51 protein-coding genes and 1 pseudogene (2 of these 52 cut by a window edge) are annotated in these 57,671 nt (G+C 39.0%); 33 read left to right on the forward strand and 19 right to left on the reverse strand.

Going from position 1 to position 57,671, the window contains the following annotated elements; translation table 11 throughout:
• From AC1M9C_RS07835 to AC1M9C_RS07860, 6 genes are all read left to right on the forward strand, one after another.
• On the forward strand, nt 1-701 hold the end of the coding sequence (locus AC1M9C_RS07835) for a GacS-like sensor histidine kinase (RefSeq protein ID WP_481953479.1). Its footprint begins 2,104 nt before the window's first position; 701 of the gene's 2,805 nt are visible here — the last part of the coding sequence; its start codon lies off the left edge, out of view; the stop codon is at nt 699-701.
• 110 nt (nt 702-811) lie between these two features.
• A complete protein-coding gene (locus AC1M9C_RS07840) occupies nt 812-1,600 on the forward strand; it encodes a crotonase/enoyl-CoA hydratase family protein (protein ID WP_481587559.1) in 789 nt (262 codons plus the stop codon).
• A 39-nt stretch (nt 1,601-1,639) separates the two neighbouring features.
• Nucleotides 1,640-2,512, forward strand: a complete 873-nt coding sequence (locus tag AC1M9C_RS07845; RefSeq protein ID WP_481587560.1) for an NAD(P)-dependent oxidoreductase — start codon at nt 1,640-1,642, stop codon at nt 2,510-2,512.
• Between the two features lie 12 nt (nt 2,513-2,524).
• Nucleotides 2,525-3,298: a hydroxypyruvate isomerase family protein gene (locus AC1M9C_RS07850; RefSeq protein WP_481587561.1), complete on the forward strand. Its 774-nt coding sequence runs from the start codon at nt 2,525-2,527 to the stop codon at nt 3,296-3,298.
• A 99-nt stretch (nt 3,299-3,397) separates the two neighbouring features.
• Nucleotides 3,398-3,805 carry a ribosome silencing factor gene (gene rsfS / locus AC1M9C_RS07855; RefSeq protein ID WP_179998710.1) on the forward strand — a complete coding sequence of 136 codons (408 nt, stop codon included), beginning with the start codon at nt 3,398-3,400 and terminating at the stop codon, nt 3,803-3,805.
• Nucleotides 3,806-3,908: 103 nt separating this feature from the next.
• On the forward strand, nt 3,909-4,526 hold the full coding sequence (locus tag AC1M9C_RS07860) for a GNAT family N-acetyltransferase (protein ID WP_179998631.1): 618 nt from the start codon (nt 3,909-3,911) through the stop codon (nt 4,524-4,526).
• A 41-nt stretch (nt 4,527-4,567) separates the two neighbouring features.
• Here the strand turns inward: AC1M9C_RS07860 and AC1M9C_RS07865 are convergent, their stop codons facing one another.
• Genes AC1M9C_RS07865 through AC1M9C_RS07875 form a run of 3 tightly spaced genes read right to left on the reverse strand, consistent with a single transcriptional unit; the run spans nt 4,568 to nt 7,479 of the window.
• Nucleotides 4,568-6,013 carry an NAD(P)(+) transhydrogenase (Re/Si-specific) subunit beta gene (locus AC1M9C_RS07865; RefSeq protein WP_481587562.1) on the reverse strand — a complete coding sequence of 482 codons (1,446 nt, stop codon included), beginning with the start codon at nt 6,011-6,013 and terminating at the stop codon, nt 4,568-4,570.
• A 3-nt stretch (nt 6,014-6,016) separates the two neighbouring features.
• Nucleotides 6,017-6,340, reverse strand: coding sequence for a proton-translocating transhydrogenase family protein (locus AC1M9C_RS07870; protein WP_035265316.1), 324 nt, complete (start codon nt 6,338-6,340; stop codon nt 6,017-6,019).
• A gap of 11 nt (nt 6,341-6,351) precedes the next feature.
• Nucleotides 6,352-7,479 carry a Re/Si-specific NAD(P)(+) transhydrogenase subunit alpha gene (locus AC1M9C_RS07875; protein ID WP_481953480.1) on the reverse strand — a complete coding sequence of 376 codons (1,128 nt, stop codon included), beginning with the start codon at nt 7,477-7,479 and terminating at the stop codon, nt 6,352-6,354.
• 796 nt (nt 7,480-8,275) lie between these two features.
• Between AC1M9C_RS07875 and AC1M9C_RS07880 the strand changes: the two genes are divergently transcribed.
• A complete protein-coding gene (locus AC1M9C_RS07880) occupies nt 8,276-9,199 on the forward strand; it encodes a DMT family transporter (RefSeq protein WP_481607820.1) in 924 nt (307 codons plus the stop codon).
• Between the two features lie 53 nt (nt 9,200-9,252).
• Here the strand turns inward: AC1M9C_RS07880 and soxR are convergent, their stop codons facing one another.
• A complete protein-coding gene (gene soxR / locus AC1M9C_RS07885; RefSeq protein ID WP_035265311.1) occupies nt 9,253-9,753 on the reverse strand; it encodes a redox-sensitive transcriptional activator SoxR in 501 nt (166 codons plus the stop codon).
• Between the two features lie 66 nt (nt 9,754-9,819).
• Between soxR and AC1M9C_RS07890 the strand changes: the two genes are divergently transcribed.
• The 7 genes from AC1M9C_RS07890 (at nt 9,820) to AC1M9C_RS07920 (ending at nt 14,392) form a co-directional block, all read left to right on the forward strand.
• Nucleotides 9,820-10,272 (forward strand): RidA family protein, encoded by a 453-nt coding sequence (locus AC1M9C_RS07890; RefSeq protein WP_179998635.1) that lies wholly within the window; start codon nt 9,820-9,822, stop codon nt 10,270-10,272.
• Nucleotides 10,265-11,467 (forward strand): MFS transporter, encoded by a 1,203-nt coding sequence (locus AC1M9C_RS07895; RefSeq protein ID WP_035265309.1) that lies wholly within the window; start codon nt 10,265-10,267, stop codon nt 11,465-11,467. The genes AC1M9C_RS07890 and AC1M9C_RS07895 overlap by 8 nt, the downstream gene beginning before the upstream one ends.
• Nucleotides 11,468-11,619: 152 nt before the next feature.
• The gene (locus AC1M9C_RS07900) at nt 11,620-12,789 is read left to right on the forward strand and encodes a zinc-binding dehydrogenase (RefSeq protein WP_481953481.1); all 1,170 of its coding nucleotides are present in this window, start codon (nt 11,620-11,622) and stop codon (nt 12,787-12,789) included.
• 153 nt (nt 12,790-12,942) lie between these two features.
• The gene (locus AC1M9C_RS07905; protein WP_481953482.1) at nt 12,943-13,422 is read left to right on the forward strand and encodes a GFA family protein; all 480 of its coding nucleotides are present in this window, start codon (nt 12,943-12,945) and stop codon (nt 13,420-13,422) included.
• Between the two features lie 150 nt (nt 13,423-13,572).
• Nucleotides 13,573-13,887, forward strand: coding sequence for a helix-turn-helix domain-containing protein (locus tag AC1M9C_RS07910; RefSeq protein WP_481953483.1), 315 nt, complete (start codon nt 13,573-13,575; stop codon nt 13,885-13,887).
• Between the two features lie 28 nt (nt 13,888-13,915).
• Nucleotides 13,916-14,230, forward strand: coding sequence for a transposase (locus tag AC1M9C_RS07915; RefSeq protein ID WP_481953484.1), 315 nt, complete (start codon nt 13,916-13,918; stop codon nt 14,228-14,230).
• A 3-nt stretch (nt 14,231-14,233) separates the two neighbouring features.
• Nucleotides 14,234-14,392: a transposase gene (locus AC1M9C_RS07920; protein ID WP_481953519.1), complete on the forward strand. Its 159-nt coding sequence runs from the start codon at nt 14,234-14,236 to the stop codon at nt 14,390-14,392.
• A gap of 668 nt (nt 14,393-15,060) precedes the next feature.
• Here the strand turns inward: AC1M9C_RS07920 and AC1M9C_RS07925 are convergent.
• Nucleotides 15,061-15,327, reverse strand: coding sequence for a hypothetical protein (locus AC1M9C_RS07925; protein ID WP_481597607.1), 267 nt, complete (start codon nt 15,325-15,327; stop codon nt 15,061-15,063).
• Between the two features lie 116 nt (nt 15,328-15,443).
• On the opposite strand from AC1M9C_RS07925, the pseudogene AC1M9C_RS07930 reads away from it, so the two are divergent.
• Nucleotides 15,444-16,373: pseudogene (locus tag AC1M9C_RS07930) on the forward strand (IS5 family transposase).
• Between the two features lie 176 nt (nt 16,374-16,549).
• Nucleotides 16,550-17,560: a tRNA dihydrouridine(20/20a) synthase DusA gene (gene dusA / locus AC1M9C_RS07935; RefSeq protein ID WP_481953485.1), complete on the forward strand. Its 1,011-nt coding sequence runs from the start codon at nt 16,550-16,552 to the stop codon at nt 17,558-17,560.
• A gap of 56 nt (nt 17,561-17,616) precedes the next feature.
• On the opposite strand, the gene AC1M9C_RS07940 is transcribed toward dusA, so the two are convergent.
• The 7 genes from AC1M9C_RS07940 to AC1M9C_RS07970 form a co-directional block, all read right to left on the reverse strand.
• Entirely contained in the window at nt 17,617-18,390 is a 774-nt protein-coding gene (locus tag AC1M9C_RS07940) for a tRNA threonylcarbamoyladenosine dehydratase (RefSeq protein WP_481593314.1), read from the reverse strand.
• A 67-nt stretch (nt 18,391-18,457) separates the two neighbouring features.
• A complete protein-coding gene (locus AC1M9C_RS07945) occupies nt 18,458-19,291 on the reverse strand; it encodes a TatD family hydrolase (protein WP_481953520.1) in 834 nt (277 codons plus the stop codon).
• A gap of 7 nt (nt 19,292-19,298) precedes the next feature.
• Nucleotides 19,299-20,246, reverse strand: a complete 948-nt coding sequence (locus tag AC1M9C_RS07950; RefSeq protein WP_481953521.1) for an RsiV family protein — start codon at nt 20,244-20,246, stop codon at nt 19,299-19,301.
• Nucleotides 20,247-20,376: 130 nt separating this feature from the next.
• A complete protein-coding gene (locus tag AC1M9C_RS07955; protein ID WP_481953486.1) occupies nt 20,377-21,201 on the reverse strand; it encodes a hypothetical protein in 825 nt (274 codons plus the stop codon).
• A gap of 83 nt (nt 21,202-21,284) precedes the next feature.
• Nucleotides 21,285-22,877: a peptide chain release factor 3 gene (locus AC1M9C_RS07960; protein ID WP_481953487.1), complete on the reverse strand. Its 1,593-nt coding sequence runs from the start codon at nt 22,875-22,877 to the stop codon at nt 21,285-21,287.
• Nucleotides 22,878-22,997: 120 nt separating this feature from the next.
• On the reverse strand, nt 22,998-25,064 hold the full coding sequence (locus tag AC1M9C_RS07965; protein ID WP_481953488.1) for a putative bifunctional diguanylate cyclase/phosphodiesterase: 2,067 nt from the start codon (nt 25,062-25,064) through the stop codon (nt 22,998-23,000).
• Between the two features lie 214 nt (nt 25,065-25,278).
• The gene (locus AC1M9C_RS07970) at nt 25,279-27,462 is read right to left on the reverse strand and encodes a carboxy terminal-processing peptidase (RefSeq protein ID WP_481953489.1); all 2,184 of its coding nucleotides are present in this window, start codon (nt 27,460-27,462) and stop codon (nt 25,279-25,281) included.
• Between the two features lie 196 nt (nt 27,463-27,658).
• On the opposite strand from AC1M9C_RS07970, the gene nagZ reads away from it, so the two are divergent.
• Together nagZ and AC1M9C_RS07980 are read left to right on the forward strand one after the other, a co-directional pair.
• Entirely contained in the window at nt 27,659-28,678 is a 1,020-nt protein-coding gene (gene nagZ, locus AC1M9C_RS07975) for a beta-N-acetylhexosaminidase (RefSeq protein ID WP_481953490.1), read from the forward strand.
• Nucleotides 28,679-28,748: 70 nt separating this feature from the next.
• Entirely contained in the window at nt 28,749-29,594 is an 846-nt protein-coding gene (locus tag AC1M9C_RS07980) for a class I SAM-dependent methyltransferase (protein ID WP_481953491.1), read from the forward strand.
• A gap of 63 nt (nt 29,595-29,657) precedes the next feature.
• Here AC1M9C_RS07980 and AC1M9C_RS07985 read toward each other — a convergent pair whose 3' ends face one another.
• Nucleotides 29,658-30,980, reverse strand: a complete 1,323-nt coding sequence (locus AC1M9C_RS07985; RefSeq protein WP_481953492.1) for an alpha/beta fold hydrolase — start codon at nt 30,978-30,980, stop codon at nt 29,658-29,660.
• Nucleotides 30,981-31,267: 287 nt separating this feature from the next.
• Here AC1M9C_RS07985 and AC1M9C_RS07990 point away from each other — a divergent pair, with 287 nt between their 5' ends.
• From AC1M9C_RS07990 to AC1M9C_RS08020, 7 genes are all read left to right on the forward strand, one after another.
• On the forward strand, nt 31,268-32,533 hold the full coding sequence (locus AC1M9C_RS07990; protein WP_179998649.1) for a glutamate-5-semialdehyde dehydrogenase: 1,266 nt from the start codon (nt 31,268-31,270) through the stop codon (nt 32,531-32,533).
• Between the two features lie 384 nt (nt 32,534-32,917).
• Nucleotides 32,918-34,141: an acetate/propionate family kinase gene (locus AC1M9C_RS07995; protein WP_481953493.1), complete on the forward strand. Its 1,224-nt coding sequence runs from the start codon at nt 32,918-32,920 to the stop codon at nt 34,139-34,141.
• A 64-nt stretch (nt 34,142-34,205) separates the two neighbouring features.
• On the forward strand, nt 34,206-36,347 hold the full coding sequence (pta, locus tag AC1M9C_RS08000) for a phosphate acetyltransferase (protein WP_481953494.1): 2,142 nt from the start codon (nt 34,206-34,208) through the stop codon (nt 36,345-36,347).
• A 139-nt stretch (nt 36,348-36,486) separates the two neighbouring features.
• Nucleotides 36,487-37,083 carry a phosphatase PAP2 family protein gene (locus AC1M9C_RS08005; RefSeq protein WP_481953495.1) on the forward strand — a complete coding sequence of 199 codons (597 nt, stop codon included), beginning with the start codon at nt 36,487-36,489 and terminating at the stop codon, nt 37,081-37,083.
• Between the two features lie 132 nt (nt 37,084-37,215).
• Nucleotides 37,216-38,595: an LLM class flavin-dependent oxidoreductase gene (locus AC1M9C_RS08010; RefSeq protein ID WP_481953496.1), complete on the forward strand. Its 1,380-nt coding sequence runs from the start codon at nt 37,216-37,218 to the stop codon at nt 38,593-38,595.
• A 257-nt stretch (nt 38,596-38,852) separates the two neighbouring features.
• On the forward strand, nt 38,853-40,379 hold the full coding sequence (locus AC1M9C_RS08015) for a fumarate hydratase (protein WP_481953497.1): 1,527 nt from the start codon (nt 38,853-38,855) through the stop codon (nt 40,377-40,379).
• Between the two features lie 71 nt (nt 40,380-40,450).
• Nucleotides 40,451-40,993 (forward strand): DUF2059 domain-containing protein, encoded by a 543-nt coding sequence (locus AC1M9C_RS08020; RefSeq protein ID WP_481953498.1) that lies wholly within the window; start codon nt 40,451-40,453, stop codon nt 40,991-40,993.
• Between the two features lie 26 nt (nt 40,994-41,019).
• Here AC1M9C_RS08020 and AC1M9C_RS08025 read toward each other — a convergent pair whose 3' ends face one another.
• From AC1M9C_RS08025 to tig, 4 genes are all read right to left on the reverse strand, one after another.
• The gene (locus AC1M9C_RS08025) at nt 41,020-41,772 is read right to left on the reverse strand and encodes a DUF2846 domain-containing protein (RefSeq protein ID WP_481953499.1); all 753 of its coding nucleotides are present in this window, start codon (nt 41,770-41,772) and stop codon (nt 41,020-41,022) included.
• A gap of 138 nt (nt 41,773-41,910) precedes the next feature.
• Nucleotides 41,911-43,221: an ATP-dependent protease ATP-binding subunit ClpX gene (clpX, locus tag AC1M9C_RS08030; RefSeq protein WP_179998657.1), complete on the reverse strand. Its 1,311-nt coding sequence runs from the start codon at nt 43,219-43,221 to the stop codon at nt 41,911-41,913.
• Nucleotides 43,222-43,254: 33 nt separating this feature from the next.
• Nucleotides 43,255-43,866 carry an ATP-dependent Clp endopeptidase proteolytic subunit ClpP gene (gene clpP, locus AC1M9C_RS08035; RefSeq protein ID WP_035265270.1) on the reverse strand — a complete coding sequence of 204 codons (612 nt, stop codon included), beginning with the start codon at nt 43,864-43,866 and terminating at the stop codon, nt 43,255-43,257.
• Nucleotides 43,867-44,058: 192 nt separating this feature from the next.
• Complete coding sequence (gene tig, locus AC1M9C_RS08040) at nt 44,059-45,390, reverse strand: trigger factor (RefSeq protein ID WP_481587580.1); 1,332 nt, start codon at nt 45,388-45,390, stop codon at nt 44,059-44,061.
• Nucleotides 45,391-45,655: 265 nt separating this feature from the next.
• Between tig and AC1M9C_RS08045 the strand changes: the two genes are divergently transcribed.
• The 7 genes from AC1M9C_RS08045 (at nt 45,656) to AC1M9C_RS08075 (ending at nt 55,640) form a co-directional block, all read left to right on the forward strand.
• Nucleotides 45,656-47,869 (forward strand): TonB-dependent receptor domain-containing protein, encoded by a 2,214-nt coding sequence (locus tag AC1M9C_RS08045; protein ID WP_481953500.1) that lies wholly within the window; start codon nt 45,656-45,658, stop codon nt 47,867-47,869.
• A 273-nt stretch (nt 47,870-48,142) separates the two neighbouring features.
• On the forward strand, nt 48,143-50,434 hold the full coding sequence (locus AC1M9C_RS08050; protein WP_481953501.1) for a TonB-dependent receptor: 2,292 nt from the start codon (nt 48,143-48,145) through the stop codon (nt 50,432-50,434).
• Nucleotides 50,435-50,498: 64 nt separating this feature from the next.
• Nucleotides 50,499-51,182: a Fe2+-dependent dioxygenase gene (locus tag AC1M9C_RS08055; RefSeq protein ID WP_481596278.1), complete on the forward strand. Its 684-nt coding sequence runs from the start codon at nt 50,499-50,501 to the stop codon at nt 51,180-51,182.
• Nucleotides 51,183-51,500: 318 nt separating this feature from the next.
• Nucleotides 51,501-53,198 (forward strand): 2-isopropylmalate synthase, encoded by a 1,698-nt coding sequence (gene leuA / locus AC1M9C_RS08060; RefSeq protein WP_481953502.1) that lies wholly within the window; start codon nt 51,501-51,503, stop codon nt 53,196-53,198.
• Between the two features lie 101 nt (nt 53,199-53,299).
• The gene (gene metX, locus AC1M9C_RS08065; RefSeq protein ID WP_481953503.1) at nt 53,300-54,460 is read left to right on the forward strand and encodes a homoserine O-succinyltransferase MetX; all 1,161 of its coding nucleotides are present in this window, start codon (nt 53,300-53,302) and stop codon (nt 54,458-54,460) included.
• Entirely contained in the window at nt 54,460-55,053 is a 594-nt protein-coding gene (gene metW / locus AC1M9C_RS08070; RefSeq protein ID WP_092766759.1) for a methionine biosynthesis protein MetW, read from the forward strand. The genes metX and metW overlap by 1 nt, the downstream gene beginning before the upstream one ends.
• Nucleotides 55,050-55,640: a tetratricopeptide repeat protein gene (locus AC1M9C_RS08075; protein WP_092766758.1), complete on the forward strand. Its 591-nt coding sequence runs from the start codon at nt 55,050-55,052 to the stop codon at nt 55,638-55,640. The genes metW and AC1M9C_RS08075 overlap by 4 nt, the downstream gene beginning before the upstream one ends.
• Nucleotides 55,641-55,682: 42 nt before the next feature.
• Here AC1M9C_RS08075 and AC1M9C_RS08080 read toward each other — a convergent pair whose 3' ends face one another.
• Nucleotides 55,683-56,138, reverse strand: coding sequence for a GNAT family N-acetyltransferase (locus AC1M9C_RS08080; RefSeq protein WP_481953504.1), 456 nt, complete (start codon nt 56,136-56,138; stop codon nt 55,683-55,685).
• 94 nt (nt 56,139-56,232) lie between these two features.
• On the opposite strand from AC1M9C_RS08080, the gene rdgB reads away from it, so the two are divergent.
• Nucleotides 56,233-56,862, forward strand: coding sequence for an RdgB/HAM1 family non-canonical purine NTP pyrophosphatase (gene rdgB, locus AC1M9C_RS08085; protein WP_481953505.1), 630 nt, complete (start codon nt 56,233-56,235; stop codon nt 56,860-56,862).
• Here rdgB and AC1M9C_RS08090 read toward each other — a convergent pair.
• Nucleotides 56,859-57,671 carry the 3' portion of an AEC family transporter gene (locus AC1M9C_RS08090; RefSeq protein WP_481953506.1) on the reverse strand. It continues 63 nt past the right edge of the window, so only the last 813 of its 876 coding nucleotides appear in the window; its start codon lies beyond the right edge, outside the window — the gene reads right to left on this strand; it ends in the stop codon at nt 56,859-56,861. The two genes, rdgB and AC1M9C_RS08090, sit on opposite strands and share 4 nt — an antisense overlap.

Raw genomic sequence — 57,671 nt, forward strand, 5'->3', positions numbered from 1 at the left:
AAATTTTACAACAACAGATTCAAAATGATGAAAAGCCGTTTGATCTGATATTTATGGACATTCAAATGCCAGTGATGTCTGGCATCGATACGACTCGTGCGATCAGATCGTTAGAATCCACCATCGAGGGACGTCACACACCAATCATTGCACTCACAGCACATGCTTTAGCAGATGAGAAACAAAAATTACTTAAAGTCGGCATGGATGACTATGTCACCAAACCAATCCAAATGGATCAGATTATTCAGATTCTGACGCATTGGAGCAGTGATAAGTTTATTCATCCAATTAAATCCCAAGAAAAAACTTTACGTATCGAAACCTTAGATCATCAGGTTTTAGATTGGAAACAGTGCGTTCAATTGGCAGCGAATAAAGAAGATTTAGCACAAGATTTATTGAAGATGTTGGTGGACAGCTTCCCGAATGAACTTGCTGAAATAGAACAACTCATCGAACTTGAAGATTATCCGCAGCTCGAACATGTATTACACCGTTTATATGGGGCAACACGCTACGTCGGCACTCCGAATTTACAAAGCATCACAGGTGAATTTGAACAGTTCGTTTCAACGCTGCGTAAAGAGCGTAGAAAAGCAGATGAGCAATTTATTGAAAATGTGATGAAACTGTTGGATGAATTAAAACATGCGATTGGACAAGTAAAAGAAGCAGCCGAGTCTATTCTGAATCATTAATAGACGATCAACACCCTGTCTTAGGCAATACGTGATGACTCTAGTGTCACGACAGTCTATTTTGGACATGTTATGCTTAAAACAAGGAACAATAAACTCGAGTCACAATAATGGCTGTAATACGTGTAGAAAAAAATAATGGAATTGTGACGGTTTTTCTGAACCGTCCCGACAAACGTAACGCGATGAGCTTTCAACTTTTGAAAGAGTTGGTGCAAGTCGCAAAAAAAATTAAATCTGATCGTACTATCCGCTGTGTCATTCTCACTGGTGAAGCCAACGTATTTAGTGCAGGTATTGATTTAACGGACCTGAATAATCCACAAAATCGTGCTTATGCCGCATGGGAACTTATCAAGCCTGGTCAAAGTCTATTTCAAAAAGCTTTTTTAATCTGGCAAGAGCTCCCTGTTCCAGTCATTGCAGCTATTGAAGGGTATTGCTTCGGTGCAGGTATGCAATTGGCTTTAGCGGCTGATATTCGAATTGCTCACCCCAACACCCAAATGTCGATTATGGAAACCCGTTGGGGCTTAGTTCCAGATATGGGGTTAACGCGCTCAATCAAAGGTATTATTGGAGTCGACCTAGCCAAAGAATTATCATTAACAGCACGTGTATTTGATGGTCAATATGCCAAAGAAATTGGATTGATCACACATGTTGATGACGCGCCGATGCAAAAAGCTCAACAGCTTGCCGACGAAATGTTGCAGCGCTCACCTGATGCCTTAGCCGCAGTCAAACAGGTCTTAGATGCGATGGAACACGCACCAAAAAAATCACTTCGTCTTGAGAAAATTTGGCAACTCAAATTACTCCTTGGCAAAAACAGTCAAATTGCGCGTAAAAAAGATAAAAATCCAGATTTGGAATTTTTACCACGTCAATTTAAATAAATTGGTTTTCAAAACTTAGATCAGGGATTAGCTTCAACAATGATTAACGGTCAAACTAAAATCGCGTTCTTAGGTATGGGTTTAATGGGTAGCAGAATGGCGACTCGATTGATACAGGCTGGGTTTTACACTGCTGTTTGGAACCGAAGCCCCAGCGCATGTGAGCCGTTAATCCAGCTTGGGGCACATCCCCTTCAACTCTCTGAGATAGCACAATTTGATCTGATCTTAACTTGTTTAGCCGATGACAATGCGGTAGAGGCTGTTTTTTCTCAAATTGAATCACTGATTCAACCCGAGCAGATTATTGTGGACTTCTCGAGTCTATCTGTGGATAAAACTAAAAATCTTGCACAACGTGCCGCTGCGAAATCAGCGCATTGGATAGATTCTCCTGTGTCAGGCGGAACAGCTGGTGCCGAAAATGGCAGTTTAGTTATTTTTGCTGGCGGACCATCGAGCATCATCGGATCTTTACAACCAATCTATCAAGTTCTTTCACAACGTGTAACCTGTATGGGTGGAACTGGGACAGGACAAGCCACCAAAATTTGTAATCAACTCATCGTTGCTGCAAATAGCACACTCATCGCAGAAGCTGTTGCTTTAGCAGATCAGGCGGGTGTTGATACTCAACTGCTTGCACCCGCCTTAGCAGGTGGATTCGCCGACTCTAAACCTTTTCAAATTTTAACACCACGTATGGCAACGCATGAGTTTGAGCCTGTGCAATGGAAAGTTCAGACGCTGTCTAAAGATTTAAATAACGCCTTGAGTTTGGCTCGACAATTTGACCTTAATATTCCTGTCGCTCAACAAGCCTTAGAACAATTGAAAGCGCATCAATCCAACGGCTTTTCTGAATCAGACCTTGCCTCAGTCATTCTGCAAGTTGAACAAAACAATAAATAGGTTGCATTCAATATGAAGCTCGCTGTCAATTTATCGATGATCTTTACAGAAGTTCCACTCATTGAACGCTTTGCGCTGGCTGCTGAATATGGGTTCCAACATGTAGAAATTCAATTTCCATATGAGCTGAGTGTTAAGCAAATTCAGCATGAACTTAATGAACATCAACTTAGCTTGTGTCTCATCAACGTTCCTGCCGGAGATTTAATGCAAGGCGGATGCGGATTAGCGAGCATCCCAAGTAAAACTGATGAATTTAAACAAGCTGTTGACCTTGCGATTGAATACGCATGTTCACTCAATGTTCCTCGAGTGAATATTTTGGCTGGCAAGCAACCAAATAATGTTGAATATCAGATCTGCTATGAAACCTTAGTCTCAAATCTTAAATATGTCAGCGAGATCTTCACAGCGCATGGGATTCAACCCGTTTTTGAGATGATTAATGGCTTTGATATGCCAAATTTCATGATTCAAACAATGCATCAAGCCAAAGAATTACTGAAAGACGTCAATCATCCAGCTTTAAAAATGCAATTCGATTGCTATCATATGGCTAGAATGCAAGAAGACCTGATTCTGTCACTCAAAGAAAATATGCAACACATTGGGCATATACAATTTGCAGATGTACCAGGTCGACATGAACCACTCACAGGGACAATTGACTATTCCACTATTTTTGAATGCATTGCAAATAGCATGTATGAAGGATTTGTCGCAGCCGAATATCGCCCCCAATCTCATTCAACAAATTCTTTCACATGGAAAAATAAACTTCTTTAATATCATCATATTGTGGTATGAAATTTGTTCAAAGTTTGAATTTTCAAGCAGAAAGCGCTATAGTGAAAGATGAGTTATAGTCAGGAAAATACACTTCTCATGAATTTAGAACCATCGCCCGGCGCTTCTAATTCTCACGAACTCTCTTTGAATTCTCCAAAACAAGACGTTCAAGCTTGCTTAAAAGTTGTTCAAGAAGCATTGCTTGACGTTAAAGCAAAAGAAATCACAACGATTGATGTTAGCGAAGTGAGCAATGTTGCAGATGCAATTGTCATTGCTTCAGGTACTTCTACACGTCACGTGAAAGCGCTTGCAAACAACGTCGCTGATGAAGCACGTAAAGCAGGTTTTCGCCCTATCGGTATTGAAGGTGAAAGCGATGCAGAATGGATCCTTGTTGATCTTGGCACTGTTGTAGTACATCTCATGTTACCTACAGCACGTAAGTTTTATGATTTAGAAAACTTATGGCGTAATGCTTCAACTACAGAGTCTGTAGCATAAACATATTAAAGCGACCTTCTGGGTCGCTTTTTTATACTTTGCATTTTATATTAATAACAATAAAGCCAACAAAAACACAATCACTGATTTGGTTTACCTTGATATGACCATGATAAAAGCCACAAGAGCAGATCACGATGCATTAGTCGAAACATTAATGCAATCCTTTTGGAACGAAGAGTTTTGCAACTGGGCGATCCAAGCTGAAAAACTGAGCTTCCAACAAAAACATGCAAAACTTGAGCAATTTTTTAGTATCCAATTGAAAGATATCGCTCAACCATATAATGAAGTCTATACCAATCCCGATCGCTCAGTTGCTGCACTTTGGATTCCGCCAAATCAGTGGGATTTAAACCTCATTCAGCAGGTTAAACTCCTCCCTCAATTAACGAAGATTATCGGTTTAAGACAACTGGTGAAATTTATTCACATCATTAATCTGGTGCAGAAACATCATCCCAGTGAGGCGCATTATTATTTACAACTCATAGGTGTAAGTCCTGATCACCAAGGACAAGGCTTAGCCAGCAAAGTCTTAACACCTATTCTCACAAAGAGCGATCAACACGGTATCCCATGTTATTTAGAAACTGCAACACCAAGCAATGTTGGACTCTATCGTCATTATGGATTTGAAGTGATCTTTCACCTTCGCGATCTGCCCTACGATGCACCTGAAATTTGGGGAATGTGGCGAAAACCTACACATGAAAAATAAAAAAACCACCCGAAGGTGGTTTTTTAAAAACAAGCTATGAATTAGTGACCTGTACCGTTGATGGCTTTCGTCATATCTTCAACAACTTTCTTCGCATCACCAAAGATCATCATTGTTTTGTCGTTATAGAACAAGTCATTATCAAGACCCGCATAACCTGTCGCCATAGAGCGCTTGATCACCATAATGGTACGAGCTTTATGTGCTTCAAGAATAGGCATACCATAAATTGGTGAGTTTGGATCATCTTTCGCTGCAGGGTTAACGACGTCATTCGCACCGATGACCAATACCACATCTGTTGCTGGGAAGTCTGAGTTAATCTCATCCATCTCTAAGATGTCTTCGTACGGAACATCTGCTTCAGCTAAAAGAACGTTCATGTGACCAGGCATACGACCAGCCACTGGGTGAATCGCAAAACGTACTGTTACACCTTGCTCTTTCAATAAATTTGCAAGCTCTTTCACCGCATTTTGAGCACGACCTTGCGCCATACCATAACCCGGTACAATAACAACACTGTCTGCATTTGACATTAAGAAGCCAGCATCATCAGCAGAACCAGAACGGTAGTTGCGTTGAACTGCTGCACCAGCTGCTGCTGTCGGTGCTGCAGCACCACCCATTGCACCACCAAACAATACGTTGATGATTGAACGGTTCATTGCTTTACACATAATGTAAGACAGAATTGCACCTGATGAACCTACAAGCGAACCTGCAACAATTAACATGTTGTTTTCAAGCGTGAAACCAATCCCTGCTGCCGCCCATCCAGAGAATGAGTTAAGCAAAGACACCACAACTGGCATATCACCACCACCAACAGGTGCAATCCATACCCAACCAAAGGCTAAAGCAAGTGCTGTCATTGCCCAGAAAGAGGTCATGTTACCCGTCAAGAAAAAGTGAATCCCTGCTGCTAGCATCGCAATAAAAATCAAAGCTTGAACAGGTTTAACCCATGCACCTGAAATCGTTTTTGCCCATTTCTTTGCCGCCAATTTACCATAAGCAAATACCGATGCAGTGAATGTAATGGCACCAACGAAACATCCTACGAATAATTCGAATAAATGTACGCGACTCATTTCATGGAAGTTCACACCATTTGCAGCCAGTAAGTCTGGCCCAAGCTCGACGAGCTTGTTGTTGTGAATAATTGCAGCGATCGCAATCAACACTGCAGCAAGACCCACGAGTGAGTGCATGAGAGCAACTGTTTCTGGCATTTGTGTCATAGGCACTGTACGAGCTCGAGCAATACCAACAATCGCACCCAATACCATTGCACCGACAATCATCCATACCACAGGATTATCAGCAACAAAGAAAGTTGTTAACACGGCGATTGCCATTGCAATCATACCGTAACGGTTACCTGCAATTGCTGTCTTAGGACCAGACAAGCCACGCAAAGTTAAGATAAAAAGAACGGCACCGATTAGGTAAAACCAATCCGCATACTCACGAATAAATTCCATGTATTAACCCTCTTTTTTCTTTTGCTTTGGCTTAAACATTTCAAGCATACGAGCGGTTACAGCGAAGCCACCGAAAATATTAATGCTTGCTAAGAAAACAGCGATCGCACCTAATACACTCACCACATTGATGGTTTGAAAATCAACAGCCCCCTCAACACCCATAACAGGTAGACCAACAGTTTGGATCATCGCGCCGACAATAATAATTGAAGACAATGCATTCGTTACGGCCATCAGAGGCGTGTGAAGCGCAGGTGTCACTCCCCAAACAACGTAATAACCTACGAAGATTGCGAGGACAAAAATTGTAATAGTTTCAACCATGATCAGTCTCCTTAACCACGCTTCAACAGCACTTGACCACCATGAGTGACAAGCAATGCTTTTTGGATTTCGTCTTCTTGATTGATACTGTAGTTTTTATCTTGATCAAAAAGCGTTTCAACAAAGTTATAAACGTTACGTGCATATAGCGCTGAAGCTTCTGTAGAAACGGTCGCTGGAATATTTGGGACACCCAAAATTTTCACGCCATTATCAGTCACAACAGTTTCGCCGCATTTTGAACCTTCAACGTTTCCACCAGTTTCAACTGCCATATCGAGGATGACTGAACCTGGTTTCATTTTGGCAACTGTTTCAGCTTTAATTAAGCGCGGTGCATCACGACCTGGTAAAAGAGCCGTCGTGATCACGATGTCAGCATTCGATACCGCTTTGTCTACAATTGCAGCTTGGTCTTTAATATATTGTTCACCAGGCATCCAACCATAACCATTTTTAGCAGCTTCATCAGCACGCGCTTGTTCTTCTGCTGACATTGGTACGTCCAACCATTTACCGCCTAAAGATTCAACTTGATCTTTGGCTGTCGGACGTAAGTCTGTCGCTTCAACAATAGCACCTAAACGTTTGGCTGTTGCAATCGCTTGTAAGCCTGCTACACCAACACCCATGATGACTACACGAGCTGGTTTAACCGTACCTGCCGCTGTCATTAACATTGGGAACATACGTTGGTACTCTGCCGCCGCAAGAAGCACAGATTTATAACCTGCCAAGTTTGCTTGTGATGACAACACGTCCATATTTTGGGCACGAGATAACGTACGTGGTAATAACTCAAGTGCAAATGCAGACACTTGCTGAGCAGCGAATTGATCAAGTTCCATATTACGGTACGGATCAAACATCGCAACCACTGTGGTGTTTGGGGCTAATTTTTGTATTTCTTCGCCTTTAGGTGCGCGAACTTTTAAAACCAATTGACTGCCGGTATAAGCATCATCAACAATTTTTGCACCAACCTGTTCATAGGCACTATCAATATAAGCAGCTTTAACACCTGCATTACGTTGGATAACGACACTGTGACCAGCACCAATTAACTTCTTTACTGTTTCTGGTGTCGCAGCTACACGACTTTCACCAACTACAGTTTCGGTAGGGATTCCGATCTGCATGAGCATTCCTCAAGCTAATTTTTCTTAAAGTAGATATCGCATTCCTGCGATATACCCCTGGATGTATTCATGTGAATTTTTTGAATTCTAATTGAACTTTTTTAAATTACCACCCAATATTTATTTAATAAATACCCTCATTTTGAACTCATGATTCACAATCATCACAAAATTTCATGGTATTTGATCTATCATTTTCATAAAAAATAGTTCCAGATTCGTTTAATTTTCGATCCATTTTTTAACAAAAAAGAAACTTTTTTCTAATTTATCGTCAGTATAGGGAGCTTGACTTTATTAAGCTTTGATCATTCTGACATTTTTTAGCTTTCTTTTTATCCCTTTTGATTGTGTTAAAGCGCCGTGCATGTCACATTTTTAGTTGCTTCTTTCATTCTCATAAATCTCAATTTGCCGAATTGACAAAAAATCAGACTAATCGATTCAAATTCTCACGACATTCTTAAAAATTATAAATAAGACAAAATTTAGATAAATCTAGGTTTACACATTGGGCTTAGATTTTGGCTTAAAGATGAAATACAAGATGACAGATTCTTGAAAAGAATGCTTACAAACCGTGCAAAAAAAAATTGAAATATTTTTTTGATGTATTTTTTGGGTTGATAGACCACTGTTTTTTTCATATTACGCACCACAATGATGCATTTAAACAAAAAATCAAAACTCCTTATGTCGCTAGGTAGGTGATTAAGCGAAAATTAGAGATTGAATTTTAGAGCTTAAAATGAAGATTGGCTTATACTTTCATTATTTAAAATTGATTTTAACATTTATGGTACTTAAGCTGACTCCCACTCAGTTAGGGAGTTTATGTGCGCTGTTGGCAGCATTCTTGTTTAGTAGTAAAGCGATCTTAATCAAACAAGCTTATGCAGTTTCTGAAGATGTTGATGCAACATTGCTGGTTGCCTTAAGAATGCTCAGTGCCTTACCCGTTTTTCTTTTTATTTGTTGGTTGAACCGACACCGTAATCGTGGATTTTCAGCGCAGGATTGGGCCCTACTCCTCGTTGCTGGTTTAATTGGATATTATTTTTCAAGTTGGCTCGATTTTATGAGTCTGATGTACATCAGTGCCTCTTTGGAGCGTATTATCCTATTTCTATATCCCACCATGACAGTAATTGCATCAAGTGTAATTTTCAAGCATCCTCTTTCACTGAAGACTATTTTTGCAATTGGACTAAGTTATGGCGGCACGCTTATGGTGATGCTCCAAGAACAAAGCAATGTGCCTCATGAAAGTAATTTTTGGCTAGGTGTGAGTTTAGTTTTCGCAAGCGCGATTTGCTTTGCGAGTTATCTATTGATGACTCCAAAATTAATTCAAAAATTTGGATCGTGGAATTTTACGGGCTTAGCGATGTCTATCGCCTGCTTAGGGACGATTCTTCACTATTTTATTGCTCAGCCAAGCCCTGTATCCAATATCCTTGAACAACCCATGGAAGTAATCGGATATGGTGTTGCATTAGGCATTGGGGTAACGGTGATTCCAACTATTCTCATTGCGCAAAGTATTGCTCGTTTAGGTGCCTCTCAAACAGCCATGATTGGTTCACTCGGACCAATTCTGACCATTATATTGGCAACTATCTTTTTAGGGGAATCAATGAATATGATTCAATGGTTTGGTTGTGCGCTGAATATATTGGGCGTGATGATGATTACGCTTTCCAAAACTAAACTGAAATAAAGACAACATTAACCTCACAGTTCAAATTTCAAAATAACGCTTCACGATCAAGCTTAGTCTTCATAGTGAATTTCTATTTTCCCTTGATCATCGTCAAATTTAATGTCGAGTGGAACAAAGTGGGAACCCGACGATGTAGACCCCATTTGATCATTTTCATTTCTTAGGGGGCATTCAGTTAAAGATAAGCACCCACAACCAATGCACCAATCCAGTTGTTGACGAAGTTGAAGCATATTTAAAATTTTCTGATCTAAAATTTTTTGCCATGCACTCGATAATGCGGTCCAATCTGATTTAGTCGCGGTTTTATTCTTAGGGAGTATGTTAAATGCTTGCTTCACTTCAGAGAGTGAAATCCCAACCTGCTGTGCCACTTTGATGATGGCAATCCTTCTCAGCATATATCGAGGATATCGCCGTTGATTTCCTTCCGTCCGCACACTCCAAATAAGTGCTTTGTCTTCATAAAATCTGAGTGCTGCGACCGATACACCACTTCGAGCAGCTAACGCGCCTATACTGAGCCACTGTTGTAATTTTTGTTCTTCCATGCTCTTGACCTCAAGTTAAGTTGAGCTTTCATAATTCTTTTCTAAGCTTAATCCAGAGAAGATAGAATGACAAAACCAAATAAGCCACCATTTAGTTTAACCACTAAAAACCCACCTCAGCTTTATTCTTCAAGGCAATTTGGATATAGCCACATCTGTGAGGTCAAACACTTCAGCACAGTCGTTCATATATCAGGTCAAGGTGGTGAAAATGCCGAAGGACATTATTCCACTGATTATTCAGAACAACTCAACCAAGTCTTCGAAAATCTCAAAATCGCTCTCAGTTATGCACATATCGACTTTTATAACATTGCTGTTCTACGCGTTTTGATTGTCAATTTTGACCAACAAAAACATCACCTGTTAAATCTGAAAATGAATACAATATGGAAAGATCAAAATTTCCCAGCATGCACACTAATCCCTGTGTCTCGCTTGGCATTAGACGCCATGCAAATCGAAATCGAAGCCACAGCTTACTGCTCCTCATCCACTGAGCCATTTATTCATGTATAACGATCTTGACGATTTAAATAAAAAAGACATCACGAATGACACTGCTTTACTTTGGTTGATGGCCATTGCTTGTGGTATTTGTGCAGGTGCTAATTATTATTCGCAGCCCTTAATTCACTCTGTTCAACTTTACTTTAATGCCCCTGCAACAGATGTGGCATTAACTGTTACTTTGGCTCAAGTCTCTTATGCTGTCGGACTGCTTTTTATCGTACCACTTGGTGATATTCTCAATAAAACGAAATTAATCCCATTTTTAATGTTCTTTGCAGCAGTGGGATTATTTATTTGTGCTTTTTCGCTCAACCTTTATATGTTATGGGCTGGCACAATTATCACTGGGCTTTTCTCAGTTGCAGCACAAATTTTAATTCCGTTTGCCACGATGGCGGTTCGACCAGAACGAACAGGCGAAGTCGTCGGGTTACTGATGAGCGGATTATTGGTGGGTATTTTGATTTCGACCAGTTTAGCTGGCTTGTTATCCAACCTATTTAATTGGCAGCTCATTTATATTGTCAGTGGAATTTTGATGTTAATGGTCGCTGTGGTACTCAATATCCGTCTGCCTTATATTCCTAGCTCTAAAATTAGTTATTTTGCTGTGTTTAAATCGATGGGACTGCTACTTAAAGAAGAGCCTCGTTTAATCTATCGCTCTATCATTGGTGCCTTTGCATTTGCAACGATGAGCATCCTCTTCTCCACCATTTCTATTTTACTTAAATCCTCTTTTTCTCTTGAAGATGTCATGGTGGGTTTAGTCACTTTGGTTGGCGTATTTGGCGCCTTGTCCACCAAGAAAATTGGTAAGATCGCCGATCGTGGTTACGTCAAACAAATCACTTGGTTTGGCATTTTAATCCTAGGTAGCGCATGGATATTCCTTTATTTAGGTGCATTCTATTTAAGTTGCTATATCATAGGTTTTGGACTGATGAATCTCGGGCTAGCATTGGTGCATAGTAGCAACCAGAATGTGATTTTTAATTTAAGACCGGATGCTAAATCTCGTGTAAATTCACTTTATATGACCAGCTATTTTATTGGTGGCGCAAGTGGTTCCGCGCTAGGAATTTATGCTTGGGATCATGGTGGATGGGCAATGGCGTGTATCGTAGGATTAATCCTGGTCAGTTGTACTGCACTATTCACGCTAGTGGATCAACGTTATCATCGAACCCAACTCAGTTAACTCATAAAATTCCATGTTAAGCCTCTATAAATGGAGGCTTTTTCAACAATTTAACCTCTGCAGTCATCATTCAGTCCTCTAAAGCTGTGTATCTCTTGTGCGTAATCACACACACTGTTCACTATCATTATAAAAAATATTCGTGGACAAGAATGAAAGCTGTTGTATGTCATCAAAATGAATTAACACTTGAAGATGTCAGCCATCTAACACCATCACAAGGACAAACTTTATTAGAAGTTGTGCGATGTGGTATTTGTGGCAGTGATTTACATATGCAACATAGTTGTGACCATATGCATGAACTTACGGCTAAAGTGGGTCTAAAAGGTGTTGCAAAGTCAACAGACCGTTTTGTCATGGGGCATGAATTTTGCGGTCGTGTTCTAGATTATGGTCCTAAAACTAGAAAAAAATTTAAAACAGATACCTTAGTTTGTGCGATGCCACTCTTGAAAGTTGATCAGTGGGGTTATCAAGCAACGGGTCTTTCCCCTCAAGCTTCTGGTGGTTATGCCGAACAAATCTTGGTGCAATCTCAACTCATGTTTGCGGTGCCAAATGGATTACATCCCGATCTTGCGGCAATGACCGAGCCAATGGCGGTTGCTTTACATGCAGTACGTCGGAGCAGAATAAAGAAATCAGAACCCGCAATTGTTATTGGTTGTGGTCCAGTAGGCTTAGGTGTCATTTTAATGCTCAAAGCGATTGGTGTGAAAAAAATTATTGCCAGTGACTTTTCACCAAATCGCCGTCGGCTGGCTCAACTTTGTGGCGCAGATGTCGTCATTGATCCTAAACAATCCTCGCCTTTTGAGAGTTGGAAAGAATACGGTTTATTGGGTGATGCTTCTGAAGCAATTAACTACGGAATCGGTATTTTTGAAAAGATTCAGTCTATGCATATTCCATGGTGGCATGCGTGGCGTGTGGCTGACAAATTAGGTACTTTACCCAAACGTCCTGTGATTTTTGAATGTGTCGGGATACCAGGCATCCTTCAACAGATTATTAACGGTGCGCCATTATTTTCTAAAATTATCGGTGTGGGTGTATGTATGCAATCCGACAGCATCGAACCCGCTTTGGCTTTAAACAAAGAAATCGAAATCCAGTTTGTGATTGGTTATACGCCACTGGAGTTCAGAGACGCGCTCCATATGATCGCTGAAGGTCAAATTGATTGTTCTCCTCTGATAACGGGCGTTGTAGGTCTTGCAGGAGTTAAAGATGCTTTTCAGGCCTTAGGTGATCCTGAACAACACGCTAAAATTTTGGTCGACCCCAAAAAGATCGGATCTGATATCAGTGCACTTTAGATATTCTTTAGGTTCTATACGATATCAGTGCTCATGGAATTTTAACTAGAAGATTCAGACTTCATCAGATTCCCTCATTCATCCTGCATGATACTCAATCGAACTTTAAATTTTTAATTTCATCTATGAATAGATCTTAAATAAGGAAGTTTTATGTCAAATTTAAATCACATGCCTTTCAATGTTGAAGCAAGTTGTTCTTGTGGCGCAAATACTTTTCGCTTTTCTCATGCCCCTATCGCACATTTTATTTGTCACTGCCAAGTTTGCCAAGAATATACAAGTAAGGCATTTTCAGATGTTTTAGTATTCTTGAAACAAGATGTTTGTGATTTAAATATTGAACAGACTAATTTTAAACGTTTGAAATCACCACCCAATATCCGTCGTGGGATATGCAAACAATGTCATTCCCCTTCTATTGAATTTGGAATATTAGATCAGTTGGTATTTATTCCTAAATGGAACTTAAAAGACTTCTCGCAAGTTCCCCCTGAAAATATGCATATTTTTTACCATCGTCGTGTGCAAGATGTAGCTGATGATTTGCCAAAATATACTGGTTTTATCCAGAGTCAAACTCAAGCAGCTAAGTTTATTTTAAAAGGGTTAACTAATAGAATCCTAAAATAAAATCACTAATAAAATATGACTTCACTTGAACACTGTTTAAACCAATGATTGAAAAATTTAAATTAGATCTCTTTCATAAATCAAAAAAAGATCTATCCTTTACTGATTATTTGTACCGAATAATTTTAAATATTCATACATAATTTGCGAATGAAATACATCGACTCAAAGAAGCTTTCTGAAACACATTTTAAGCGATATACATGCATCTCATGGTCAACCTTTGATTTAATGGCTGAACAGCTAAAAATGCTTGTACCTGCTAAAGGTAGACCATCTAAGTTAAGTGTAGAAGATCAAATCCTTCTGTGCTTAAGTTATTGGCGTGAATATCGAACATTGTTTCATGTCGCAACAAGTTATGGTATGTCAGAGCCTACTGCTTCAAGAATCGTCCTCCACGTAGAGGATTGCCTGATCAAGTCCAATCTATTTAATTTACCCAAGAGTTTGCCTGAAGGCTAAGGTATCGACTGGAATGTGGTGATCGTAGATGCTACAGAAATTCCAATACAAAGACCTAAAAAAACAGAAGAAAAGCTATAGTGGTAAGAAGAAAGCTCATACTTTCAAAGTACGAGCCCTTATCCATTATAGAACACAGCAAGTTCTGAGTTTATGCACGAGTTGTGGTGCTGTACATGATTTCGAGCTTTTCAAACGCAACATGAATCAAATTCCTAAAGGGTCTTTTATCCTTGCAGATAAAGGCTATCAAGGGATTTATACGGTGTATCCAAATAGTCTATTGCCATTAAAAGCAAAAAAGCACTGTAAACTAGAACCTGAGCTAAAAGTTTACAATTAAGAAATCAATAAAAGAAGAATTGGAATTGAGCATGTATTTGGGACTTTGAAGACCTTCAAAATACTTGCTGAGCGATATCGCAACCGTGGCAAAAGATTGGGATTAAGATTCAGTTTAATCGCAGGGATTTATAATTTAGAACTGAGTAAAAATGATTTATGAAAGAACCCTAATATTTATACCAAGCAAAAAAATATAATAACCAAGAGGCTTTGTTTCAAACAATAATTCATAACCGCCTGATTCAAATCAATTAAAATAAAAAATTATATTTCCTATAATAAAGATTTATTCATATAAAAAAATTTATATAACAAAGCCAAAGCTTCTGATAATATTTAAATTAATATTGAAAATATCCAACCGCCTATAACATTGATATAAGAAAAAAAATACCATCTAATTTTAAGTAGAATTAATTTAAATAAAAAACTAAATATCCAAAAAAATGTATTTAAAGCAAAACATATACAAAAATAAGTGAGAATTAATGTTAGTTCCCCAAAAAATGAATTCTGATAGTGATCAAACAACAATTCAATACTGAGTACAAATGGAAGCGAGCCAATTACAATATTCCAGTTCAATATCTTTTCTCTTTTCTCTTTTAATTGCCAACCAAAGAGAGTCAATGTAGCCTGAAAAATAAAAAAATAAGTCAAAATGAGTAAAAAGTCTCCTGGGTTTTTAAAACCACTCATCATTTTGAAAACCCACATTTGGCTTCATAGCCCATATCCACACATCCTTTATCTATTCGATAAAGCAGTGTATTAAACTTCCTCAAAGTCTGGCTAAATATACCGTCCAGTTTAATACATGACGCCACATCACTTTGACCAATAAGTATTAAACATCTCTTTGATACCATCATCATCTTCCATATATTCCTCAGGTGATATTTTTAAAGCTACACCACTCAAATAAATTATTGCTTTCCATAGAAGCTCCTCTTCAGTAGGAGGATCAAAAAACAATTCATTATGGTCAAGCGCATTCATCCTTATTCTTGCCCACTCTTCAGCTTCCTCTCGACTGATTTTATGGGTCAATAAGCCGCTGAATACTTGTTGTACATCTGATAAAAATATTTTCATAACACCATTTCCCAGTATATTTCCCATTCTTATCAAATAAATAATGTGTTTTAGTTCCATTAGGCTTTGTTTCACAAAGCTATTCTTAAGGGCTTCTTCAGCCATATAATTTTCAAATGAAAAAGCCTACACATAATCTACCGCACAACCAATTGGCCCGCATATAACCGAGCACTCATTAATCGCGGAAATATTGCCATTTGGTTTGATCCTACTACGCAATGGTATGCTCTATCAAAAGGCAAACAAGGACGAAATCAAACCTACTCCGACGCAGCCATCCAATTCAGCTTAATGATTAAATCCTTATTTCATCTGTCTTTACGTATGGTCACTGGCTTTGTGCAAAGTCTGATTAAACTTTGCGGATTAAATTGGACAGCGCCAGATTACAGTACGCTTTGTAGAAGACAAAAGTATATTGATATTGCAATCAGCTACCAAAAAAGTAGCTATGGGCTGCATCTACTCATGGACTCTACAGGCTTGAAGTTTCTAGGTGAGGGCGAATGGAAACGCAAGAAACATGGACCTGAATATCGTCGCCAATGGCGTAAGCTACATATTGCTATAGATGCTGAAACTCTTCAAATACGAGCTATTCAGCTCACAACCAATAATATCAGTGATTCACAGGTACTTGGTGATTTACAGATCAGATTCCACAAGATGAGCAGATTGACTCTGTTTATACCGATAAAACTTATGACACCAAGCAATGCCGTCAGGCCATTGCAGATCGGCAAGCGCATGCGGTGATTCCACCTAGAAAAAATGCGAAACCATGGAAAGATACAAAGAGCAGCTCGCTAGAGCGAAATGAATTACTTCAAACAGTTAATCGTTTAGGTAGGACTCTATGGAAAAAATGGTCAGGCTATCATCGCCGAAGTTTGGTTGAGACTAAAATGCAATGCATCAAATTATTAGGAGATAAACTAAGTGCAAGGAGCTTTGATAGCCAAGTCAATGAGGTTCATGCACGTGTAGCGGTCCTCAACAGATTTACGGAATTAGGTCGACCACTTACCCAAGTTACGCCTTAAATTTGGCTCAATTAGGGGCGCTTTGCCTTTCAAATCTTTGTGCAACAAAGCCTTTAAAAATTAGAGATTCATTAACCTTTAGAAGCAGTATTCTTTAACACCTTCCTCAATGAACCATTTTTTAAATTATGGTAAGATGCCGAGCTTTTCACGATTTACTCAATCTAGGTTTCACCATGTCTTATATCCAATCCTTACAGCCTCGAATTTCCGTCGCACCCATGATGGATTGGACGACTCGTGATTACCGCTTTTTTGCACGTCTATTCAATCCAAATATCATCATGTACACCGAGATGGTGACCACAGGCGCAATTTTATTTGGCGATGCAGCCCGTCATTTAGATTACAGCAAAGAAGAACACCCTATTGTGTTACAGCTTGGTGGATCAAATCCTAAAGACCTCGCAACCTGTTCTAAAATGGCTCAAGATTGGGGCTATGATGAAATCAATTTAAATGTTGGTTGCCCTAGTGATCGTGTTCAAAACAATAAAATTGGTGCTTGCCTCATGGCTGAGCCTGAGCTGGTTGCTGAATGTATTGCTGAAATGCAAAATGCAGTTGATATTCCCGTCACGGTAAAACACCGAATCGGCATCGATGATATGCAATCGTATGAGGAGATGCTGCATTTTGTCGATACCGTTGCAAAAACGGGATGTCAAAATTTTATCGTGCATGCACGCATTGCTTTACTACAGGGTTTGTCACCAAAAGAGAATCGAGACATTCCGCCTTTACGTTATGAAGATGTCTATCGTTTAAAGCAAGATCGCCCAGAACTATTGATCGAAATCAATGGTGGGATCAAAACATTTGCTGAAACTCAACAACACTTACAACATGTGGATGGTGTCATGATTGGTCGCGAGGCTTATCACAATCCTTATCTACTGGCTGAACTAGGACAATTTTGGAATTTGTCAGCACCTGATCGTTTTGAGATCATGCAGGAAATGATGCCATATATTGCAAAACGTTTAGCTGATGGTGCGCCACTTTCAGTGATTACACGTCATATTTTAGGCTTATTTCAAAACCTTCCTGGTGCACGAAAATGGCGACAAGCCCTGAGTGGGGGTAACGCGAAAACATTAAAAGATATTGAAAATGCCTTAATCGGTATGCAACAAGCCATTCAAAGACATGCTGAACAAGAAAGCTTAAAAATCAATGCTGAATAAACAAATTTCATCATTAAAAAGGTCTCTTGATAGAGACCTTTTTTTGATAATCACTTTTAGGCTTGTTTTGCTTGAATCGAATCTAATCGTTTTAACACTTCAGCCACTGCTACCATTGCAAAACTTGATGTCACCACCACGGCTGAACCATAACCACCACATCTTAACCCAGCACTCGCACAAATATCAGCATTCGAAAAAGGATTATCCACCGAATAAATACAGGTGATACCGAACTTCTCTTTCGGCTTTTTACAGATACCTTTTGAGCGTAACTGACTTCTTAATTTTGCCAGCATCGGGTCGTATTCTGTTTTTGACAAATCTGCGACCCGAATTTTGAGTGGATCTAATTTACCACCAGCACCACCAGATACAATCAAAGGGACTTTATTGAAACGACAATGTAGCATCAATGCGAGTTTTGCTTTGACATCATCAATGCAATCCAACACAACATCTGGATTTGAACTCAAAATCTCCGTTACATTTTCAGGCGTTAGATAATCATCAATTAAATTGATTTTTATACGTGGATTAATTTGGCGACAACGCTCTGCCATCACTTCAATTTTTTCATGACCTAATGTTGATGTCATCGCAGGTAACTGACGATTAATATTTGACGCTGCAACAGAATCCATATCAACTAGTGTTAACTCGCCCAAACCTGTTCTAGCCAAAGCTTCGACAGCCCAAGAGCCAACACCGCCAATACCAATCACCATGACATGACTGTTTTCATAATGCTGAAAATTTTCTTCACCATAAATTTTGGCTACACCGGTAAAACGGCGTTCATATTCATCATCATGAACTAAGTCAGTCATATTGCTCTAACACTATTTGGAAAAGGCGTATTTTAGCAAAACTTCAGAGGAATAGAGAGTTTTGAACTCACGACAATTTCAGTTCATTTTTTAGGTTGAGTGCAGACACACTATTCTCCCAAACACGTTGCGCAATGTCTTCGATTCTCGTATTTAGACTATGTGCCAAACCATCTAAAACACAAATTAAATTCTGTGGGGTATTACGGGTACGGTGTTCAGTTGAAGCTTGACAACATAATGGCGTCATATCAGGACAGTCTGTTTCAATGACCAGATGTTCAATGCCAACATACTGAACTATTTGGTGTAATTTTTTAGCATTGGGATTGGTAATCTGTCCCGTGACCCCTAACTTAAATCCAAGTTGAATAAATGCCTTTGCTTCTTCTACCCCTCCACTAAATGCGTGGGCGATCCCCCCCTGAACAAATTGCTTTGCTTTTAACAGTCTTAATACTTCAGCATGAGATTTGCGAATATGTAACAGCACAGGAAGCTTAAATTGTTGAGCTAAATCGAGTTGTTGCGCAAAAAAATCCTGTTGCTTAGCGAAAACTTCCGACTGCTTATGTTGCTTGAGAAAAGTATCTAAACCAATTTCTCCAACGGCGATGCATTGTTGTACTTCAAGAATTTTTTTTAAATCGTCTAGATGATGAGGCTGATGTTGTTCTATATAAAAAGGATGTAGACCTGGAGCGAGATAACTCCTCGGTGCCTGATCTAAACCATTTAACCAATGGTGTGTTTCAATCAATGTATGAAAGCGTTGGTGTTGAAACCCGATCAGTACAAGGGCATCCACTCCCTTCTGTTTCGCCTGATACGCAAGTTGCTCACGATCGAAGTCAAAATCTTCTACATCAAAGTGCGTATGCGTATCAAACAAACGTGGCATGGACATGTTATTTTGCTTCACCTACAGCTTGAGGTACAGCAACTTGAACCGCAGGATGAATAGCTTCCAGCATTTCAGGTTTAATCACACCCTGTAGCTTTTCATAAGGAATCGTGAGTCTTGGCAAACCCACCACATAAGGACCAATTTCATATTCACCGTATTGAAGAATTAAACCCTTCTTACCCAAATAATAATTATCAGTGAGTTTAAATTTCCAAGCCTCTTCATACTCTTCAACGTTATCTGCTAACTGCGAATCTATGACCCATTTTTTAAATTCTTCATGGGCCAATTGATTTAATTTATTCTTTTGGTCTTTCACTAAAATTTGATCCAGTGACACTTGTTTCTGCTGTTTCAAATCAAAATTAAAGTAAGTTTGTGAAGAAGATCCATGAGCACCTCCTAAATAATTACTCGTATTCAATACGACGGTTGCAAGTGGTCCTTGTGAATTTAAAATTTTAGGACTAATACTCAAACTAATTTGATGTCCAACCCCCAAGTGCTTTAACTCTTTATCTAAACCCACAAAGTTATCAATATAGGGTTGAATCTGCTCTGCAAGTAACTGCGCTGCAGTTTTATATTCAACAACTTCACTTGCGGCTTGAGTATCTTTGTCTTTAGACAGCGTCTGCTCAGGTTCGAACAACTCTAGCGTTTCTTGTAAATTTTTGATAATCGCTTGATCAATTAAGCCATCTAACACAAATTGATTCGTTCTCAATCGATCAATTGAAATTTCTGGACAATTTTTACCATCACATTCTACCAACCGAACAGGCACTTTTTCAGTTTCACCCTGAAGCACGAGTACCTGAACTTCCGATGCTGCTTGAGTTTGAGTGTCAGGTGACTCTTTAGGCCCGTCCCCTTTTGGCTGACATGCGCTCAGCGTAATTGCGGCAGTAAGTACAGATACAGTCCAAACTATTTTATTTTTTAACATCTCACAACCTTGAGGAGAAACGGTCATTTATCATTGATTTAAGCCTAACCCGATGAAATTGATAGCTCAAGCTTCGTTTGTATGGGTTTAACTGCAATTGTATATGCTACATTACAATATTTGTAATATTTCAAAACATCTTTTGAACGATCTGCGGCACAACTACTTGCTTGGTTTGAGCATGATTCAAATAGATATCCAATTGCTCACCACCTTTGACAATTTCGTTCGCACGAATATGAACACCAATCCCTTCACCATCAAAGAACCATTCCTGATTTTGCCAGCTGAGATTCACTGGAGCGATACTTCTCACTTCACTAGTCTGGGCCTTTAACCATTTTTGATAGGACACCTGAAGCATTCTTTCAAAGTCATTAATTTGGTTCTTTTGAATCACATCCTGCAACTGTAAAACTTTTTTCTGCTTTCGATCCAATACCATAAAGTAACCACGATCTTTAACGATCACTTCAGCTTGTTTTGTATTTACGATGAATTGGATCAACACATATTGATTTCGTTGGGTGGCGACTTGCGTCAGTATATCCAGCTCATAAGGCTGATTCAGTGAAAACTCCTTCATCCATGATTCAGAGCGACTTATATAAGTTTCTATGGATTGATCCAAACTCAATTTTTCTTTTTCATTAATTTGATCTTGGATCACAAAAGCCAAATGGTTGTTAAGCTGTTGATTGACCCACTGATCCGCGGTTTTTAGACTTAAAATTTCAATTTTTTCGCAGACCGATTTTGTGCAATTTTCGCTCTTTATTTCAACTTGAAACGCGTCATCATTTAAGTATGGTAGCACATCAGCGTTTTTAACTTGGGCTGACTGCGCTGACTTTTGTGCCGTAGACTCTGGTTGTTTTTCACAAGATGCCACCCCAATGACTAAAGTAGCAAGAAGAATACGCAATCGTTTTTTTTGTAAGTTTAGAGTAATCACAAGAATCAACCAAAATTAAAGCATTGGTTATTCTGATACAAAAACAGCTTCACGAGGAAGCTGTTTTACATTTTCAAGCAAAATTAATGTTCACGTGTATTACGGAAAACAATATCAGGATAACGCTCTTGCATTAATTGTAAATTGACACGGCTAGGTGCTAAGTACGTTAAATGCCCACCACCATCAACTGAAAGTTGGTCATGTGCTTTTTTCTTAAATTCATTAAATTTTTTCTCATCTGGACATGAAACCCAACGAACAGTGTTAATGCTCACAGGCTCGTAAATACAATCTACTTTGTATTCTTCTTTTAAACGATAAGCAACAACTTCGAATTGAAGAACACCCACAGCACCTACAATAAGATCATTACTGTTTTGTGGCATAAATACCTGAGTTGCACCTTCCTCTGAAAGCTCTTTTAAACCTTTTTGAAGTTGCTTCGATTTCAAAGGATCTTTTAAACGAACACGACGGAACATTTCAGGAGCGAAGTGAGGAATACCTGTGAATTGCAAGTTTTCACCCGAAGTGAAAGTATCGCCGATTTGAATCGTACCATGGTTGTGTAAACCAATAATGTCGCCTGGCCATGCCTCTTCTAAATGCTGACGATCACCTGCCAAGAAGGTTAATGCATCTGAAATACGCACATCTTTCCCAATACGAACATGCTTCATTTTCAAGCCTTTTTCATATTTGCCTGAACAGATACGCATGAAAGCAATACGATCTCGGTGTTTAGGGTCCATATTGGCTTGAATTTTAAAGACAAAACCAGAGAAACCCTCTTCAGTCGCTTCAACTTTACGGTCTTGGGTAGGATGTGCTTTTGGTGGTGGTGCATATTCACTAAATGCATTTAAGACATGGTCTACACCAAAGTTACCCAACGCTGTACCAAACAATACTGGAGTTTGACGCCCTGCTAAGAATTCTTCACGATCAAGCGGTTCATTTGCCATTTGAACTAATTCTAGTGACTCTTCAAATGCAGCCCAAGCTAATTCACCGACTTTTTCACGAAGGTCAGCATGGTCATAACCGTCACGAATTTCGATATCTGTAATGGTTGAACCAAAACCTGCTTTATAGACATAGAATTTTTCTTCGATCAGGTTAAATACACCTGCGAAATCTTTACCTGTACCCATTGGCCAAGTAATCGGTACACATTTAATTTTCAGGACATTTTCGATTTCGTCGAGGAGCTCAAGCGGCTCACGGATTTCACGGTCCATTTTGTTGACGAATGAAATAATTGGTGTGTCACGCATACGACACACGTCCATTAACTTAATAGTACGATCTTCGACACCTTTAGCACCATCAATCACCATCAACGCTGAGTCTACGGCTGTAAGGGTACGATATGTATCTTCAGAGAAATCTTCATGCCCTGGTGTATCGAGCAGGTTGATCATTTTGTCTTTATAAGGGAACTGCATCACAGAGGTCGTGATCGAGATACCACGCTCTTTTTCCATTTCCATCCAATCTGATGTCGCAGCACGGTCAGATTTACGGCTTTTTACCATACCTGCAACTTGGATCGCTTGCCCCCACAACAATAACTTTTCCGTCATTGTGGTTTTACCCGCATCGGGGTGGGAAATAATGGCAAATGTACGTCGCTGAGCAACTTGCTCCGCTAACTCTTGCTTAAAGCTCATGAATAACACCTACTGCAGACATGCAGTTTAGAAGATCAAAAAAGATCAAAATAAAAATTGGCGATATTGTAGCAGATCAATACCGAATGTGAATGTGATGAATTAGAAACTGACCAGAAGTTAATAGTTCTTAAATGTGCTTTCCAAACGATCCACAGGTAATGGCATGCCCAATAAATAGCCTTGTAATTGCTGACAACCTAGACGTTTTAAGATATCGGCTTGTTTTTGAGTTTCAACGCCTTCAGCCGTCACCACCAAACCTAAACGTTTAGCCAATACAATAATACTTTCTAAGATAATTTCATCTTTAGTATTGGGTGAAAGATTTCGAATAAATTCACGGTCAATTTTAAGTTCATCTACCGGGAGATTCTTTAAATATAAGAAGCTTGAATGACCTGTTCCAAAATCATCAATCGCAAGCCCAATCCCCAGGTTTCGCAGGCTCTCAAAAGTACGAATACTGACATCGATATGATGCATTGCTGTCGATTCAGTAATCTCAATAATTAAATGGGCTGGATCGATCTGGTATTGCGTGATTAAACATCTTAATGTATCTACCAGCGCTTTATGTTCAAATTGAACAGCTGATAAATTTACAGCGATCGGGCAGAAAGGCAATTTCTTTTTTTGCCAAGCTTGAATCTGTATACACGCTTGTTCAAGGGCCCAGTAGCCCATTTTAATAATAAGACCTGTTTGCTCCGCACCCTCAATAAACATATTTGGTGCTAGAAGTCCTAGACTTGGATGCTTCCAACGAATTAAAGCTTCAACGCCACAAATTTTAAAATCTGCTGTGAATTTCGGCTGATAAAATAAAATGAATTGTTGTTCTTCAACAGCACGATACAAATCATTAATAAGTTTTGATTGGCTACGTGCGATTTCTTGTTGATCTAATGAATAGTTAAACACACTATAAGTATTGCGACCTTGCTCTTTGGACATCAGCATTGCAGCATCAGCATTCACCAACAAATCATGTAAATCAGCACCATGATCTGGATAATAGACCACACCTAAACTTGCTGAGATATTGATTTCCTTCCCCGAAATCACAAAGCCTTCTTGGATTTTACTCAATACTAGATTGGCAACTTGATCAATTTGGTCTGTAGAAAAATCTTCAACAACCAATAAAAACTCATCACCACCAATACGAATTAATTTTTGGTTTTTTTCGAGTAATTCATGAAGTCGATGCGCTAAATTCACTAAAAGCTGATCACCAATATGATGTCCAAAAGCATCATTTACTGCCTTGAAACGATCTAAATCAATATAAATGAATGCAACTTTATGATCTTTAGATTGGTGAAGTGAAAATAATGAAGTGGTGTAATCAAGCAAAAAAAGTCGATTTGGAAGTTTGGTCAAATTATCTTGAAGGGCAAGGCTTTCCAATTCCTTATTCATTTTGATTAGTTGTTGATTTCGCTCTTCAAGTCGTAATTCTAAAATAGCGACAAAAAAACTGACCACTAAAACCAAGCAGGTGACAAATATAATGACAAAAAGTAATAAACCTTGACCTTCATGGAGTTGATTCAATGCTGCATATTTGGCATCTACGGGTTGGAAAGTCGCAGCCGCCATACCAATATAATGCATTCCCACAATACTAAAAGCGATCATGAATGCCACAGCAAGCTTGAAAGCCAATTTATTGTGATAGGTACGCTTATATTTAAACATCAGCCAGAATGACAATCCTGAACCACATACAGCAATCAGCACAGAAAAAATCACTAAAATGGTGTCATAACGAATAATGTAGTTGGGAACGATCAATCCCGCCATTCCAGTATAGTGCATACCTGAAATACCGAAACCCATCAGAAGTGCACCCAAAACCAGTCTAGCTAAAGGAAGTGTAGATCTAGTCGTGAGCCATATGGCAAAAATTGAAGCGAGAGCTGCGATCACATAAGAGAATAGCGTTAAACCTATATCGAAACTATGATCTTCGGGTAAATGACAAGCCAGCATTCCAACAAAATGCATGACCCAAATCGCAAGACCAAATATCATGCCACTTACACCGAGCAGCACTTTTTGACCAACTGGGTTTTTGTGGGTACTAATGAGTTGTTCAAATGAAATAGCAATAAAGCAGACGATCACTGCCGCCACAGCAGAACCCGCCACCATTGCATAATCGTAACTCATATGAATCATATAGAGACTTATCCGTACCTGAACCTGTTTTTATTTTATTTAAACCCCAAAAGTACAGCAAATAAATGTAAGAAGGTTCAACTTTTTAATGAGCATTTGTCGCCTACAACAATATCACCATCTCATTGAACGTCAAGTTGTTTTTCGGCGATATCCATAAAAAATGGCGTATCAAAATACGCCATTTTTAAGTAAAACTTAACAATAAATATTTTTATTTTTGCAAGGCAATGTAATCGAGCAAGATATGAGCTGATTCAGTGACAAATGCTTCTTCTTCAGGTAAAGGTGGGCGTTGATTAGTTTTCATCTTAGCACGCGATTCAGCCAAAGCTTCCATCGATGCCTGATAACTTTCCCAATTTGGATAAGCAGTTTTACCCATTGCTATACGGCGTTTGTTTTCTCCTGCCAACGTTTCTTTTTCCAAAGCGATGAGTTCAGCTTTACGTTGATCGATATCCAACACGATTTGTTTATTCTCTTTAGCTTTCTGCGAAATCGCTTTACGCGCTTCTAAATACTTAAATTGAATATCATTCGCAACACGCTGTTTTGAATGAGCAGCTAATTTTGGTACAAAGGCTTGCACTTCTCCCTCACGTTTGAAAGGAGCTGTAGGGATGGTATCCCACTCTAAAGCATTCTTAGCTTTACGCTCCCCAAACTCTTCATCGTAGATATCAACCAATTGAATATCAGGCACAACCCCTTTATTTTGTGTGCTTCCACCAGTAACACGGTAAAACTTTCGTTGCGTCAATGTCGCTTGACCATACGCTAAGCTGTCCAATTGAACTTGAGCTGTACCCTTACCTGTCGTAGTACTTCCAATCACAATCCCACGACCATAATCCTGCACAGCAGCTGAATAGATTTCACTTGCTGATGCAGAAGCCAGATTCACCATGACAGCCAATGGACCTGCGTAGGTTTGAGCGCCTCCATCACGATCTTCGAAGACACTGACGTTACCATTCCCATCCCGAATTTGAACCACTGGACCAGATTTAATCACTTGCCCAATCATTTTTGCCACTTCTTCGAGTGAACCGCCAGGGTTATTACGAAGATCGACGATAATGCCATCGACATTTTGCGCAGCTAAACTTTTCAATGCATTATTGGTATCTTCAGATACTGAACGATAGCTTTCACCAGCACGACGGGCACGGTAGTTGTAATAGAACGATGGAATTTCGACTACCCCAACTTTATGTTTCTTGCCATCTCGTACAATTTCTACTGTTCTTGAACGTACACCTGCATCCTCTTCTTGAATCACATCACGTACGATAGTTACGGTACGTGCCTGACTCATAGATGCTCCAGGTCCGAGCAATTTAATGGTGACTTTAGTCCCACGCTTACCTCGGATCAATCCAACGATTTCAGAACTGGTCCATCCAATGACGTCGACCATTTTGTCACCGTCTTGCGCGACACCAATAATACGATCACCAGACTTAACCTGTCCTGTCTTAAACGCAGGACCACCATCTACGATCGTCTCGATACGCGTATAGTCTTCATTCCCGCGTTCTGGGCGGATCGACACACCAATCCCCTCAAGCTGCAATGTGGTCTGACGATTTAACTCAATTGCATCGATTGGTGGGAAATAATTACTGTGCGGGTCATAAGTCGCTAACATAGCATTGAGCGTTTTTTCTAAAACGTCATCGCTTTTTGTACGCTTCATACGTTCTAATTGACGCATATAGCGCTTGGTCAAAGTCTGAACTGGCGTTAAATCTTCAGCTGAAGTGAGATCTTGCCCTGCTGCTAAAGAAGGATCATCTTTCAGCGCTTTTTGCTTAGCCAAATCTTCTTCTTTAGCAATCGTTAAATTGATTAACTGAGACACCAGCATTTTGCGCCATTGATTTTCTTGCTCAGCTTTATTTTTGAAAAATGGAGCCTTTTCACGATCAGACTCGATAAACACATTAGGTTGATTTAAGTTTTGCGGTTTTTTTAACTCCGCCAACATAAACTCATAGAATGACTTTAAACGATCACGGTATTGAGCGTGAATGGCATAAGGTCCTTCAAGGTTACCTGATTTAAGCGCCGCTCCAAAAGTTGGTCCGTATTTTTTCTTATAGTTTGCCACTTCATCTGCCAAGAAAAGACTATGGTCAGGATCAAGACTATCAATATACATATCAAAAATACGTTGTGAGGTCGTAGCATCTAAACGCATATTTAAATAGTGCTGACGATCCACCAAAGTTGCTAATTGTCTTGAAACTAAAGCTTGTTCTTGTGTGGGCTTTATATTCTGAACCTGTTGAACCACTGGTTCATTCGCTGCGATCGCAACATTAATTGTATGACCAAAAAATAAACCACCAGTGGCAATGGCTACCGCGCAAGCGATTGTTTGAAGTTTCATAACGAATTTGTCTTTCCTTGGATAAACCAAATTTACACTATTGTTTTCAGATAGAAATATTAATATTCAAAACCTTAAACAACTTTTTTATTTCTGCCGTATAGTTTTATCATAATCTGTACGGAGAAAATGTAGCAAATCATTGCAATATTCGGGTATTGTTTTCTCTTTTAAAATTAGAATCACGGATTCCACTATGATTGGCGCATTGATGCTTGATATTGAGGGCAAAACACTTAATCAAGAAGATATTCAACTCCTACAATCTCCACAAGTTGGTGGAGTCATTTTGTTTGGAAGAAATATTGAATCACCTCAACAAGTTCGCGCCTTAACGGATCATATGCGCCAAGTTCGCCCCGATATTTTAATTGCAGTCGATCAAGAAGGCGGACGCGTACAACGTTTAAAACAAGGCTTCACTCTCCTTCCTGCCATGGGACGTTTCGGTGAGCTCTATTTAAGTCAGCCAGATCGAGCAATTGAATTGGCTGAACAATGCGGTTGGCTCATGGCTACCGAAGTTCTTGCAGTCGGGATCGATTTCAGCTTTGCACCTGTATTAGACCTTAACGACATCAGCGATGTTATTGGTGACCGTGCTTTTGCTAAAAATATCTCAGATATCATCCCTTTAGCCCAAGCCTTTATGCAAGGTATGAAACGCGCTGGTATGGCAACCACGGGGAAACACTTCCCTGGCCATGGCTCGGTTAAAGCAGATTCACATATTGCGGCAGCTGTGGATACACGACGTTATGCTGAAATTGAAGCTCAAGATATGCAAAGCTTTATTCAACTCCAACCTCAACTTGACGCACTCATGCCAGCACATGTGATTTATGAAAAAGTAGATCCAAATCCTGCTGGTTTTTCTCAGTATTGGGTTCAAAAAGTACTACGTGAAACACTTCAGTTTGACGGTGTCTTGTTTTCTGATGACTTAAGTATGCAAGCAGCTTGTGTTGCAGGTGGTGCAGATGCTCGTATCAAAGCCGCACTTGAAGCTGGCTGTGATATGGGCTTAGTCTGCAATAATCGGGAATCTGCATGTGTCGCGCTCAGTGCCATAGAGAATTATCCATTGCCGAACCAAGAACGCTTAGAGCGTATGCGCGGTAAGATTCAAGAGATTCGCATTGGTGAACAACTTGACTTAGGCAACGAATGGAAATCTGTCAAAAAGGTCATTGAAGATTTTAGACAATCATTTTAATAATAAAGGGAGCATTCTAATGCTCCCTTTATCTTGACCAATCCAATAATAATCATAGCTAAGGATGTGTATGTCTCAATCAAAACAATCAAAGCACCGTCATATTTCGTTTACTGCTCACTACACTGGCTATATTTGGTACCAAATGGGTATCTCTCACGAAGCATTTGCGACTTCGAAAGGCAAAGCGTTGGCGCAATTCGCTCACCCTTTTGAAAGTATGGCTGAGAGGTTTGTCGGTGGAAGTATGCGTTCAACCCTGAAGACACGACATACATTATTAGACGACCATTTAAAATTATTAATCAAACAATATCCAAACCTGCAAATTTTAGAAATTGCAGCGGGACTTTCACCTCGTGGTTGGTGGTTTAGATCTCATTATCCCGAAATAGATTATCGCGAATTAGATTTACCAGACATGGCTGCCACAAAACAATCCGCTTTGAATAAAATCGATCCCGAAAGCCCTAAAGTTTTATCAGCAGACTTATTCACGGATGATTTCAAAACAGCTTTTGACGAATTCGACCCAACACGACCGCTAGTGATTATCAGTGAAGGATTAATCAATTATTTTAATCAAGATTTACTCAAACAATTGCTGAATTCAATTGTACGTTTTGGTCAACCATTCCAAACGCTTCATTATTTAACTGACCTTTATCCCGAACCTGTCCAACATAAACTGGCTAACTTAATCTGGTCGAGCAGCAAATTACTCAAATACGCTTCAAGAAGTGCATTTACCTTCCACTTTAAAAACCCTTTAGAGGTACAGCACTTTTTTAAACTGTCAGGTTTTACTGAAGTTGAAGTCATTCAACCTCAACTGTATTTTGAAAAAAAGAATCAAAATATGGATACAGATCAGCATCTTGGTGATCTAGTATGGATGATTCATGCAATAAAATAATGATTCGTTTATCTAAATATTAAGAAGAGTCTATTTTCTGATTCAATTGAATTCAATGACAGCCTAATCCACGCTGTCATTGTGTTTATGGGTATCTATAAATTGAAGTAAGCGATCAGCTACTTCAAAATAACCATGCTTGAATAATGCTCTTACTTCATTTCCAATAAAATCGAACATTAAACATTCGACAGCAAAATGTCCTTGCTCATCCTCAAATTCAATTGCAAAACTTCGAGCATCTTCCTGTAAGACTTCAACTTGAGATGGGTCATCCAAAAAGAATGATACACCAAAGTAATTCAGGTCTTTAATTTCAACTTCAAAACGTTCTGCATTTGTTTGATGAATTAAAACAGAATGTGCATTTTTAAGGGCAAATCGAACTTCCCCTCTACGATCCAAAGATTGCATTTGGTCTTTATCTAAATAAATGATCCCATCTAGATTTTGAATCGATTCGCCTTTTAAGAAACTGGTAAAAAGATTCATGGTTTCTTTACGACGTTGCAGTTGAGGCACATGATCCGCATTTGCAATCATTGCAAACTCAACATCTGGACATTGCAAGGCAAAATTCGCATTCTCAAATGGCAAAGTAAAACTATCGAATTGACCACATGCGACCAATGTTTTACACATCGGAATTGGAACATGGGAAAGACGCAATAAACGATTACAGTTAATTTCATATCGCTCACGCTCAGCGATATCAAACTCAGACATCTGCTTATAAAAAAGTCGTTTAGCTGTTGGAGACATACGCGTTTGATCTAATTTTGCATGATTCACCAAGTACAAAATGACAGCCTGACCAAACTCATCCATACGTTGCTCTTGCATCAATATTAATGACTCTTCAAGCAACATACGCCAGCTTTTACGCGTCTTCTGCATGACGCCCATCAGAATCAATCGATCTACCAGTTCTGGGCGATAATGAGCAAAACAGGAAGCAACCACAGAGCCTAATGACATCCCCATGACAGAGACTTTCTTAATCTCCACCAAATCCAACCATTGACCTAACATTTTTGAAAGCTCTGGTAGCTCTAGAGTACCAGCAGAAATTCCAGTATCACGATTGTGGATTTGTTGATTTGAACCTAAAGATGGTAAGTCGATTAAAATAACAGGTCCTTTCTCAAAGAGCTGTTCAACGCAATATTTATATGAATTAAAATTTTGAAATGCGCCTCCGACAATCAGCGTTGGCGTCTGGTGCAGTGTTTCTGGCGATGCGATCGCCATATATTCAATTTTCCATCCATCGATCCACGTGGTTCGTGGCGGCTCTTTAAAACTATTTTTATGGTACAGATCAAAAAAATGAGTGCTGTCTTCAACTGAATAATCTTCAAGCTCCATTTTTATCATGGAATTCATTCCCTTATCTCCATTTGGCTTTATTGTTTTGTTTTCACAGCCGTTAATTTGATCATACTCTCAATTCGTTATGATTATGCAACATAATTAACATTCATTTCATTTTATACAGATGCATGAAATCTGCGCAATGCAAGAATTCACCTTTTATCTTTTTTAACTGCCGTTAGGTTCTAAAAATAGTTACAAGTTTTATCAACTTAGCTTTTTTCGCTGATAAACATAGATTGTTGTCATCTGCGCTGCTACTATTTGAATGAGATTTTAAAATGATCAGTTAAACTGCTATGCAAGACTCCATCGAACAGTACATGCAAGTCGTCGGTCAGAATGCGCGTGAAGCTTCACGCTTTTTGGCTGGATCTTCGACTTTTGAACGAAATAATGCTTTGACGGCAATCCATACCGCTTTGGAAGACCATCAAGCTCAAATTCTAGCTGCGAATAAACTAGACATGACTCGTGGTCATGAAAACAATTTAGACAGCGCATTACTCGATCGTTTGGAACTTACACCCACACGCTTCAGTGGAATGTTACAAGGTCTTAAAGATGTCATCAGTTTAATTGATCCCATTGGTGAAATTACCGACCTAGCTTATCGCCCGTCTGGTATTCAGCTTGGAAAAATGCGAGTGCCTTTAGGTGTCGTAGGTATGATTTATGAATCACGTCCTAACGTCACTCTAGAAGCAGCCTCTTTAGCGATTAAGTCTGGCAATGCCATCATTCTTCGCGGTGGTTCAGAAGCATTAGAGTCAAACAAAGCCATTGCTACCGCAATTCAAAAAGGTTTAGAGCAAGCTGGTGTACCAGTCAACGCAGTCCAAGTTGTCAATACAGCAGATCGTGCTGCAGTTGGGCAATTAATTACACTCTCTGAGTATGTTGACGTTATTGTTCCACGTGGTGGCAAAGGCTTAATTGAACGTATTACACGTGAAGCAACTATTCCTGTAATCAAACATCTTGATGGTAACTGTCATGTCTTCGTTGAGGCTCAAGCAGATCTACAAAAAGCATTGCCAATTGCGTTAAATGCAAAAACTCATCGCTATGGCGTATGTAATGCTATGGAAACGCTGCTGGTTGATGAAAAAGTTGCTGATGACTTTCTGCCTCGCATTGCTGAACTTTATGCTGAAAAACAAGTTGAGTTGCGTGGTTGCTTGAAAGTCAAAGCAATTTTAGGTGAACAGATTAAAACTGCGACCGAAGAAGACTGGTATGAGGAATATCTAGGACCTATTTTAGCGGTTAAAGTGGTCAGTGGCGTTGATGAAGCAATTTTGCATATCAATAAATACGGATCGCATCACACTGATTCGATTATTACTGAAAACTTTAGCACGGCCCGAAAATTCCTTACTCGCGTCGATTCAAGTTCGGTCATGGTCAATGCCTCTACCCGTTTTGCTGATGGTTTTGAATATGGTTTAGGTGCTGAAATCGGTATTTCAACAGATAAAATTCATGCCAGAGGTCCAGTCGGATTAGAAGGACTCACCTCACAAAAATGGATTGTTTTAGGCGATGGCCAAATCCGTCAATAAACCTAACTTAAAAAAACAAAGCCCTTTGAGTAAAGGGCTTTGTTTTTGAGTGATTCAACTCTTCATAACGAAATAAAAAACGTATAAATTAAATCAATTACAAACCAGAAGTGGTATATAAAAAATACAATACATGCTATGTTTTACGCATACAATTTAATTAAAACATAACCATCATTTATTTAATAAATGAATAAAGAAAGACTATAAATTTTAATTATTATTGCCTTAGTGGTCGATAGTGCTTAAGTCTAATCACCTAAAGTCTATCTAGGACAATAAAAAAACGCATGATACAAATGCTTCACGATCAAGAAATAACATTTTTTGTTCATTTGGAAGAAAACAAACGAAATATTAAAATTGCCAGTAAAGGAACACACCATGCCTCATTCAGTTCTTATCATCAATTGCGGTTCTTCTTCGATCAAGTTTGCATTATTACTTAAAGATCAAGATTTCCGAATTCATGGTCTTGCTGAAAACTTAGGTACGCCAGAAGCGCGCATCAAAGGCGTGACTGTAGGCAACGAACCAGTTGATATTCGTATTCCAAATGCAGACCATAAAGAAGCACTTGAAGTTGGATTATCTCGCTTAGCGAATCACAAGCCTGATGCCATTGGTCATCGTATTGTACATGGTGGTTCTTTAACTCAAGCAGAGTTAATCACCGATGAAATTATTGAAAAAATCCGTGAAGCAACACCTTTAGCTCCATTACATAATCCTGCACATCTCGTTGGGATCGAAGCGACTAAACGTTTGTTCCCAGACTTACCGCAAGTTGCAGTGTTTGATACAGCGTTCCATCAAACAATGCCAGCGCATGCCTATCGTTATGCGGTACCAAAATTTTTATACACTGAACATAATGTTCGCCGCTATGGATTCCACGGCACAAGCCATGCCTATGTATCAGATCGTGGTTCTGAGCTTGCTGGTAGTTTCCGTGAAGGTGGTTGGCTCACCGCTCATTTAGGCAATGGTAGTTCTACTTGTGCAATTTGGAATGGTAAAAGTGTTGATACCTCTATGGGATTAACGCCACTCGAAGGTTTAGTGATGGGTACCCGTAGTGGTGATGTAGATCCAAGTTTACATAATTTTTTAGCCAAAAACCTAGGATGGGACATTTACAAAATTGACAGAATGCTCAATAGCCAATCTGGTTTATTAGGACTTTCAAACCTGTCAAACGATATGCGAACACTTATCGAAGCTTCAGAAGAAGGCAATGAAGATGCTGCACTTGCTATTGAAGTATTCTGCTATCGTCTTGCTAAATCATTAGCAGCACTCAGCTGTGGTTTACCTCGTCTTGATGGCTTATTCTTCACAGGTGGTATTGGTGAAAACTCAGCATTTATCCGTGAAAAAACATTATCTTATTTGCCACATTTTGGTTTTAACTTTAGCAAAGAAAAAAATAACCAATTAGCTCGCGGTACTGAAGGTCGTATTGATAATGGTACTGGTCCGCAAATTTGGGTCATTCCTACAGATGAAGAAGGACGTATTGCACAAGAAACAGAACATGTGGTGAATCAAATCGGAGATGTGAATTCATCTGAAAAAAAGTCTGAACTTGAAACCGCGACTGCTTAAGTAGTCGCTCGCTCAGACATATTTACATATTTCTTTTTTATTTTTAGATATAGATTTTGATGATATGAAAACAATTGTACTTGTTCCAACTGGTGAAGGTGTAGGTCTGACATCAGCGTGTTTAGGCTTAATTTATGCACTTGAGTGTCAAGGTGTAAAAGCTGGTTTTATTAAGCCATTTTCACAAGAAGTACATGCTGAAAATTTCGATCGCACCACAGCGTTATTCCGCCATGTTTCTCAGCACGAAACAGTTGAACCAATCTCATATCAAAATGTAGTTCAGCAATTAAATGCTGGTGAAAGTGATGAGTTATTAGAAGAAGCTGTTCGTCTACATCGTCAAATTGCTAAAAAACATGATCTTATTATTGTGGAAGGGTTAGTTCCAAATAGTCGTGATAGTTTTGCATCTGAACTGAATGCTCAACTTGCTCAAGCACTAGATGCGAAAGTCATCATTGTGAGCAATGCTGATATCAAACAACCAGCCTATACAGCAGAAAAAGTAGAAACCCAATTACGTAATTTTGGTGGAGCAAACAGCAACCGAACAGCTGGTGTGCTGTTCATGCGAACCAAAGGTCTGTCCGAGGAGTCTGCACAGATTCCAGTGACCATTGATCCAAGTCTGCGTCTGACACAAGAGACCCAACAATTTGTTGGGGAAATTCAAAAAACACATCCACTGATTGGTTCCGAACAACTTCCTGTTATTGCATTAGTACCATTTAGTAATACTTTAAGTGTGCCGCGAATGTCTGATATCGCGCAACATATTCAAGCAGAATGGATTAACTTAGGTGAGGCTGCACAACGACGTGTTCTGCATAGTAGCCTGATCGCTTCAAATATCGAGCGCGAACTGCACAAATTCACGGCAGGCGAACTAATTATTAGCGCATCAGATCGTATTGATGTCTTACTTGCAAGTAGTTTGGCAAGCAGCAATGGTATTCCTCTTGCAGGTTTAGTACTGACTGAACATTATGCACCTAATCAACAAGTACTAGCTTTCTGCCAAGCTGCGATAAAACAGGGCTTACCTATTTTACACACACCATTGAGTACATTTGAAACAGCGACTCAATTGGCTAATTTAAGCAACGAAATTCCTGTAGATGATACTGCTCGCGCTGAACAAGTCACTCGATTTGTATCTAGCCATATTGATACGGATTGGGTAACGCAGTTGCTGAATGGCTCATACCAACCACGTCTTTCTCCATCTGCATTCCGTCATGAGTTGGTACAAAAATCAATTGCAGCGAAGAAAAGAATTGTTCTTCCTGAAGGTGATGAACCTCGTACGATTCAAGCAGCCGCGATCTGCCAATCACGTGGTATTGCTCACTGTATCTTACTGGCAAAACCAGAAGCAGTTTTAGATGTAGCCAAAGCTCGAGGGATTGAATTACCTGATGATTTAGAAATTATTGATCCAGATCTCATCCGGGACAACTATGTTGCACCAATGGTTGAGTTGCGTAAAGGCAAGTTAAATGAACTGCAAGCGAAAGAACAGTTACAAGATACAGTTGTTCTTGGAACCATGATGCTAGCACTAGATCAAGTGGATGGATTAGTTTCAGGTGCAGTTCATACCACAGCCAATACAGTTCGCCCTGCATTTCAGTTGATTAAAACGGCACCTGATTACTCTTTAGTTTCGTCTGTTTTCTTTATGTTATTACCAGATGAAGTGTATGTTTATGGTGACTGTGCAATCAATCCAGATCCTAATGCAGAGCAACTTGCTGAAATCGCGATTCAATCTGCCGACTCAGCCAAAGCGTTTGGTATTGATCCACGTATTGCCATGATTTCATATTCAACTGGTACATCTGGTACAGGTGCTGATGTTGAAAAAGTTGCTGAAGCAACACGCATCGCAAAACAACGTCGTCCAGATTTATTGATTGATGGCCCCCTTCAATATGATGCTGCATCTGTCGAAAGTGTGGGACGTTCTAAGGCTCCTGACTCTCAAGTGGCTGGACGCGCCAATGTCTTTATTTTCCCAGATCTTAATACAGGTAATACCACCTATAAAGCTGTTCAGCGCTCTGCAAACGTTGTAAGTGTTGGACCAATGTTGCAAGGTTTAAATAAGCCGGTCAACGACTTATCTCGAGGAGCTTTGGTCGATGACATTGTTTTCACTATTGCACTCACCGCTATTCAAGCAGATCAACAATCTGCTTAATTAAATTAGATGCCTTTTTATGATGATTAAAAAGGCATCTTCAAAACGTTTCTATGGTACACATAAAATGACAAATTAACCGTACGTTTCAAGTAATATTTTTGATAAAGATAGTTCATCTCATTCTTAATCTTCATTCATGACCCTACAACAATTTAATTATTTTCTATTCGATGTACTCAACGTTTCTCCTGACTCATCAACAGGATTAATTCGATTTGCATTTTTTATTGCACATGATCTGTTTTATTTTGTGATCTGTTTTTTCTTTATCGGATGGTTCTTAGTCAGTAAAAATACGAAAGAAACTCTGCTTAGAATATTCTTTGTGACTATTTTAGCATTCGCTACAAGTCAGCTAATTTCTCACTTTATTTATAGCCCTCGCCCCTTTGCCATCCCCATAGGAATGACGCTACTTGAACACAAAGCAAATGGATCATTTCCTAGCGATCATATGTTATTTTTCAGCTCTGTAGCTTTTGGTTTTTTATTTTCTCGATGTTTTAAACTTGCCGCAATCTTTTTTGTATTTGCATTAAGTGTCGCATGGTCGCGTATTTATCTTGGCGTTCACTTCCCTCTTGATATGATCGGTGCATTTTATCTTGCTTTTATCATCACCTTTTTTGGGATTTATATTTGGAAAAAATTTGGATCTCAAATATTTTTATTTATCTATGATATTTATCAACGTATTTTTAAGCATTGGATTAATATTGGTTTAATTCGTTGAGATTAATTTTTATACATAAACTATTCATTAAATCATAAATATTTTTATTATAAAAAGATTTCTAAATTAATTATTTTTTTTAAAAAAACAATCACATTAAGGTAGATGTATTCATAATGAGAGCATCAATCCATGTCGAAAAAACTTCATCTTGCTGGTTTCACCATGGCTTCACATGTCACGCATAGTCATTCTGCGTGGCGACATCCTGAAAGTCGAATTGATTTTACACGAGCCTCCTACTATCACGAAATTGCCAAGACATTAGAAAGGGGGAAATTTGATTTTGTCTTTTTTGCAGACATGCTTGCTTTTCCAGAACGATTTGGGAATTCAATTGAAGCATCGATTCAAAAAGGCGTTCAATTTACAGCAAGCCTCGACCCTCTTCACGTTGCAACAAGTATTGCCGCTGTTACAAAATATCTAGGGGTTGCTGTCACTAAATCAGTCACACATTTTAGTCCATTTGACATCGCTCGTGCGTTCGCAACGATTGATCATTTATCAAATGGTAGAATAGGCTGGAATATTGTTACTTCATTAAATGAAGCTGAGAGCAAAAATTTTGGACACTTAGATATTTTAGACCGATCCTTACGTTACGACCGTGCTGAGGAATTTGTTGACCTCGCTTTGAAACTTTGGAACAGTTGGGAAGCAGATGCAATACTTGCAGACAAAGAATCTGGTACATTTGCAGACCCTAACAAGATCAATATTACAGGGCATAAAACTAGCAACTTCAATGTGCAAGGTCCGCTTTCTGTTCCTAGATCTCCACAACGTCGCCCAGTATTTTTCCAAGCTGGGGCATCAGATCGTGGTCGTGATTTTGCTGCAAAATGGGGAGAAGCGATCTTTGAAATTGATCCAACCAGTGAAGGTCGTAAAGCATTTTATCAAGATCTGAAACGTCGAGCGATCTCCCATGGTCGTAATCCTGATCAAATTAAAATTTTTCCTGCATTCATTCCATTTATCGGCGAAACTAAAGAAGCAGCACTAGCACAGCAAAAATTTCACAATGAAAAGGCTGACCCAATTTCTGGTTTAATTACTTTGTCAGCTCATACTGATCATGATTTTTCTCAATATCATTTAGATGAAGGTATCTCCAACATTGAGGTACCAGGTTCGCAAGGCTTGTTCAATCTCGCTAAACGGCTTTCTGATAAAGATAATCTAACCATTCGTGATATAGGTCAACTTTACGCTCAAGGTGTTTTACTTCCTCAACTGATTGGAACTGCGGAACAAATAGCGGATCAGATTGAAGAAATTTTCCATAGTGAAGAAGCCGATGGCTTCTTGATTTCACCATCTTACACACCAGGTACTTTTATAGATTTTGTTGATCATGTTGTACCTATTTTACAACAGCGTGGTTTACATAAAACGGAGTACGAAGGTGAAACATTAAGAGAAAACCTAGGATTGAAAGATGCACCATATAGACCAACGGCAAAAAATAATTCAGATTTTCATCAACATAAGCAAGATGTAGCTTGACTTCGAAATCTTAAAAAATTGAAGAATTTTAAAAATAAAATTTATTTCCAAACAGGATTAATTTATTCATTAATCCTGCTTTTATATGAGTTAATAAAGTTAGAACTAACTCTAACCTCTTTTAAATTATTTAGAAAAATAACCCTCAGTGTTCCCAATTAAACTTTCGCCCAATTCCTCAGCAAAAAAGCCACAATTGAATCATTTTGTCTTATAATTTAGCCCGCTAGCTATCAGCCCGCTCAAGAGATATTTGTATGACAACTATTATCAAGCAAGACGACTTGATCACATCCGTTAAAGATGCGCTTCAGTTCATTTCTTACTATCATCCACAAGACTTCATCCAAGCAATGAGTCGTGCGTATGACCGTGAAGAAAACAAAGCAGCCAAAGATGCGATCGCACAAATCTTAATCAACTCACGTATGTGTGCCGAAGGTCACCGTCCGATCTGTCAAGATACTGGTATCGTCAACGTATTCGTTGAAGTGGGCATGGACGTTAAATTTGATTTAACAATGAGCTTAGACGACGCGATTAACGAAGGGGTTCGCCAAGGTTACTTAGAAAACTCTAACGTACTTCGTGCATCTGTACTTGCTGATCCTGCTTTTGGCCGTAAGAATACGAAAGACAACACCCCTGCTGTGATCTACCATAAACTTGTTCCAGGTAACAAAGTAGATATCACTGTTGCAGCAAAAGGCGGTGGTTCAGAAAATAAATCTAAACTTGCAATGTTAAACCCATCTGATTCAATCGTGGACTGGGTACTGAAAACTGTACCAACCATGGGTGCAGGCTGGTGTCCTCCTGGTATGCTTGGTATTGGTATCGGTGGTACTGCTGAAAAAGCCATGATGCTTGCAAAAGAAGCATTGATGGAAGAGATCAACATGGACGAATTACTTCGTCGTGGTCCACAAAATAAACTTGAAGAACTTCGTATCGAAATCTTCGAGAAAGTAAATGCTTTAGGTATCGGTGCACAAGGTCTTGGCGGCTTAACGACTGTTCTAGACATCAAAATTAAAGACTACCCTTGTCACGCTGCGGGCAAACCAGTGGGTATGATTCCGAACTGTGCTGCGACTCGTCACGCACACTTCACACTAGACGGTACAGGTGTTGCGAATATTATTGCACCTAAACTTGAAGACTATCCTGAAGTCACTTGGGACTCATCTTCTTCTAAACGTATTGACTTAGATAGCATCACACAAGAAGAAATGAACTCTTGGAAACCAGGTGATACGCTTCTTCTTAACGGTACAATCTATACAGGTCGTGACGCTGCGCACAAACGTATGGTTGATATGTTAAACAACGGTGAAGAGCTTCCTGTAGACCTTAAAGGTAAGTTCATTTACTACGTTGGTCCTGTTGATCCAGTGGGTGACGAAGTTGTAGGTCCTGCAGGTCCAACAACTGCAACACGTATGGATAAGTTCACACGTCAAGTTTTAGAAGCAACTGGTCTTTTCGGTATGATTGGTAAAGCGGACCGCGGTCCTGCTGCGATTGAAGCAATCAAAGACAATAAAGCAACTTACCTCATGGCTGTAGGCGGTGCTGCGTATCTGGTATCTAAAGCAATTCGTGAAGCGGAAGTTGTCGCTTTTGAAGATTTAGGTATGGAAGCAATCTATAAGTTCGTGGTTAAAGATATGCCTGTATCTGTTGCAGTAGACGTTAACGGCACATCAGTTCACGCAACTGCACCAAAAATTTGGCAGGCTAAAATTGGTAAAATTCCAGTTGTAGATGCAGCTGCACAATAAATAATGTTCGACTTGTCTCAAGTTCAAAAAGCACTCTATCATTAGGGTGCTTTTTTATACCGAGAATACTCATGAAAATTTTAAGAACATTATTTTTGAGCGGATGCATGATCTGCTCACCTGCGGTTATGGCAGCTCAAGCGACTGATCAACAAATCGAAAAACTCATACAAGTATTGAATTTAGATCAGCTCTTACAAAGTACGCTTAAACAAATCCGACCTCAAATTGATCAACAGGCCTATAGCATTGTTCAAAATATTGTTAAGGCCGGAAAATTAACACCACAACAACAAGTTATTGCCAATGAGCTGGCTGATAAAATTCACCAAGAAAATATTAAGCAAACTTCTTGGGAAAAACTTAAACCGATCTATCTCAAAATTTATAAAGATGTCTATGATGCCCAAGAAGTTCAAGCCCAGATCGACTTTTACTCCTCTCCAACAGGTCAATCCATTTTAAATAAAGGTCCACTTGTTGCTCAAGAATCCATGAAAATCCTGAATCAACAACTTGCAGGCTCTTTACAATCTACAGAAAAGAATTTTGCTGAAGTTCAAAAGAAATTAGAACAACTACAAAAACAAAGTATTCATACTGACTCGAAATAAGCTAAAACCTTTCTGCTGAATCAGAGTTACCATGTGCGTGGATCATATATCTTAAAAGGTTCTGTTAAGCGCACATCATCACTGGCTTTATATTCTTTATTTTTAATTTTTTCTTTTGATTTTTGCAATGTTCCGTTCGGTTGAATAACGGCAACATAGTTAAGCCCAGGCGTTTTCAACTGAGTCATGCCAATTTCTCTTAATGCCTGTTTTGTTGGCATTTGCATTAATGGTCCAACTCTGAGGAGATCTTCACTACCATTTGGTCCACCTCGAAACTGTTCTTCTTCATATTTTAAGAAATACTGCTGCCCCGCTTTAACACTAAAACTTGCAACCAAAGGTTTTTGAAAATGCATCACAGTTAAAGGTCGACTGATACTAAGTTGATAATCCCCTTCCGCCAGCTCTATCCAATAATAATGATTGCTGATTAAACTCGGAATGCGCTTACCATTTAGAAAAAAACTCGGTGCAATAATTTCCTGACGATTCCACTTACTATCAGGACGGTACAGATACAACACTGCGGCTTGCTGATGTTGAGGTTTTACACGGCTGAAAAACTGTCCTGGTTTTTGATTCACCCATGAGCCCAGATCAAATCCTGCAACTTTATATTGATCTAGCTTCTGAGATACAAAAGATTTTTTCTCACTAAAATCTACCGGTTTTAACGTTGAAACCACATGAGTTTGATTATTTTCGTTAAGCCCTTTATGTGTCTGGCATGCCACAAGAAACAGACTCAAAGCACATACTGCTACGGTTGATCGCATGATTATCCCTCATCACGAATACTTTTTATTCTATGTCATATTTTTGTCATCGTTAGATTATCATCTCAATCCGAGATTAAAAACAAAAAACGCGCAAAAAGTGGGACTTTTTACGCGTTTCAGATGAATTACAATCAATTAAGCAGATTTAGTATCTAAAATCTTTAAATCGACCTTTTCTTCAACTTGTTGTTCTTGTTTAGGTTGGCGCTCAGCTCGATATTCTGGTTCAGCATTTTCATTGATCACAGCTTCGTTGATCACAACAGTACCAATATCAGAGCGACTTGGTAAATCGTACATCGTATCGAGCAAGACGTTTTCAAGAATTGAACGTAGACCACGAGCACCTGTATTACGCTCAAGTGCTTTTTTCGCAACTGCTCGCAATGCTGAATCTTCGAACAATAGATCAACATCTTCCATTTCGAACAAGTATTGATACTGACGCGTTAATGCATTTTTTGGTTCAGTCAAAATTTGCATTAATGCTTCTTCGTCCAATTCTTCGAGCGTTGCAATCACTGGCAGACGACCAATGAATTCAGGGATTAAACCAAATTTCACAAGATCGGCAGCTTCTACCTGACTAAATAATTCAGATAACTTCTTAGAGTCATCTTTAGTCTTCACGTCAGCAGTGAAACCAATTCCACCTTTTTCTTGACGCTGTTGAACGACACGCTCCAAACCAGAGAATGCACCACCGCAGATGAACAGGATATTAGACGTATCAATTTGAATGAACTCTTGCTGTGGATGCTTACGCCCACCTTGAGGTGGAATTGAAGCTACCGTCCCTTCGATCATTTTTAAAAGCGCTTGTTGAACACCTTCACCTGAGACATCACGTGTAATTGAAGGATTTTCAGACTTACGGGTAATCTTATCGATCTCATCGATATAAATGATACCCTTCTGTGCTTTCTCAACATCGTAATCTGCTTTTTGTAGCAATTTTTGTACGATATTCTCAACATCTTCACCAACATAACCAGCTTCAGTTAATGTCGTTGCATCAGCCATCGCAAATGGGACATCTAATAAGCGCGCTAAAGTTTGTGCCAATAAAGTCTTACCCGAACCTGTTGGTCCTATGAGTAAGATATTGCTTTTAGCAAGTTCTACACGATCTTCTGACTTTGCAGTAGATTGAGTCACTTTAAGACGTTTATAGTGGTTATATACCGCAACAGAGAGCGTTTTTTTCGCAGTGTCTTGACCAATCACATATTGATCTAAAGCTGCACGAATTTCATGCGGCTTAGGTAATGGACGAGTTGCCCATTCACCAGTTTCGACTTGCTGGCTCGTCTGAACTAAATCTAAGCATACATCTACACATTCATTACAAATGTAAGCGTCCTCGCCTGCAATGAGTTTACCCACTTCAGACTGCGTTTTACCGCAAAATGAACAATGCTTTTGTCCTTGAGGATTTTCAGACATCTTCACTCCAAATAAATTTCTATGCTTTACAGCTTAAAGTTGCGGACGTTTCGTTAAAACTTCATCGACCAAACCATATTCTTTTGCAGCTTGAGCGGTCATAAAGTTATCACGGTCTGTATCACGTGCAACAGTTTCGTAATCTTGGCCACTGTGTTCAGCCATTAGACGGTTCAAACGCTCTTTAATAAATAGAATTTCACGTGCATGAATTTCAATATCTGAGGCTTGACCACGGAAACCACCCAATGGTTGGTGAATCATAACACGAGCGTTTTCCAAGCAGTAACGTTTACCCTTAGCACCAGCATTCAATAAAAAAGCGCCCATTGATGCCGCTTGGCCCATACAATACGTCACGACATCTGGTTTGATGAATTGCATCGTATCGTAAATTGCCATACCCGCAGTCACTGAACCACCAGGTGAGTTAATGTACAAATGAATATCTTTTTCTGGGTTCTCAGCTTCTAAGAACAACATTTGCGCAACGATTAAGTTCGCCATATTGTCTTCAACTTCACCCGTTAAGAAAATTACACGTTCGCGTAAAAGACGCGAGAAAATATCAAAAGAACGCTCACCACGAGATGATTGCTCTACGACAACTGGAACCAAAGCATTATCAATTGTTGGAACATACATACGTTATTTATTCCTGAATTTTTTGTCACTCAATACATTTTCACAATATGAGGGATAATTGTCGAAAATGCAAAATATTCACCATTAAATATCAGATATTTTTTAATTAGGCTTTGTGAATACAGGACAAGTTGATCCATATTTTTTACAAGAAAAAAGGCGCGTTAAGCGCCTCTTCCTTCGGATAACCGATTAGCCTTGTTGACGAGCTTGTTGTTCTTTCAACAATTCTTCATAGCTAACAGCTTTATCAGTTACTTTAGCAGACGCTAAGATGTGATCTACAACTTGATCTTCTAAAACAACAGCTTCGATTTGTGCACGTTGTTGCTTATCATTTTTGAAGTATTCAATAACTTCTGTAGGATCTTCATAAGAAGTCGCCATATCTTCGATATAAGCTTCTACACGTGCTTGATCAACTTCAATTTTTGCTTCAGCAAGAATACTGCTCACCAAAACACCTAATTTTACTGATTTTTCAGCTTGCTCTTTGAATAATTCATCTGGAAGCATGCTTGAATCAAAAGCTTTAGCGCCTTGAGCACCAAACTGTTGAGTAAACTGTTGAATCATTTGTTGACGTTGACGGTCAATTTCTTGAGACAACATAGATGCAGGCACTTCGATTTCGTTTGCAGCTACAAGCGCATCAAAAGTTGCACCTTTCACTTGATTACGAAGACCGTTTTTCACTTCACGTTCCATATTTTTGCGAACGTCAGCTTTTAACTTCTCAACACCTTCTTCTTCAGTTAAACCAAAGATTTTTAGGAATTCAGCATCTACCTCAGGAAGCTTTTGTTTTTCAACAAGCTTAACTGTGATTTTGAATTGAGCTGATTTACCTGCAAGGTTTTCTGCTTGGTAATCTTCAGGGAAAGTCACATCAATTACTTTCTCTTCGCCTTTCTTCATACCAACGATACCGTCTTCGAAGCCAGGGATCATACGACCAGAACCTAGTACAAGTTTGAAGTCTTCAGCAGAACCACCTTCAAATTTTTCGCCGTCAATAGAACCTTCGAAATCAAAAGTAACTTGCATGTCTTTTTTAGCCATGCCTTTTGTTTCAGTCCAAGTCGCGCGTTGTTTTTGAAGATTTTCGATCATTTGATCCACATCTTTATCATTTACTTCAGTAGATTTACGTTCAACTTCTAAACCGTCAAACTTAACTGAAACTTCTGGGTAAACTTCAACAGTTGCTTCATAAACTAAAGCATCTTCTTTGTTTTCAACTTTTTCAATGTTAGGCATGCCTACAGCATTGATTTTCTCTTGTTGAATTGCTTCGAATACTGTGTCACGAATAACATCATTTACCACTTCTTGGTAAATGCTCGCGCCGTATTCACGACGAACAACATTTAAAGGCACTTTACCTGGACGGAAGCCGTTGATCTTAACTGTTTTAGCAGTACGTTTTAAACGAGCTTCGAATTGCTCATTAACACGGCTCGTCGGTACAGATACATTTAAACGACGGGCTACGCCCGAAACCGCTTCAGAAGTTACTTGCATGGCTTCCTCGATATAGAAATAGTAATTGCAATTTTTAAAGTGCCACATTATATGACAACAATCAAAGATATACAAAATACCTTTTTCAAACCATCTTTTTTATAAACCTGAAAATATTTTTTTGCTCACAAGGTTTGACCATATTCAATTCATATTTCTTAATTATTGTTTGTTTTTTATTGCAAATGATAAAGTTTATCATTAATATTTGCATCAAATTTGATCATGCCCTCAAGCATCACTCATACCAGCGGAAGAACATAATATGAGTAAGTTTAAGCTTCAACCTCTTACAGTTGCATTATTCGCTTTGTCTAGCGGTGTAACATTTGCAAATACCACAAATGAAAATAGTGCTCATCAACTTTCTACAATTGTCGTTTCTGCTGCGGGTTTTGAGCAGGATATTAAAAATGCACCTGCAACTATTACTGTTTTGACTCAAGAAGACTTTAAAAATAAGCGAGTTAACTCTGTTGCTGATGCGCTTGCAGACGTTGAAGGTGTAGATATTAGTCCTACTGCCGGTAAAACAGGTGGTCTTAATATTCGTATGCGTGGTATGGATTCTGAATACACGCTGGTGTTAATTGATGGTCGTCGTCAAAATTCAGTGGGTAGTATTACACCTAATGGATTTGGTGAATCTAACAATAATTTCATACCTCCTATTTCTGCCATTGAACGTATTGAAGTGATTAAAGGTCCAGCATCGACTTTATATGGTTCAGATGCAATGGGTGGTGTAGTTAATATTATTACAAAAAAAGTATCTAATGAATGGACAGGTGCCGTTACTTTAGATGCCACAGTTTTACCGAAATCATCTGAATTTGGAAACCAACGAACTGTAGATGCGTATGTATCTGGGCCTTTGATTCAAAATAAATTGGGCATTCAATTACGTGGTCGATACAATGAAAGAGACCAATCAAGTATCAGTTATACAAATGCTACTGGTGCTGAAGTTGAATTAAGTCAAGGGAATAACCCGACTAAGTCAGATTTAGGTACTATCGGCACTCGTCTTACTTACACCCCATCTGATGATCATGCAATTTCTTTAGAATATGAGCAGACTGAGCAGTGGTATGACAACAGTAAAGGTCAACTGGGCACCTTGGGCGCCGCAGGTGGTTATGATAAATCACAAGAATATAACCGCGAAAAATGGGCTGCCATCCATGAATGGAAAAGTGACATAGGCCAGCTTGATTCAAGCATTACCCATAATACCACTGAAACTTTAGGTCGATTATTACCTGCACGTATGCTTCCTTTAGAAAATGGTAGCCTCACAAAAAATTATGTACCTCGTCTGTTAGAAAGTGAAGATTTAGTTGTAGACAGTAAGTTTTCAACTGACATTATTGATAAGCATAAACTTGTGATTGGTGCTCAGTACTGGGATGCCACGATTACAGATAATCTGCGTACAAACCAAGATGTCTCTTTTGAGCAGTATGGATTATTTGCTGAAGATACTTGGTCAATTTTACCTAACCTAGCATTAACAGTTGGTTTACGTTATGACGACCACAGTACTTTTGGTGATTTTTTCACACCGCGTGCATATTTAGTATGGAATGCGAATGATCAGTGGACGGTTAAAGGTGGCTATTCTGAAGGTTATAAAGCTCCTCGATTAGAACAACTCGTTGACGGTATCCACAACGTTGGCAGTCAAGGTAGAAGCCCAAGCTTTGGTAATCCAAACTTAAAGCCTGAGACAAGCGAAAATCTTGAACTAGGTTTCCACTTCGATGCACTTAATGGCTTTACAGCGAATTTAACTGGTTTCTATAGCAAAATAGATGACAAGATTATTTCTGGCGATGCCGAATTTAGATGTGGCGCAGCACGCGGTTCAGCTCCTCAATTAACCGATGCTGAATGTAATCAGTATCTGATTGACCGTGGAACAAACTGGGCTATTCAATCAGGAGATAGTTGGAGTATTAGTCGTAACATAAATGCAGAAGAAGTAGAGTTGTATGGCATTGAATTTGGTTCTCAATGGCAACTCACTGATAATGTTAAGTTAGGCGCAAATTATACTTGGACACAATCTGAAATCACCAAAGGCGCAGATAAAGGCCTTCAACTTAATGACACGCCTGAACATATGATTAATGCCTCTATTAATTGGAAGGTAGCAGAGAATGCTAATCTTTGGGCACGCGGGGAATATCGCTCAGAAAAGAGTCGCTATTTAGGTCAATCTCCTTTGGAGGGTGATGAGAAAATTATTCAGGATGCTTTAGGCGACTATAAGGCCTATGGTTTGCTACATATCGGTTCCAACTTCCAAATCAATGACAATTGGGACTTAGGTGTTGCGCTTTACAACGTATTTGATAAAAACTTTATCGAATATAATTATCTTCCTGATGTAAGTAGCACAACAAAGTATTACAACAGCTATTCAAATACTCAAGAAGGTCGTCGTGTACAATTAAGTACAACTTTTAAGTTCTAAGCAAATTTTTTTTAAAGACCCTGCGCTAGCAGGGTTTTTTATTTTAATAAAATAAAATTCCCTATTAAAAATAGCCATACAAAAAAGTAGAAACTTTAATTTTTCCAATATTATTTAAATTCATTTACTTATACATAAAATATTACATTATTACATTTAAGCTTCCGTTATTTAGTTTAACTTAAATCGCAAATATCAATTTTAAGACCCGTTCAAGCTAAAAAAGAATCATTATTATTCTCAACCTGAAAACAAATTCATATCAGGTTGAACATGGCCTTTATCACGACACGTAAAAAAATCGTTTCATCTGCTATAGCAACGTCATTGGCTGTTATTTCAGGTCAAACTTTTGCACAAGAAGATACAGCGCATTTAGAAACAATTAAATCAGAGGCTCAATCAGAGCAGTCATTTAAAGTCGACAAATCCTCAAACGCCAAATACGTTGCTCCCCTACTAGATACCCCCAAATCAATCTCTGTTATTTCTCAAAAACAGATACAAGATACTCAAGTGACTACGCTGTCTGATGCTTTAAGAACTGTTCCAGGAATTACACTTGGTGCGGGCGAAGGTGGCAACCCAAATGGTGACCGTCCATTTATCCGTGGTTATAACTCTGAAAGTTCAATGTACGTTGACGGTGTGAGGAACTCTACTTCTCAAAACCGTGAAATGTTTGCAGTCGAGCAGGTTGAAGTCACCAAAGGCTCCGCCTCTACTTTAGGTGGTGGAGGTTCTACGGGTGGTAGTATTAACCTAATTTCCAAATTAGCCAAATCTGGAGATGCTTTCCAAGGCTCTGTTGCTGGCGGTACTGATGCTTATGCACGTATCACATTAGATGCAAATAAAGATTTTGGGAATGGTATTGCGACTCGTGTCGTGGCAATGGGTCACCAGAATGAAAAAGCGGGACAACATAATGGCGCTGAATATGAACGTGCTGGTATTGCACCAAGTATTAGCTTTGGGTTAGACACGCCCACTCGAGCGTCACTAGCCTACTACTACCTAAAGTCTGATGATAAGCCAGATTCAGGTATTCCATATAAATATGACACTGACAAAAAAGCGACCGTCGGCTCACCCGTTGATGTTAAACAGGGTACATACTACGGTTGGTTAAATCGTGATTTTCAAAAGCAAGAAAATCAAAGTGGAACCCTTAAGCTAGAGCACGATTTTAGCGAAAATCTAAGCTTGATGAATACTGCTGTCTATAGCAAATCAAAAAATAATTACTTATGGACTCAACCAGATGACAGTCAGGGCAACGTCGCAAATGGAAAAGTTTGGCGTCGTCTAAATACCAACCTAACAACCACTGACAGTTTTACAGATCAACTCGCATTAACAGGTAAACTCCAAACAGGCATCATAAAACATAATTTCAATTTGGGTGCTGAATACAGTAAACAAGATTCTGAACGCGGCACAAACATTGTAACCGACCCTAATACCACGTTAATAGGCGGTAGTGGTGCTAATAATGCATGCTCATTAAATATTTCAAATGGTTGGTGTACTGATCTTTATAACCCCAATTCGAATGATGCTTGGCTAGGTAAAGTTCAAGCTAATCCAAATGTCATGAAGATTAAATCTGAAACACAATCAGTATATGCCCTAAATAATATTGAGCTTAATCCTCAGTGGCTCCTTGACCTTGGTATTCGCTGGGATGAATTCGAAACTGAAATGAAATACAATCAAGATACTGGTTCAGGCACTTCAGCAATTCAAGCAGGAACAAAATATAATTCAAAACACGATTTCTTCAATTATCAAGCTGGATTAACCTTTAAACCAAGAGAAAATGGATCAATTTATGCAAGCTATGCGACTTCAGCTAATCCCGTTGGAATCGATGCTGGTAATGGTTCAGAAGGGTTAAGTGTCCCAGGACGCAATACAACTGATGCACAAGCAAGAGCAATTAACAACCTCAAACCTGAAGAAGTCAAAACCTATGAAATCGGAACCAAATGGGACCTTTTGAATAACAGAATTAATCTTACAGCTGCTATTTTCCGTACAGAAAAAGAAAATACTCGCGCTTTAGATAGTGATGGATTTACAAGAAATATTGGTGAGACACGTGTTGATGGCGTTGAATTAGGCTTAAACGGCAATATCACAAATAAATGGGCTTTATCTGCAGGATACACATATTTAGATAGTGAAATTGTTGATGCAGGTTATGTCAAAAATAGCGATGGAAGTTATTCGGCTAGCCCAACTAATGGTAACCAAGTCCAAAATGTCGCAAAACACTCTGCCACTTTGTGGACAACTTACCAAGTTCTCCCTAAATTACAATTAGGTGCTGGTGTTTTAGCTATGGATCGAGTGTATGGAGATGCTGCAAATACCAAATTTGTACCAGGCTATGTTCGTTATGACGCCATGGCTCGCTATCAAGTAAATTCAGATATTGATCTTCAATTGAACATCAATAATCTCTCAGATACACGTTATTTCACGAAAGCTTATGCTTCACATTATGCAACTGAAGCTGAAGGTCGAAATGCTGTATTGTCTTTAAATTTCAAGTTTTAATTTCATTTCAGCATAGCTCTATACGAGCTATGCTTTTCATCACCTAAAGCAGTGAGTGATCGTAGTGATTCATCATATTCCAAATATTCTAAGCCCCGAACAAGTTCGATATTTTCGTGAAGAAATGTCTAAAGTAGATTGGGTCAATGGAAAGGTAACAGCTGGAACACTCTCTGCAACAGTGAAACATAATCAGCAACTTTCTAATGATCATCCCCTGACCAAACATCTAGGTGATATTATTTTAGAATCCTTAGGTCAACATCCTTTATTCTTATCAGCAGCAATTCCACTAGATATCATCCCCCCTCTGTTTAATCGCTATGAACAGCATCAATCATTCGGTTTTCATGTCGACAACTCGATTCGCAGAGTTCAAGGCTCACAAGAACGCTTGAGAACAGATTTATCTTGTACCTTATTCTTGAGTGATCCGCACGAATATGACGGCGGTGAATTAGTCATTGAAGATACTTATGGATATCACGAAGTCAAACTCCCTGCAGGAGATTTGATACTTTATCCATCTACTAGCTTACATGAGGTTACTTCTATCCAATCGGGTTGTCGCTTGGCATCATTTTTTTGGGTACAAAGTATGATTCGAGATGATTCAAATCGACATATGTTATTTACTTTAGATCAATCTATTCAGCAACTTCGTATGGAATTAGGAGATCAACATGAGCAAGTCATCAAACTCACGAGCCTCTATCACAATTTAATTCGAAAATGGGCAGAACTATAATTTATTTTTCATAGTTAATTTTTATAATGAAATTTATTATTAAATGATTATTCTATTGTGAAAAAAAATTTCACATTCATCATACTTTGATCTAAAACAGGGAATATTTCTCTTAAAGATCGCACTATAATAAAAGAAAGAATTTACAAGCACTGTGACGGTATAGCTAAGCTCTATATATTCAAAAGATTTTTAGAGAATTCAGCAAAATGATGCAGTAAGCCACTTGTAAATTGATAGAATAGACACAATCGATATAAATAGCGCAGTGCCTTTACACAAGACCCAAGCATGTTGTGCTATGAAAGGAGTTATCTCATGATGTTGGCTGATCCAAGCAAAAAATACCGTCGCATGTACCAACGTGTAGACTTACCTGACCGTCAATGGCCAAATAACGAAATTAATAAAGCGCCAATTTGGATGAGCACCGACCTTCGTGACGGTAACCAAGCTATTTTCGAACCAATGAACATTGAACAAAAGTTCAAAATGTTCCAAATGTTAGTGAAAATTGGTTTCAAACATATCGAAATTGGATTTCCATCTGCCTCACAGATTGATTTTGACTTCACCCGTAAATTGATCGAAGAAAATCATATTCCAGATGATGTCTATATCGAAGTATTAGTTCAAGCTCGTGATCACTTGATTCAACGTACATTTGAATCATTACAAGGTGCAAAACGTGCAATTGTGCATATCTATAATTCAAACTCACCAACATTCCGTCAAAAAGTATTGAATGTTGATGTAGCGGGTGCGAAAGCCTTAGCGGTGAATGCGGCTCAAAAAGTGAAAGAATATGCAGCGCAATATCCTGAAACTGAATGGGTGTTCCAATACTCTCCTGAATGCTTTACCGCGACTGAATTAGAAGTTGCAAAAGATGTCTGTGATGCAGTCACTGAAATTTGGGATGCTCGCCCAGATAATAAAGTTATCTTGAATTTACCCGCGACTGTTGAAGTTTCTGGGCCTCATGTTTACGCTGACCAAGTTGAATGGATGCATCGCAACTTACAACGCCGCGACGGTGTCATTATTTCTGTACACTGTCACAATGACCGTGGATGCGGTATTGCAGCATCTGAGTTAGCGATCATGGCTGGTGCTGATCGTGTGGAAGGTTGTGTATTTGGTAACGGTGAACGTACAGGTAACGTTGACGTTGCAGCGATTGCATTAAATATGTATACCCAAGGTGTCGCTCCAAATCTAGATTTTTCAAATATTAATGAAATCATTTCTACTATTGAAGAATGTACAGGTTTACCCGTTCATCCACGTCATCCATATGCGGGTGATTTAGTATTTACTGCATTTTCTGGCTCACACCAAGATGCGATTAAAAAAGGCTTTGAGTTCCAGAAAAACGAAGAAATTTGGGATATGCCTTACTTACCAATTGATCCTAAAGATTTGGGACGTGATTATGACGCAGTCATTCGTGTCAATTCACAATCAGGTAAAGGCGGTATCGCATACTTGTTAGAGTCGAACTACAACGTCGTATTACCACGTCGCTTACAAATTGAGTTCTCGCAAGTCGTACAACAGGTAGCTGACGAAGAAGGCGTAGAAGTTTCTGCTGAGCAAATTTGGAGTTTATTCCAAAGTACATATGTAAATCAAAAAGATAAACATTATGTCGCGAAAAACTATCGATTATCTGATGAAAATGGTAATCAAGTCATTGAATTAGATATTGAAGTCGGTGGTCAAGTTCAACATCTACGTGGTGAAGGCAACGGACCAATCTCTGCAATTTTAGATGCTTTACAGTTGCCAATCGATGTTGTGAACTATGAAGAACGTAGCATTGGTTCTGGTGCAAATGCTAAAGCGTTGGCACTAATTGAACTTCAAGTCAAAGGTACAGGTAAATCAGCATTCGGCGCTGGCGTACATGACAACATCGTGACTTCATCTATTGAAGGAATTATTGCATGTACAAATCGTTTAATTGATCAAGGTGTTTTGAGCACAGATCAAGTGATCGCTGCGGCAGTATAAATATTAGCAATAATATTTAGCACGAAAATGACTTTAGAAGGATACCCTCAAGTGGTATCCTTTTATTTATTCATACTTAAGATTTTAGGCGAATTTATCCTGTGTCTTTTCCAGCTGACTCAGTGGGCATTGTTGTTCCACAAAAGTTCCAATTTGAAGAACCACTCGCATTAGAATGTGGCCGCGTTTTACCACGTTTCGAATTGATGGTCGAAACTTATGGCACACTCAATGCAGATAAATCTAATGCAATTTTGATCTGCCATGCGCTTTCTGGTCATCATCATGCTGCTGGTTATCACCATGAAGATGATAAAAAAGCAGGTTGGTGGGATGCTTGTATTGGGCCAGGCAAAGCAATTGATACCAATACATTTTTTGTGGTGGCATTAAACAATATTGGTGGTTGCAACGGATCAACAGGACCAACCTCCCCAAATCCTGAAAATGAAAATCGTCCTTATGGTCCAGATTTTCCATTAGTGACCGTGCGCGATTGGGTTAAAACTCAAGCAATGCTGTCTGATCGTCTTGGTATCACTGTTTGGCACTCTATTATTGGTGGCTCTTTGGGAGGCATGCAGGCACTTCAGTGGTCTGTAGATTATCCTGACCGATTAAATAATTGTGTCATTATTGCCAGTGCACCTAAACTTTCAGCGCAAAATATCGCGTTTAATGAGGTCGCGCGCCAATCCATTTTGTCTGATCCTGATTTTCATCATGGTCGCTATTTAGAAAAAGATAGCTATCCTAAACGTGGTCTTATTCTAGCGCGGATGGTCGGTCACATTACCTACCTTTCTGAAGAAGCCATGAAACAAAAATTTGGTCGTGATTTAAAATCTGGCAAATTCATGTATGGTTTCGATGTTGAATTCCAAGTTGAAAGTTATCTTCGCTATCAAGGTGAACAATTTAGTCGTAACTTTGATGCGAATACCTACTTGATCATGACTAAAGCTTTGGATTACTTCGATCCTTCTCGTGAGTATGAACAATCTTTAGTTAAAGCAATGTCGAAAACCAAATGTAAATTCCTTGTGATTTCATTTACTACGGATTGGAGATTCTCTCCTTCCCGATCTGTTGAGATTGTGGATGCATTGATTACCAATCATAAGCCTGTGAGCTATGTTGATATTGATGCAGAACAAGGTCATGACTCGTTCTTGTTCCCTATCCCTTTATATGTCAAAACTTTAAGAGCTTTCTTAGGTGGTGTAGACCATCTTGCTTCAACCCCTAAGGAGACCGTGTAATGCGTATTGATCAGAAGCTTGCAGAAAAATGGATTAAACCTGATTCAAGCATTTTAGATCTTGGTTGTGGCGATGGTGAATTACTGGCTCATATGAGCAAAAAGCACAACATTCGTGCATACGGATTAGAAATCGATCAAGAAAAGATTGCAATTGCAGTCAGTCGAGGGTTAAATATCATCCAACAAGACTTGAACCTCGGTTTGGGACGCTTTGCAGACCAGTCATTTGACTATGTTGTCATGGCACAAGCTTTGCAAGCTGTAGATGCACCTGATGTGCTTTTGCGCGATATGGTGCGTGTTGGGAAACAAGCAATTATTACTTTTCCTAACTTTGCACACTGGAAAACACGCTCTTTCCTTGCTTTAAAAGGGAAAATGCCTGTTTCGGATGCCTTACCCTATATGTGGTATAACACTCCAAATATCCATCTGTGCACGTTTAAGGATTTCGAAGCACTTTGTGCTGAGAATCAAATTAAAATTATTGACCGTTTAGCCGTGAATGGGAATCAACAAGGGAGTTTGCTCAGCAAGCATATCCCGAACTTGTTTGGCGAGGTCGCGATTTATCGAGTGAGCGCTCTATGAAAAAGTTATTCTTAGGTACTTCATTATTTCTAGGGTTGTTGAGTTTCCAAGTTCATGCAGATTATGTACCTCAACAACCATCAACTTCTGCACTAGCTGCACAGTATTCACGTATGCCTGTATCGGAGCTGCAAAAAGCTGCTCGAGCAGGCCAACCGGCTGCCCAGTTTTATTTGGCAACACATTATCAACATGGTAAAGATGTTGCTAAAGACCTAAAGCAAGCTTTCGTTTGGTATAAGGCAGCAGCCGATCAAGGTATTTCATCTGCTCAGCTGAATGTGGGTCGTATGTATGCTGACGGTATTGGTGTTGCTAAAAATGAAACCTTAGCTCGCCAATACTTCGAAAAAGCAGCAAGTCATGGTGACAATCGTGCAAGCTTCAATTTAGCCGTTATGGAAGAGCAAAAGAAAAACTATATGGGTGCTTACCAATGGTATGAGCTTTCTACACGTGATGGCATGTTAGATAATAAAGTGATCAATATGTCTGAGACAAAAAAGACGGCTTTGGCTGCTAACCTGACACCAGAACAAATTCGTACTGCACGTGATCGTGCTGATCAATGGATTCAAAGCCGTTAATCACGCTTATAAGTTTGAAGAAAGCACCTATCGGTGCTTTTTTTATTCCATCATCTTCTTCATTCTTATGAATTTCATATCTTCGAATATTTCCACTTCACTCTGTGAAGTAAAACCTAATTTTTTATAAAAATGAACAGCCCCTATATGCGCATTGACTGTTATGGATTGGATCTCCATTTGAGTTAATTGATCTAACACACAATTAAATAAATGAGTTCCAACGCCTTGAAATTGTAGATTTGGATGAACAAAAAAATGAAAAATATGGGCGGGTTGTTTGTAAGCAATCACCCCCACAAGCGACTGCTTTAATTCTGCAACAAAGTATTTTATCTCTTGATGATTGATGTGCGATACAAGAGCTTCTTTTGAAAATAGGGACTTACTTTTTGGTATTTCATCAAAGTGATTCAAAGCGAAAGCAATACAGAACGCAATATTTTCAGCATCCGCGATCTCTGCTTGACGAATATGAATGCTATTTAAATTTCTCATGTTTAATGATTGGTTATTTTAAAGATGAGTTCATCTGTATCATCGCAAATATCCGTTAGAATAGCTTCAAATTTGAAACAGAAAGTGATTCAATATGGCGTCTAAAGATTGGTTAGATCAAGGTACTTTGGTTTTAGCGAGTAACAATAAAGGGAAAATAGCTGAGTTCGAAAAGTTATTTGAAGAATTAAAACTCCCTGTTAACGTTGTGCCTCAAGGACAACTGAACATTGAGGATGCGGTGGAAGATGGGTTAAGTTTTGTAGAAAATGCCATTATCAAAGCACGACATGCCTCTAAGATTTCGGGTAAACCAGCTATAGCAGATGACTCAGGTATTTGCGTCCCTGTACTTGGTGGTGCTCCTGGTATTTACTCTGCACGTTATGCTGGTGAGCATGGCGATGATGCTGCCAATAATGCTAAATTACTGGCAGATTTAGCACCATTACGTAACAATGGTGACGTAATTGAAGGGATGTTTGTGTGTGTACTCGCCTTAGTTCAACACGCCGAAGATCCTTTACCTCAGATTTTCCAAGGAATCTGGAAAGGTGAAATTTTGGAAGTAGCACGTGGCGAAAATGGTTTTGGCTACGACCCACTGTTTTGGCTACCTGAACTCAATATTAGTAGCGCTGAAATGACCAAAGAAGAAAAAAATAAGATCAGTCATCGTGGTCAAGCCATGCAGTTATTCAAAGCAAGCCTCGAAACGAACTAAATGATCAGTCCATGATAAAGCATGGCAAATAAACCAATTGTCATGCAACTTACGATGGTACCCGCTGCGATATTTTGGGCTGAAACGCCTGTTCCTGAATAATGGGTTTCTAAAGCAACAATATTCGCTGCGGGTGGTAATAAAAAAAACATAGACATCAGTGCAATAACAACCAGTTCGTGAGGAATCGGTAGAAGGAAATAGGCTACCGCACAGCACACAAAACCAAATAAAAATTTAATCAAAGCAAGTTTCAAACTTTCAATTAAATCGCACAAGTGAATTTTTACTTGAGATAACCACATCCCAAGGATACACATCCCTGTAAAGGTCATTAACCACTTATCCAATATATACAATGATTGAATCATTGCATTCTGCTGAAAATGACTAACATTCCATAACGAAAGAAAACCAGCAACTAGTAAAGCTAAAATCGGTGGAGAGAAAGTCAATTTTCTCAAAATCTCCATCGCAGACTGCTTTTCAGCACTTAATACGGTCACTGCACAAATATTACCAAAAATAGAGCCTCCGACATAAAGTGCAACCATAGGACTAGATGCTTGCGCACCAAAAATAGCGAATGCAAATGGAAAGCCGAGCCAAGCCATGTTGAGGTAACTGGAACATAAGGAGACTAATTTGTCTTTTGTACGGTAATAAACAAATAAATAAAGCAAAAATGAAGCGATAAAACTAAATAACATCAACCATATACTGCCCTCTTGATAAAACACCATATTGTAAATAATGATGAGAGGAATCAGCACTTTCGCCAACAACATCGCCATAAAGGGACGAATTTT

Source organism: Acinetobacter sp. 24-47-39, from assembly GCF_056783825.1.

Bases quoted from the DNA above. Each gene is read 5' to 3' on its own strand.
- AC1M9C_RS07845 (WP_481587560.1), top strand. From the start codon at position 1,640: ATGATTAACGGTCAAACTAAAATCGCGTTCTTAGGTATGGGTTTAATG.
- AC1M9C_RS07850 (WP_481587561.1), top strand. From the start codon at position 2,525: ATGAAGCTCGCTGTCAATTTATCGATGATCTTTACAGAAGTTCCACTC.
- AC1M9C_RS07980 (WP_481953491.1), top strand. From the start codon at position 28,749: ATGTCTCAATCAAAACAATCAAAGCACCGTCATATTTCGTTTACTGCT.
- AC1M9C_RS07985 (WP_481953492.1), bottom strand. From the start codon at position 30,980: ATGAATTCCATGATAAAAATGGAGCTTGAAGATTATTCAGTTGAAGAC.
- AC1M9C_RS08075 (WP_092766758.1), top strand. From the start codon at position 55,050: ATGAAAAAGTTATTCTTAGGTACTTCATTATTTCTAGGGTTGTTGAGT.
- AC1M9C_RS08080 (WP_481953504.1), bottom strand. From the start codon at position 56,138: ATGAGAAATTTAAATAGCATTCATATTCGTCAAGCAGAGATCGCGGAT.
- AC1M9C_RS08020 (WP_481953498.1), top strand. From the start codon at position 40,451: ATGAAAATTTTAAGAACATTATTTTTGAGCGGATGCATGATCTGCTCA.
- tig (WP_481587580.1), bottom strand. From the start codon at position 45,390: ATGCAAGTAACTTCTGAAGCGGTTTCGGGCGTAGCCCGTCGTTTAAAT.
- AC1M9C_RS07950 (WP_481953521.1), bottom strand. From the start codon at position 20,246: ATGTTAAAAAATAAAATAGTTTGGACTGTATCTGTACTTACTGCCGCA.
- AC1M9C_RS08045 (WP_481953500.1), top strand. From the start codon at position 45,656: ATGAGTAAGTTTAAGCTTCAACCTCTTACAGTTGCATTATTCGCTTTG.
- clpP (WP_035265270.1), bottom strand. From the start codon at position 43,866: ATGTATGTTCCAACAATTGATAATGCTTTGGTTCCAGTTGTCGTAGAG.
- AC1M9C_RS07860 (WP_179998631.1), top strand. From the start codon at position 3,909: ATGACCATGATAAAAGCCACAAGAGCAGATCACGATGCATTAGTCGAA.
- AC1M9C_RS07890 (WP_179998635.1), top strand. From the start codon at position 9,820: ATGACAAAACCAAATAAGCCACCATTTAGTTTAACCACTAAAAACCCA.
- AC1M9C_RS07870 (WP_035265316.1), bottom strand. From the start codon at position 6,340: ATGGTTGAAACTATTACAATTTTTGTCCTCGCAATCTTCGTAGGTTAT.
- AC1M9C_RS07875 (WP_481953480.1), bottom strand. From the start codon at position 7,479: ATGCAGATCGGAATCCCTACCGAAACTGTAGTTGGTGAAAGTCGTGTA.
- pta (WP_481953494.1), top strand. From the start codon at position 34,206: ATGAAAACAATTGTACTTGTTCCAACTGGTGAAGGTGTAGGTCTGACA.
- AC1M9C_RS07840 (WP_481587559.1), top strand. From the start codon at position 812: ATGGCTGTAATACGTGTAGAAAAAAATAATGGAATTGTGACGGTTTTT.
- soxR (WP_035265311.1), bottom strand. From the start codon at position 9,753: ATGGAAGAACAAAAATTACAACAGTGGCTCAGTATAGGCGCGTTAGCT.
- AC1M9C_RS08050 (WP_481953501.1), top strand. From the start codon at position 48,143: ATGGCCTTTATCACGACACGTAAAAAAATCGTTTCATCTGCTATAGCA.
- metW (WP_092766759.1), top strand. From the start codon at position 54,460: ATGCGTATTGATCAGAAGCTTGCAGAAAAATGGATTAAACCTGATTCA.
- AC1M9C_RS08015 (WP_481953497.1), top strand. From the start codon at position 38,853: ATGACAACTATTATCAAGCAAGACGACTTGATCACATCCGTTAAAGAT.
- AC1M9C_RS07915 (WP_481953484.1), top strand. From the start codon at position 13,916: ATGCTACAGAAATTCCAATACAAAGACCTAAAAAAACAGAAGAAAAGC.
- AC1M9C_RS07925 (WP_481597607.1), bottom strand. From the start codon at position 15,327: ATGAAAATATTTTTATCAGATGTACAACAAGTATTCAGCGGCTTATTG.
- AC1M9C_RS07905 (WP_481953482.1), top strand. From the start codon at position 12,943: ATGTCAAATTTAAATCACATGCCTTTCAATGTTGAAGCAAGTTGTTCT.
- AC1M9C_RS07960 (WP_481953487.1), bottom strand. From the start codon at position 22,877: ATGAGCTTTAAGCAAGAGTTAGCGGAGCAAGTTGCTCAGCGACGTACA.
- AC1M9C_RS07865 (WP_481587562.1), bottom strand. From the start codon at position 6,013: ATGGAATTTATTCGTGAGTATGCGGATTGGTTTTACCTAATCGGTGCC.
- dusA (WP_481953485.1), top strand. From the start codon at position 16,550: ATGTCTTATATCCAATCCTTACAGCCTCGAATTTCCGTCGCACCCATG.
- clpX (WP_179998657.1), bottom strand. From the start codon at position 43,221: ATGTCTGAAAATCCTCAAGGACAAAAGCATTGTTCATTTTGCGGTAAA.
- AC1M9C_RS07910 (WP_481953483.1), top strand. From the start codon at position 13,573: ATGAAATACATCGACTCAAAGAAGCTTTCTGAAACACATTTTAAGCGA.
- AC1M9C_RS07900 (WP_481953481.1), top strand. From the start codon at position 11,620: ATGAAAGCTGTTGTATGTCATCAAAATGAATTAACACTTGAAGATGTC.
- AC1M9C_RS07965 (WP_481953488.1), bottom strand. From the start codon at position 25,064: ATGATTCATATGAGTTACGATTATGCAATGGTGGCGGGTTCTGCTGTG.
- AC1M9C_RS08010 (WP_481953496.1), top strand. From the start codon at position 37,216: ATGTCGAAAAAACTTCATCTTGCTGGTTTCACCATGGCTTCACATGTC.
- rdgB (WP_481953505.1), top strand. From the start codon at position 56,233: ATGGCGTCTAAAGATTGGTTAGATCAAGGTACTTTGGTTTTAGCGAGT.
- leuA (WP_481953502.1), top strand. From the start codon at position 51,501: ATGATGTTGGCTGATCCAAGCAAAAAATACCGTCGCATGTACCAACGT.
- AC1M9C_RS07970 (WP_481953489.1), bottom strand. From the start codon at position 27,462: ATGAAACTTCAAACAATCGCTTGCGCGGTAGCCATTGCCACTGGTGGT.
- AC1M9C_RS07880 (WP_481607820.1), top strand. From the start codon at position 8,276: ATGGTACTTAAGCTGACTCCCACTCAGTTAGGGAGTTTATGTGCGCTG.
- AC1M9C_RS07995 (WP_481953493.1), top strand. From the start codon at position 32,918: ATGCCTCATTCAGTTCTTATCATCAATTGCGGTTCTTCTTCGATCAAG.
- AC1M9C_RS08025 (WP_481953499.1), bottom strand. From the start codon at position 41,772: ATGCGATCAACCGTAGCAGTATGTGCTTTGAGTCTGTTTCTTGTGGCA.
- AC1M9C_RS07940 (WP_481593314.1), bottom strand. From the start codon at position 18,390: ATGACTGACTTAGTTCATGATGATGAATATGAACGCCGTTTTACCGGT.
- rsfS (WP_179998710.1), top strand. From the start codon at position 3,398: ATGAATTTAGAACCATCGCCCGGCGCTTCTAATTCTCACGAACTCTCT.
- AC1M9C_RS08005 (WP_481953495.1), top strand. From the start codon at position 36,487: ATGACCCTACAACAATTTAATTATTTTCTATTCGATGTACTCAACGTT.
- AC1M9C_RS07895 (WP_035265309.1), top strand. From the start codon at position 10,265: ATGTATAACGATCTTGACGATTTAAATAAAAAAGACATCACGAATGAC.
- nagZ (WP_481953490.1), top strand. From the start codon at position 27,659: ATGATTGGCGCATTGATGCTTGATATTGAGGGCAAAACACTTAATCAA.
- AC1M9C_RS07945 (WP_481953520.1), bottom strand. From the start codon at position 19,291: ATGCCACGTTTGTTTGATACGCATACGCACTTTGATGTAGAAGATTTT.
- AC1M9C_RS07990 (WP_179998649.1), top strand. From the start codon at position 31,268: ATGCAAGACTCCATCGAACAGTACATGCAAGTCGTCGGTCAGAATGCG.